Origin of the sequence: Nodularia sp. LEGE 04288, assembly GCF_963896525.1 — a bacterium.
Taxonomy (GTDB): Bacteria; Cyanobacteriota; Cyanobacteriia; order Cyanobacteriales; family Nostocaceae; genus Nodularia.
Genome location: NZ_CAWQOY010000044.1, coordinates 1 through 57,671, shown reverse-complemented (window position 1 = coordinate 57,671; position 57,671 = coordinate 1). Strand labels below are relative to the sequence as shown.

Annotated in this window: 48 protein-coding genes and 1 tRNA gene (1 of these 49 running past the window's edge); 18 read left to right on the top strand and 31 right to left on the bottom strand. The window is 40.8% G+C overall.

Annotated elements, in window-relative coordinates; all coding sequences use genetic code 11:
- Both hypB and AACX33_RS03790 read left to right on the top strand, forming a co-directional pair.
- Positions 1-669 carry the 3' portion of a hydrogenase nickel incorporation protein HypB gene (gene hypB, locus AACX33_RS03795; RefSeq protein ID WP_193999481.1) on the top strand. 183 nt of this gene lie to the left of the window's left edge, so 669 of the gene's 852 nt are visible here — the last part of the coding sequence; its start codon lies beyond the left edge, outside the window; its stop codon occupies positions 667-669.
- 343 nt (positions 670-1,012) lie between these two features.
- Complete coding sequence (locus AACX33_RS03790; protein ID WP_193999479.1) at positions 1,013-1,687, top strand: Coq4 family protein; 675 nt, start codon at positions 1,013-1,015, stop codon at positions 1,685-1,687.
- A gap of 118 nt (positions 1,688-1,805) precedes the next feature.
- Here the strand turns inward: AACX33_RS03790 and AACX33_RS03785 are convergent, their stop codons facing one another.
- From AACX33_RS03785 to AACX33_RS03760, 6 genes are all read right to left on the bottom strand, one after another.
- Positions 1,806-2,177 carry a hypothetical protein gene (locus AACX33_RS03785; protein WP_193999477.1) on the bottom strand — a complete coding sequence of 124 codons (372 nt, stop codon included), beginning with the start codon at positions 2,175-2,177 and terminating at the stop codon, positions 1,806-1,808.
- Positions 2,170-3,174, bottom strand: coding sequence for an LLM class flavin-dependent oxidoreductase (locus AACX33_RS03780; RefSeq protein WP_193999475.1), 1,005 nt, complete (start codon positions 3,172-3,174; stop codon positions 2,170-2,172). Before AACX33_RS03780 ends, AACX33_RS03785 begins: the two co-directional genes overlap by 8 nt.
- Positions 3,171-3,554, bottom strand: coding sequence for a hypothetical protein (locus AACX33_RS03775; RefSeq protein WP_193999473.1), 384 nt, complete (start codon positions 3,552-3,554; stop codon positions 3,171-3,173). The genes AACX33_RS03780 and AACX33_RS03775 overlap by 4 nt, the downstream gene beginning before the upstream one ends.
- A 323-nt stretch (positions 3,555-3,877) precedes the next feature.
- Complete coding sequence (locus AACX33_RS03770) at positions 3,878-4,189, bottom strand: hypothetical protein (protein ID WP_193999471.1); 312 nt, start codon at positions 4,187-4,189, stop codon at positions 3,878-3,880.
- Positions 4,190-4,191: 2 nt separating this feature from the next.
- Positions 4,192-4,458 (bottom strand): hypothetical protein, encoded by a 267-nt coding sequence (locus AACX33_RS03765; protein WP_193999469.1) that lies wholly within the window; start codon positions 4,456-4,458, stop codon positions 4,192-4,194.
- A gap of 41 nt (positions 4,459-4,499) precedes the next feature.
- The gene (locus AACX33_RS03760) at positions 4,500-4,925 is read right to left on the bottom strand and encodes a hypothetical protein (protein WP_193999467.1); all 426 of its coding nucleotides are present in this window, start codon (positions 4,923-4,925) and stop codon (positions 4,500-4,502) included.
- Positions 4,926-5,907: 982 nt separating this feature from the next.
- On the opposite strand from AACX33_RS03760, the gene cysK reads away from it, so the two are divergent.
- Positions 5,908-6,861 carry a cysteine synthase A gene (gene cysK, locus AACX33_RS03755; RefSeq protein WP_193999465.1) on the top strand — a complete coding sequence of 318 codons (954 nt, stop codon included), beginning with the start codon at positions 5,908-5,910 and terminating at the stop codon, positions 6,859-6,861.
- A 93-nt stretch (positions 6,862-6,954) separates the two neighbouring features.
- On the opposite strand, the gene AACX33_RS03750 is transcribed toward cysK, so the two are convergent.
- The 7 genes from AACX33_RS03750 to fdxB all read right to left on the bottom strand — a co-directional run bounded on the left by AACX33_RS03750 (position 6,955) and on the right by fdxB (position 13,531).
- Entirely contained in the window at positions 6,955-7,446 is a 492-nt protein-coding gene (locus AACX33_RS03750; protein WP_193999463.1) for an ArsC/Spx/MgsR family protein, read from the bottom strand.
- A gap of 142 nt (positions 7,447-7,588) precedes the next feature.
- On the bottom strand, positions 7,589-8,200 hold the full coding sequence (locus AACX33_RS03745) for a cupin (RefSeq protein WP_193999572.1): 612 nt from the start codon (positions 8,198-8,200) through the stop codon (positions 7,589-7,591).
- A gap of 196 nt (positions 8,201-8,396) precedes the next feature.
- Entirely contained in the window at positions 8,397-8,882 is a 486-nt protein-coding gene (locus AACX33_RS03740) for a hypothetical protein (protein ID WP_193999461.1), read from the bottom strand.
- Between the two features lie 187 nt (positions 8,883-9,069).
- Positions 9,070-9,657 (bottom strand): cytochrome c oxidase subunit 3, encoded by a 588-nt coding sequence (locus AACX33_RS03735; protein ID WP_193999459.1) that lies wholly within the window; start codon positions 9,655-9,657, stop codon positions 9,070-9,072.
- A gap of 133 nt (positions 9,658-9,790) precedes the next feature.
- A complete protein-coding gene (ctaD, locus tag AACX33_RS03730) occupies positions 9,791-11,458 on the bottom strand; it encodes a cytochrome c oxidase subunit I (RefSeq protein ID WP_193999457.1) in 1,668 nt (555 codons plus the stop codon).
- A gap of 173 nt (positions 11,459-11,631) precedes the next feature.
- Entirely contained in the window at positions 11,632-12,603 is a 972-nt protein-coding gene (locus tag AACX33_RS03725; RefSeq protein ID WP_193999455.1) for a cytochrome c oxidase subunit II, read from the bottom strand.
- A gap of 634 nt (positions 12,604-13,237) precedes the next feature.
- Positions 13,238-13,531 (bottom strand): ferredoxin III, nif-specific, encoded by a 294-nt coding sequence (gene fdxB / locus AACX33_RS03720; RefSeq protein ID WP_193999453.1) that lies wholly within the window; start codon positions 13,529-13,531, stop codon positions 13,238-13,240.
- Positions 13,532-14,639: 1,108 nt separating this feature from the next.
- On the opposite strand from fdxB, the gene AACX33_RS03715 reads away from it, so the two are divergent.
- The gene (locus tag AACX33_RS03715; protein ID WP_193999451.1) at positions 14,640-16,241 is read left to right on the top strand and encodes a helix-turn-helix domain-containing protein; all 1,602 of its coding nucleotides are present in this window, start codon (positions 14,640-14,642) and stop codon (positions 16,239-16,241) included.
- A 33-nt stretch (positions 16,242-16,274) separates the two neighbouring features.
- Here AACX33_RS03715 and AACX33_RS03710 read toward each other — a convergent pair whose 3' ends face one another.
- The 3 genes from AACX33_RS03710 to dnaK form a co-directional block, all read right to left on the bottom strand.
- Positions 16,275-17,234 (bottom strand): hypothetical protein, encoded by a 960-nt coding sequence (locus tag AACX33_RS03710; protein ID WP_193999449.1) that lies wholly within the window; start codon positions 17,232-17,234, stop codon positions 16,275-16,277.
- A 109-nt stretch (positions 17,235-17,343) separates the two neighbouring features.
- The gene (locus AACX33_RS03705; protein WP_193999446.1) at positions 17,344-17,976 is read right to left on the bottom strand and encodes an acetoacetate decarboxylase family protein; all 633 of its coding nucleotides are present in this window, start codon (positions 17,974-17,976) and stop codon (positions 17,344-17,346) included.
- Positions 17,977-18,203: 227 nt separating this feature from the next.
- Positions 18,204-20,105: a molecular chaperone DnaK gene (dnaK, locus tag AACX33_RS03700; protein ID WP_193999444.1), complete on the bottom strand. Its 1,902-nt coding sequence runs from the start codon at positions 20,103-20,105 to the stop codon at positions 18,204-18,206.
- A 542-nt stretch (positions 20,106-20,647) separates the two neighbouring features.
- Here dnaK and AACX33_RS03695 point away from each other — a divergent pair.
- Positions 20,648-21,475, top strand: coding sequence for an Rpn family recombination-promoting nuclease/putative transposase (locus AACX33_RS03695; protein ID WP_193999442.1), 828 nt, complete (start codon positions 20,648-20,650; stop codon positions 21,473-21,475).
- Between the two features lie 58 nt (positions 21,476-21,533).
- Positions 21,534-22,586, top strand: coding sequence for a tRNA dihydrouridine synthase DusB (gene dusB / locus AACX33_RS03690; RefSeq protein ID WP_193999440.1), 1,053 nt, complete (start codon positions 21,534-21,536; stop codon positions 22,584-22,586).
- Positions 22,587-22,720: 134 nt separating this feature from the next.
- Here dusB and AACX33_RS03685 read toward each other — a convergent pair whose 3' ends face one another.
- The 3 genes from AACX33_RS03685 to AACX33_RS03675 all read right to left on the bottom strand — a co-directional run bounded on the left by AACX33_RS03685 (position 22,721) and on the right by AACX33_RS03675 (position 29,388).
- Positions 22,721-25,843 carry a plasmid replication protein, CyRepA1 family gene (locus AACX33_RS03685; RefSeq protein ID WP_193999438.1) on the bottom strand — a complete coding sequence of 1,041 codons (3,123 nt, stop codon included), beginning with the start codon at positions 25,841-25,843 and terminating at the stop codon, positions 22,721-22,723.
- A gap of 323 nt (positions 25,844-26,166) precedes the next feature.
- Positions 26,167-27,687 (bottom strand): thioredoxin-like domain-containing protein, encoded by a 1,521-nt coding sequence (locus AACX33_RS03680; protein ID WP_193999436.1) that lies wholly within the window; start codon positions 27,685-27,687, stop codon positions 26,167-26,169.
- Between the two features lie 153 nt (positions 27,688-27,840).
- The gene (locus tag AACX33_RS03675; protein WP_193999434.1) at positions 27,841-29,388 is read right to left on the bottom strand and encodes a hypothetical protein; all 1,548 of its coding nucleotides are present in this window, start codon (positions 29,386-29,388) and stop codon (positions 27,841-27,843) included.
- A gap of 524 nt (positions 29,389-29,912) precedes the next feature.
- On the opposite strand from AACX33_RS03675, the gene psaA reads away from it, so the two are divergent.
- Positions 29,913-32,171, top strand: a complete 2,259-nt coding sequence (psaA, locus tag AACX33_RS03670; protein ID WP_089092778.1) for a photosystem I core protein PsaA — start codon at positions 29,913-29,915, stop codon at positions 32,169-32,171.
- Between the two features lie 131 nt (positions 32,172-32,302).
- On the top strand, positions 32,303-34,534 hold the full coding sequence (gene psaB, locus AACX33_RS03665; RefSeq protein WP_193999432.1) for a photosystem I core protein PsaB: 2,232 nt from the start codon (positions 32,303-32,305) through the stop codon (positions 34,532-34,534).
- A 255-nt stretch (positions 34,535-34,789) separates the two neighbouring features.
- On the opposite strand, the gene AACX33_RS03660 is transcribed toward psaB, so the two are convergent.
- The 3 genes from AACX33_RS03660 to trpB all read right to left on the bottom strand — a co-directional run bounded on the left by AACX33_RS03660 (position 34,790) and on the right by trpB (position 38,312).
- Positions 34,790-35,548, bottom strand: coding sequence for an RloB family protein (locus AACX33_RS03660; RefSeq protein WP_193999430.1), 759 nt, complete (start codon positions 35,546-35,548; stop codon positions 34,790-34,792).
- Between the two features lie 4 nt (positions 35,549-35,552).
- Entirely contained in the window at positions 35,553-36,833 is a 1,281-nt protein-coding gene (locus tag AACX33_RS03655; protein WP_193999428.1) for an AAA family ATPase, read from the bottom strand.
- A 237-nt stretch (positions 36,834-37,070) separates the two neighbouring features.
- Positions 37,071-38,312, bottom strand: a complete 1,242-nt coding sequence (gene trpB / locus AACX33_RS03650; protein WP_193999426.1) for a tryptophan synthase subunit beta — start codon at positions 38,310-38,312, stop codon at positions 37,071-37,073.
- Between the two features lie 276 nt (positions 38,313-38,588).
- On the opposite strand from trpB, the gene AACX33_RS03645 reads away from it, so the two are divergent.
- From AACX33_RS03645 to AACX33_RS03625, 5 genes are all read left to right on the top strand, one after another.
- Entirely contained in the window at positions 38,589-38,930 is a 342-nt protein-coding gene (locus tag AACX33_RS03645; protein ID WP_193999424.1) for a translation initiation factor, read from the top strand.
- A gap of 179 nt (positions 38,931-39,109) precedes the next feature.
- Positions 39,110-39,268: a YqaE/Pmp3 family membrane protein gene (locus tag AACX33_RS03640; protein ID WP_193999422.1), complete on the top strand. Its 159-nt coding sequence runs from the start codon at positions 39,110-39,112 to the stop codon at positions 39,266-39,268.
- Positions 39,269-39,544: 276 nt separating this feature from the next.
- Entirely contained in the window at positions 39,545-42,163 is a 2,619-nt protein-coding gene (gene clpB / locus AACX33_RS03635; RefSeq protein ID WP_193999420.1) for an ATP-dependent chaperone ClpB, read from the top strand.
- A gap of 327 nt (positions 42,164-42,490) precedes the next feature.
- Positions 42,491-43,675 carry a murein hydrolase activator EnvC family protein gene (locus AACX33_RS03630; RefSeq protein WP_193999418.1) on the top strand — a complete coding sequence of 395 codons (1,185 nt, stop codon included), beginning with the start codon at positions 42,491-42,493 and terminating at the stop codon, positions 43,673-43,675.
- A 26-nt stretch (positions 43,676-43,701) separates the two neighbouring features.
- Positions 43,702-43,774: transfer RNA gene (locus AACX33_RS03625), tRNA-Arg, on the top strand.
- Positions 43,775-43,967: 193 nt separating this feature from the next.
- On the opposite strand, the gene AACX33_RS03620 is transcribed toward AACX33_RS03625, so the two are convergent.
- The 3 genes from AACX33_RS03620 to AACX33_RS03610 form a co-directional block, all read right to left on the bottom strand.
- Positions 43,968-44,570: a type II toxin-antitoxin system PemK/MazF family toxin gene (locus AACX33_RS03620; RefSeq protein ID WP_193999415.1), complete on the bottom strand. Its 603-nt coding sequence runs from the start codon at positions 44,568-44,570 to the stop codon at positions 43,968-43,970.
- A gap of 1 nt (position 44,571) precedes the next feature.
- A complete protein-coding gene (locus tag AACX33_RS03615; protein ID WP_193999413.1) occupies positions 44,572-45,051 on the bottom strand; it encodes a type II toxin-antitoxin system antitoxin SocA domain-containing protein in 480 nt (159 codons plus the stop codon).
- A gap of 496 nt (positions 45,052-45,547) precedes the next feature.
- Positions 45,548-46,906, bottom strand: a complete 1,359-nt coding sequence (locus tag AACX33_RS03610) for a hypothetical protein (RefSeq protein ID WP_193999411.1) — start codon at positions 46,904-46,906, stop codon at positions 45,548-45,550.
- A gap of 402 nt (positions 46,907-47,308) precedes the next feature.
- Here AACX33_RS03610 and AACX33_RS03605 point away from each other — a divergent pair, with 402 nt between their 5' ends.
- Positions 47,309-47,812, top strand: coding sequence for a 2TM domain-containing protein (locus AACX33_RS03605; RefSeq protein ID WP_193999409.1), 504 nt, complete (start codon positions 47,309-47,311; stop codon positions 47,810-47,812).
- A 115-nt stretch (positions 47,813-47,927) separates the two neighbouring features.
- On the opposite strand, the gene AACX33_RS03600 is transcribed toward AACX33_RS03605, so the two are convergent.
- Positions 47,928-48,521: a CHRD domain-containing protein gene (locus AACX33_RS03600; RefSeq protein ID WP_193999570.1), complete on the bottom strand. Its 594-nt coding sequence runs from the start codon at positions 48,519-48,521 to the stop codon at positions 47,928-47,930.
- A gap of 113 nt (positions 48,522-48,634) precedes the next feature.
- On the bottom strand, positions 48,635-49,258 hold the full coding sequence (locus AACX33_RS03595; protein ID WP_193999406.1) for an FMN-dependent NADH-azoreductase: 624 nt from the start codon (positions 49,256-49,258) through the stop codon (positions 48,635-48,637).
- Between the two features lie 148 nt (positions 49,259-49,406).
- Between AACX33_RS03595 and AACX33_RS03590 the strand changes: the two genes are divergently transcribed.
- Entirely contained in the window at positions 49,407-49,745 is a 339-nt protein-coding gene (locus AACX33_RS03590; RefSeq protein ID WP_193999404.1) for a winged helix-turn-helix transcriptional regulator, read from the top strand.
- A 35-nt stretch (positions 49,746-49,780) separates the two neighbouring features.
- Here AACX33_RS03590 and AACX33_RS03585 read toward each other — a convergent pair whose 3' ends face one another.
- The 3 genes from AACX33_RS03585 to AACX33_RS03575 form a co-directional block, all read right to left on the bottom strand.
- Positions 49,781-50,176, bottom strand: a complete 396-nt coding sequence (locus AACX33_RS03585; protein ID WP_193999402.1) for a salt stress protein, Slr1339 family — start codon at positions 50,174-50,176, stop codon at positions 49,781-49,783.
- A gap of 188 nt (positions 50,177-50,364) precedes the next feature.
- A complete protein-coding gene (locus AACX33_RS03580; RefSeq protein WP_193999400.1) occupies positions 50,365-50,970 on the bottom strand; it encodes a vWA domain-containing protein in 606 nt (201 codons plus the stop codon).
- 307 nt (positions 50,971-51,277) lie between these two features.
- The gene (locus AACX33_RS03575; protein WP_193999398.1) at positions 51,278-51,637 is read right to left on the bottom strand and encodes a Rieske (2Fe-2S) protein; all 360 of its coding nucleotides are present in this window, start codon (positions 51,635-51,637) and stop codon (positions 51,278-51,280) included.
- 143 nt (positions 51,638-51,780) lie between these two features.
- Here AACX33_RS03575 and AACX33_RS03570 point away from each other — a divergent pair, with 143 nt between their 5' ends.
- The gene (locus tag AACX33_RS03570; RefSeq protein ID WP_193999395.1) at positions 51,781-52,848 is read left to right on the top strand and encodes a J domain-containing protein; all 1,068 of its coding nucleotides are present in this window, start codon (positions 51,781-51,783) and stop codon (positions 52,846-52,848) included.
- A gap of 228 nt (positions 52,849-53,076) precedes the next feature.
- Positions 53,077-53,970 (top strand): ATP adenylyltransferase family protein, encoded by an 894-nt coding sequence (locus AACX33_RS03565; RefSeq protein WP_322744532.1) that lies wholly within the window; start codon positions 53,077-53,079, stop codon positions 53,968-53,970.
- 156 nt (positions 53,971-54,126) lie between these two features.
- On the opposite strand, the gene AACX33_RS03560 is transcribed toward AACX33_RS03565, so the two are convergent.
- Positions 54,127-55,482 carry a sensor histidine kinase gene (locus tag AACX33_RS03560; RefSeq protein WP_227788852.1) on the bottom strand — a complete coding sequence of 452 codons (1,356 nt, stop codon included), beginning with the start codon at positions 55,480-55,482 and terminating at the stop codon, positions 54,127-54,129.
- 174 nt (positions 55,483-55,656) lie between these two features.
- Here AACX33_RS03560 and AACX33_RS03555 point away from each other — a divergent pair.
- A partial coding sequence (locus AACX33_RS03555) for a VWA domain-containing protein (RefSeq protein ID WP_193999391.1) occupies positions 55,657-57,671 on the top strand: 2,015 nt, incomplete at its 3' end.

Below are 57,671 nucleotides of genomic sequence, written 5' to 3'. Positions count from 1 at the left end.
ACAACAATATCTTTAGAACAGGATATTTTAGCGAAAAATAATCTGATAGCCGCCCAAAATCGGGGATGGTTTAAAGGACGCAATATTTTAGCTTTAAATTTAATGAGTTCTCCTGGTTCGGGTAAAACTACTCTGTTAACTCGGACTATTCATGATTTAAAGCATCAGTTACCGATTAATGTGATTGAAGGCGACCAAGAAACAGCTAATGATGCCCAAAAGATTAGGGAAACGGGCTGTAATGTTGTGCAAATTAATACGGGTACTGGTTGTCATTTAGAAGCTTCTATGATTGATAGGGGTTTACAACAATTGAATCCGCCTCTCAATTCAGTGGTGATGATTGAAAATGTGGGAAATTTGGTTTGTCCGGCTTTGTTTGATTTGGGAGAACAAGCTAAGGTGGTGATTCTCTCGGTGACTGAGGGAGAAGATAAGCCTATCAAGTATCCCCATATGTTTCGTGCTAGTGACATCCTGATTCTGACTAAGATTGATTTACTGCCTTACGTGCAGTTTGATGTGCAGAAATGTATCGATTATGCCCTACAAGTTAATCCCCAAATTCAGATTTTTCAGGTTTCTGCTACTACTAGTGTTGGTTTAGAAAGTTGGTATGCTTGGTTATCTGCAAGAGTGGCGAATTTTTCGATTTCTGTTTCTGTTTAAATTTTTTACCGTAGCTTGATCAATAATATCTGTAATTAAATTAATCCACAAATGAACACAGAGAAGAAAAGATATCTGTGTTTTTTCGTTCGTGTTTTTACTAATTTATGCAGTATCTAATTCACGCGTTAAGTTCATGCTTTAAGTCTTTATATTCTGATTTAACCTTTTAATAAACAACAATTTACGGATTTATGCAATCCCTCTGAAGATCCATGAAAAAATCACCTATTTTTATCAAAAATAAATAGTGCATATTCTTTTTTACTGGTAATGCATAAATTTTAAATAATGCACTTCGGGTTTTAAGTAGCAAAGCTATATTGCAACGCAGAGAATCACTATGGTCAATGTAATTGCTCGTGACACTGACAAAGGACTTTTAACTTACATTATTCAATTCCTAGCATCTAGTACCCTAAAAACTGACGATGGTCGCACTGATGCAGTATTTGACTTTGAAGACGCACTTGATCAAACGGAAATGGCACAGCTAGCCGTTAATGAGTTGAAAAAAAGTCCTGAAGTTAATATCTTATTTAAGGAACGCTGGCTTCCTGCTCCTGTCAATCTCGATGAGTTAATCCAGCTTCCAGAGGGTACTTTGGGTCATGTTTATGCTCATAAAATTAAGTCCCAAAAATTTAATCCCTATTTCTATAAGACGGTTCCTGTAGTTGATGATATCTCTTATCTCAAAATGCTCTGGAGAACTACCCATGATATTTATCATGTGGTTGGTGGATTTGATACTGATGAAATTGGTGAAATTGGACTACAAGCTTTTTTTATCGCTCAAACACCGATTCCTATCAGCGCTATGATTGTAAGTTTTGGTCTGGTGATGATTAGTCTTTATCAACCACATAATTTCAAATATTTAATGTCTGAAATTTCCCGTGGTTATAATCTCGGTTCCCAAACGCCAGGTAAGTTTATTGCTCAAAAATGGGATCAATATTGGGATGTCCAGGTGAGCGATATTCGGGCAAATCTGGGAATGAAGGCTATTTTGTAAAACTGATTCTTAGCAGCTAGGATTTAGCTACAAATGTCCTAGAGTTATGTCTGTTTTAATTCTCTCCCCGAAGGCGGGGAAGAGTAAGATGAGATTAGGCAATTCGAGGAGTTTGCTATTACAGCCAATCTCGATAAGCCGAAATTTCATTGACGCTGATTTCAAATGGCGTGCCTTTACCAAATGGAGGATAAACGCGGATTTTGGCGTTACTGGTAAACCGCTCTAGCCGATTCCCTAACTGGGGAATGTTACTGACTATATGCCAGTAAGATACTATGTCAGGGCAGTCAATAATTAGCATCAGGGTTGTGCTATTCTTGGTGAGATACCACTGACAGTTAGATAAGAGGACTTGCGTAATGCGATCGCAAGCGTGGAAAAAGCATCTGCCAGTAGACCGCTCGAACTCCATATGCAGCATTCCATCCTGTTTCGTTACCTTGGTAGGTGGTAAATCATCAGGAGGAAGCAGGTGTAGTTTAGACATAATTCCGAACCTCTTGGTTGTAGCGCTCTAAACTTTCTAAGTTTTTTTGCAAATCCAAAGAGGAGGGTTTGAGCGCTAATGTACCGAGATTTAACTCGTCTTGAAATGTTTTGATTTTGTCACGACAAGTCCTCACATCACCAATAATCGAATTTTCAATCAAATAGTCTTCATCGAAACAAATATTTGTTCGATCAAATGGTTTCTGATTGGGATTCGCGCTTTTCTGGATGATTTCAGCCGAGTTGGCTTGCATCTTTTGGCTGAATTTGCGAATGAATGGTAAGGCTTCACTCACTGCTTCATCGAATGTTTTACCAACATAAAAAAAGCGCGCCAATACAAATTTTTCGGAACCACTATGATTGCAGGCTCGATATTTAGCCACTGTATTTTTCAATCTCTCTAAGGAAAATGGCGGTCCCCCCATTAAGCCGAAGGAATTTTGAGCGGCAAATTCTATGCCTTGATCATCACCAGTGGCTATGTAAACTGGAATCTGAGACTGTAATGGTTTGGGGGAAATTGTCAGGCGATCGCATTGATAATACTGTCCGTTAAATGACACATCGGTATCATACAGCAGCTTTTGAATTAAGGCGATCGCCTCTAACATCTTGGCGCGAGATTCACCCATTGGTGTGCCAAAATGCTTATTGTGCTGGGGGAAAGGCCCACCCTTAGCCACCCCAAATAACAATCGGCCATTACACAAATTGTCCAGGGTGGCAATATCCTCTGCTACCCGAATGGGATTATGAAATGGCAATAATACCGCCGCCGTCGCTAATTGAATCGTTGAGGTAAGCCCCGCTAGGTGTGCCATTAACAGCAACATCGACGAGCTGAGATTGAATTCATTAAAATGATGTTCACTTACCCAGGCTGACTCAAAACCTAAGCTTTCCGCCTGCTGTACCAGCGCGACTTGTTCAAAGATTGTGCGGCGGCTATTTTGATGATGATTTTCGTAATTGCAAAAAATTCCAGTTTTCATTGTAGGCGATCGCTATTTTCAGTTGTCACCCATTGCAATTCCAACCATAGGCCGGGATTGGTATGCTTGAGCTTCGACATGGGGTCGCGTAGCAATCGCGACCCGTTCATACACACCACTTGAATTAGCCCCATATTATCTGCTAGTTCTCTGAGTACATCTTTTTGAGCTTGCACATAGGGAAGCATTTTTTCCGAGCAGTAAATCCCTATATATTGCAAACGTCTAGCTGGTCGTCCCCAAAAACAGGTGATGACTTTCACATGACACCCGTCTAGTAGTTCCCCAAGTGTTGGGTAATAGTCAGTGACGACTCTTGTGAATTCTTTAGCTAGGATATGTTCAGCAATCATATCAACTAATATTTCTGTAGCGCTCATCACGCTATTTAATATAACATATTTTTGTCAATTAAGCATGACAAATTACACGATTTCTTTCTTTTTTGTGATTAGATATCTCTCAAAAAATGTAGCGCCGTTGCATACAATTAATTTGCAAAAGGTATATTTTCATTATTCAGTCGATGTTTATAAAAAAATAAGGTGTGCTTTAGTTTAGCATCACCTCATCTAGTCATCCTATGGAATTGTGACAAACTTCAGAAATCCGGTGGCTCGGCTCGCTAAAAACTTTTAAATAGCAAACTCAAAATCTTCATTTTTAATGAATGTACATTCTGAATTTTGCATCTTAATGATGATTAACGAGCTTTACGCTCCGCTACTAAAACTTCAGCTAACATTTCTGGAACATCTACAAAATCAGAAAATCCTTCTGAAGCCGGAATCGGTGATAAAAATGTATAGTTGGGGTCACACATTCCCGTATCATAGACTTCAATAAACCAACGATCCGGAAATCCTTCCACACCCAATTCGACAATGTACCAACTCTCGCCAATTAGCCGAGAGCCAAACATGACAAACCACTCTCGATGATCTTCTGAGATATTCCAATCTGCCATGAGGAACTCTAACGCAATTTGTCCAGCGTCGGTTTCAGTCAGCAGCATATTCACTCCTTACTTGCAACTTCAGAATTTGGGACTTCAGGATATAAGCCCAGTTGCTTTGCTAATTCACGAGCGACAAAGAATAAAAACTGAGCGCCTTCTTGATTATCTCCGTGGGCAAAACTAGCTGCTACTTGTAGCATTGTTTCCACAAAAGCAGCATCAATTAATTCTGGTTGAGCTTCTAAAACTTCTGGTTCTTGACCATTGGGACATTTAAGTAACTGGTCAATGAGATCAAAATATTGGATTTGGCGTTCTTCTGTCATGGTAATTTTGTTTGTTTAATGAGTAAAATTTGCAGAGACGATTACTCGATCCTTTGCTGCCAAAGCCTTTCCAACATTTCAACTTGTTGTTTTAAGATAGCAGCACGATAAACAAGATATCTATCATAAATAATAATCCCTAATCCTACAAAAATAGGGGTGATTATGACAAACCATTGTAAGATGCTAGCAAGTCTATATTGCTCGGCAGCAATTAATAATCGGTTCACAAAATTGCGATCAGAGATTTCTTTCTTTGTCTGATATTGAGATAAACTTGTACCTACTGCTGGGGAAAATAAGGCAGAATTATCTGGAGGATTTTTGTTGATTTCACAGGTTAAATTCTGCATCTTAACGAACTCAATATGTCGTCCCCAAACTATGCTAAATACTACTAACCCTGGAGAAAGCACTACTAAGGTAACTAAACAAACTGTGAGAACATTTAGAAGTTTGACTTTCATATTTGCTCTCCTGTGTTAGATAGTATGCATCCAGACAAATTTCTGTTGCTGTTTACCTAACCAGTTTTTGCTTTCCACTTTTCTCACATTTCTGATACTAAAGTTTAACCATTTATCAGCGTGCAGTTTGTTCACTGGCTACTGAAAATCTACCAATTTTTTCACAAAAGCTATAATTGCAACTGAGGACTAATATCTTCCTCACTGAAAAGTTACAACGTTGGGCAACAGAAGAGTTAAGAAGTCCCCCCTAATTCGTTGGGTAAAACCCTAGGAACTTCGGGGGGTAGAGGGGAATCTCTGCGTAAATCCTACATAATTTATAACAGTCATCCCTCTTCAGCCGAGTTTCACCTAGCTGAATTAAGATTATTAAATTTATTAAAGTTGTACTCAAAGCCCATAACTTCTATCTCATAAGACTTAGATAAATTATTTGGGGGATGGGTACGAGTATTTCTCAGGTGAGGTACTAGTCTTTCTGAGGTGGGGTACTAGTCTTTCTGCACTCAAGCTCAAAGCTATATGGGGCGCTTGTAGAAGACAGTTTTTGTTCTGGTTTTTGACGCTGAAAGTTTGTACTCAAGTGAAGAGATTATGTGGTGAGTGTACACTAAATTTGCAGAAAAATCCATTGAGTTTTTACTGTAAATGCAACCTCATATACTAAATATAAATTATCAAAAGTTAAATGAACAACTTTCTGATATCCTGATTGAGTAAACAACAGATAAATAAGTTTCGCCAAGATAAAAACTGTGAAATTAAGCTATTCAAGTTGATTATGGTAACTAAAAAACATTACGGGTCAAGGATAAATGAGAAAATTACATTAAATTGATGCTTCAGCCGATCAATTGTGTACTTGGGGAAGAGTAGAGATTCTACACATTTATTCACACCGAATATATATTAAATACATACACGTTGATTTTCATCGGTAAATAATTTTCCCTAAACTTAAGATCATAGGAGATAATTTATGAGAATTGCTAAAGATATTACAGAACTGATTGGTAGAACTCCTTTAGTTCAACTGAATAAAATTCCTCAAGCTGAGGGAGTGGGAGCCAGGATTGTGGTCAAACTCGAAAGCATGAATCCAGCCGCTTCAGTCAAAGACCGGATTGGCATTAGTATGGTACTGGCGGCAGAAGCAGAGGGTTTAATTGAACCTGGGAAAACCATTTTAGTCGAACCAACTTCCGGAAATACAGGCATTGCTTTAGCGATGGTAGCAGCAGCGCGTGGCTATAGTTTAATTTTGACAATGCCAGAGACAATGAGCCAAGAACGACGCTCTATGCTCAAAGCCTACGGTGCAACTTTAGAATTAACACCAGGCGCTGAAGGAATGCGAGGGGCAATTAATAAAGCTGAAGCAATTGTGGCAAATACTCCCAATGCTTTCATGCTGCAACAGTTTCGCAACCCAGCCAACCCCAAAATTCACAGAGAAACTACCGCCGAAGAAATTTGGGCAGATACCGATGGAGAGGTAGATATCGTAATTGCTGGAGTCGGGACGGGTGGGACAATTACAGGGATTGCAGAAGTCCTAAAACAATATAAACCGAGTGTGCAAGCGATCGCAGTTGAACCCAGCAATAGCCCTATCCTCTCTGGTGGTGCAGCCGGGCCGCACAAAATTCAAGGTATCGGTGCAGGATTCGTCCCCGATGTCCTACGCCTAGAACTAATTGATGAAGTCATCAGAGTTAGTGACGAACAAGCGATCGCATACGGACGACGTTTAGCCAAAGAAGAAGGACTACTATCAGGAATTTCCTCCGGCGCAGCCTTATGTGCAGCAGTTCAAGCCGGTCAACGCCCAGAAAACGCCGGGAAATTAATTGTGATGATTCAACCTTCCTTTGGAGAACGTTACCTCAGCACACCCATGTTTCAAGACCTACCTGTAGACATGAAAAAATAAAACTCTCTAACTCTCCGCGCCTCTGCGCCTCTGCGTGACACTAACTCCTAATTCAGCTGTAGAGACATTCAAAGTCCCTACAGCCTAGATAACTTAATGCTTACAGCCACCTTCATGATGATGATCATGACTATGACCATGACCGTGGGAGCAACCTTGTAAATTCTGGCTCGTAAGACCTTCGCTGACTGCGCGTAAAGACTCATCCACAGGCTTTAAGCCAATCCAAGCATCGATTGCTTCCACATCGAAACCTACCTCACGGCGTAGGCTTTGCCCACCGGAGGTATCGTCTACTTCTAATAAAGGACGGCGAATTAACAAAGGGTCTTCCAGCATTAGTTCTAAAGCTTTTTGAGCATCGATTTTTTCCGGAACCACCTCCCCAGATTTGATCTTGGGAGCAGAACGATTAAACCATTCAACTACGGGGCGATCGCCAAAAAATGACCGCAAGCGCTGAACTGTCCAAGGTTCTTTCAGCAGATTACACACGACAACCTCATGACCAGCAGCGGTGAGCAAAACTTTTTGCTTGATACCACCTTTACAACCTGGCTTTTCATAGAAAATTACTCTAGCCATTGCACTTACTCCCAATTTACTAAGGGATTTTTCAGGAATAAACCAACCACAGAGGCGCAGAGAACACAGAGGAAGAAGGAACAGAGAGGTTTGTTGGATTTTGTTTTATTTGGCTGTCCCTAAATATGATTGATTCCTCTGATCAAAACTTCCTAGCTGTATGGGTAACTGAATCAAACTCAAACCTCTCTTGCGGATCAGTTTCTCCATAAACATTAAAAGTCACAGTTGGTTCCTCACCCACTGCTTCCACACTGTGAATTGCATCGGGAGTCAAGCTGACAATATCTCCGGGAAATAAAGTTATTTCTCCCGTAGGTGCAATTTTTTCGGCAGAATCAGGGCTGTGGATACGTTGCCAAGAAGTGTTTTTTTCTTGACCTTTTAATACAGCGACAACTCCCCACGTCCCATGATTATGAATAGTTGAACGAGTCCCCGGTGCAAATGTGACTGTTTGCACAGTCAAGGGAAAACCCAATTCATCGTACAGGAGTAAAACAGAGTTTCCCGTTTTAGGATCTGGTTCTGAATATTGACTTTGTACCCAGTAGGAATTTACAATCAAGCGCCTCACAAGCATTCGGATTTCTGGCAGACAATTCGATTCGTCTTCTACCCCATTGAGAACATCTTCCACTTCAGTTAAAAACCGATAGAGGCGATAATTCTCCCTCAATAAATCCCATGCTCTCACGGATTTACAAGCCTGATATTCACCATCTCCAGTTACCAGCCAATCCTTACCTTTGATCATCATTAAATCATCAATGGAGAAGACTGGGACAATACCAACATGGGAGGAGTAAAATTACTAGGAATACCAGGGCGCGGAGGTAAAGGATTGATGATAACCACAGGTAGAAGAGGGCTAGAAGTTTCAGTTTCAGATAATGAAATGGGTTGGTAGATGGAAAAACTATTCATGGTTGTCTATTCTTTTTGGTTAACTAATCGTCTTCATCTGGTGGACGTGTCAAAATATCCAGAAGGATTCCGGCTCCAAAATCATTATTTTCGTCAATTTGCTTGACTCGATTACTGATTTTTTTAGCCTGCTCAATTTCCCCTAAATTTGCTAATACCATTCCAGAAGCGGCATAAGCATTCAAGTACAATCTGATTTGGGGTTCCTCTTGCCGTTTAATTAATATAGGCTTGAGTTCTTCCCAATCATCAGGAAAGTTTTCTAGTTCTTTAATTTTATCTAAAACTTTAATTGCAGTTTGTAGCGCTAGGGGATAATTATTCTTATAATAAAAAAATCTATATGCTGATACTAAAATTTCTGTATTATCCCCAGCCTTAGCCAAGGCTTGATGAATATACTTTTCGGACTCCGAAGTATTTTCCCAAGTTTGTGCTGCCAATACTAATAACTTTTTGACATCTTCCGGAACCTGAAACCATGAAAATCGATTTGCATCAAGTTGCATAATCATCTCCTTTGATGGGGAACAGGGAGTAATAATTTACCACTCCCTACTGATACTATTTCTTTGTCAATGTGCGCTGAATTTCCTTCTTCCTTCTTCCTTTGTGTCCTTTGCGTCCTTCGTGGTTCGTTCCTCTTAAATAACAGACAAGATAAAAGCGAAGAACGAATTAACCACAAATAAACTGTTAAAACAGCGTGAGAATGTACACCAAGGTGAATAGCACAATCCAGATAATATCTACGAAGTGCCAATACATTTCTGCCATTTCGATACCAGTATGTTTGGTAGCAGAATAATGACCGGGACGACGCGATCGCCAAACTACACCTAAAATCAATAACAGTCCCACAAATACGTGTAAACCGTGGAACGCCGTCATGATATAAAAGCAGTTGGAGAAAACGTTAGTAGTCAGGCCATAGCCTAGATTCATGTACTCATAAACCTGACCAACCAAGAAAATTGCCCCCATGAGTGCGGTGACAAGATACCAAAACCGCATACCCATGACATTATTCTTTTTAATCGCCACGTCACCTAAGTGAATGACGAAACTACTCGATACCAGAATAACGGTGTTAATCGCAGGCAAAAATAATTCTACTTCTGTTCCTTCTGGAGGCCAAACTTCTGTAATGCCTCTAAAGAACAAATAAGTCGCAAAAAAGCCCCCAAACATCAATGATTCAGAACAGAGAAACGTCAAAAGTCCCCAAATGCGTAAATCTGGATGATGTTCTTCGTGATGTTCAATCGTCGTAGCTACAGTCATATTATTTACCCTCTAAATGTCCAATAAGGGTGAGTTATTGTTTAGAATGATGATTTTCTTGTGGAACAGGCATCTTGCCTGTTTTGGGCGGGCTAGAAGCCCACCCCACAATTTAGTCTGGTCACGCCAATACTTAAGCGCTAATTTCTGCTGTACCAGATGCTTCTGTTTCACTATGACCGTAGTCGTAAGGGCCATGAGTTACAACAGGTAGGACTTCCCAGTTTTCAATTATCGGTGGGGAACTGGTTGTCCACTCTAAGCTCAAAGCTTGCCAAGGATTATCACCCGCCAATTCTCCTTTACGCCAACTTTGAATAATATTGATGGTGAAGGGAATTACTGATATCCCCAAAACAAATGCACCAACGGTACAAAGTAGATTCAGGTCAACAAATTGGGGGTCATACATAGCCACTCTGCGGGGCATTCCTTGCAAACCTAACTTGTGCATGGGTAAGAAAGTCAAGTTAGTACCGATGAAGGTGAGGACAAAGTGAACCCGTCCCCAAGTTTCATTCAGCATCCGTCCGGTCATTTTGGGGAACCAGTGATAAATACCGGCATAGATGCCAAACACAGAACCACCAAAGAGAACGTAGTGGAAATGTCCGACTACATAATAGGTATCGTGGACGTGAATATCAAAGGGAGCAGTTCCCATTGTTACGCCGCTTAAACCACCCATGACAAACATCGACAATAAGCCAATGGCGAATAGCATGGCGCTGGTGAAGCGAATTTTACCACCCCAAAGGGTAGCAACCCAGGCAAAAATCTTTACGCCAGTCGGCACGGCGACGATGAGGGTGGAGATGGTGAAGAACATCCGCATCCAACCGGGTGTTCCACTGGTAAACATATGGTGTACCCAGACGAATAAACCGACGACGCAGATAGCTACACTAGAATAGGCGATCGCTTTATAACCAAAAATCGGTTTACGGGCGTGAACTGGAACTACTTCCGACATAATGCCGAAAATGGGCAGAATCATTAAATATACTGCCGGGTGGGAATAGAACCAGAACAAATGTTGGTAAATAACAACGTTACCGCCAGCATCTGGTTTAAAGAAGGATGTGCCAAAGTTGAGGTCAAATAACAACAGCACCAAACCCGCAGCTAATACAGGTGTAGAAAGCAAGGCGAGGACAGAAGTTGCTAAAATTGCCCAGCAAAACAAGGGTAATTGATCCCATTTCATGCTAGGAACCTTCATCATTAGGATGGTGATGACAAAGTTCACCGAACCCAAAATTGAAGAAGTTCCGACTAAAACGATCGCTAATATCCACAGAGTTTGAGCGTTTGGCGCTGTTACCAAACTCAATGGTGGGTAAGCTGTCCAACCAGATTGGGAACCACCGAAGATAAAACTAGCTAAAACTAGGAATCCGGCGACTGGGTTCAACCAAAAGGCGATCGCATTTAGCTTCGGAAAGGCCATATCCCTAGCACCGAGCATCAAAGGGATGAGATAATTACCAAATCCCCCAATAGCACTGGGGACAATCCACAGGAAGATCATGATCGTCCCGTGGTTAGTCATGAAAGCGTTATACAGATTGGGGTCGAGGAAGTCTGATTCTGGCGTTGCTAATTCCACACGCAAAGCCACCGCCATCAATCCACCAATCAAATAAAACACAAATGCTGTCACCAGGTATTGAATCCCAATCACCTTGTGGTCAACATTAAATGTAAAATAGTCCTGCCATTTCCACGCCTGGGGATGATTTCCCCCAGTCAATTGATTTCCTTCGGGTGGCGTGTTCCCTGGGAATTTTACTTGTGTCATAAGCTATTTTGCGACAATTTATTTTTGTCCTCAGTCAGTCGTCATCACCAATAACCAATAAATAAAAGACTTACGCAAGAACTCTAGTGAAACTCTTCTTTCTTTGTGTCCTTTGTGTCCTTTGCGGTTCGTTTATTCATAATTTTGGGTAAGTCCTGACCAATGAACAACGACTACTTTTGAAGTTGAGCGAGAGTTGCTGCACTCATCCCCAAATCATGAACATGGGGAGCGAGAAATTCTGAAGTTGATAACTCAGCCGGATTAACCGCAACGGCTTGGTTAAGGTCTTGCTTTGCTGCAATCTGGCTCTCTGCTAACCAGCTATCAAACTCTTCTGGTGTGTGGACAATTACTTGCGATCGCATAGAACCGTGATAACCACCGCACAATTCCGCACAAACTACAGGATATGTACCTGGTTTAGTAGCGACAAATCGCAGTTGAGTAGAGATACCGGGAAGCGCGTCTTGTTTCAACCGGAATTGTGGAACCCAAAAGGAGTGAATCACATCAATGGCGGAAAGATTCAACTGCACATCCGCACCAACGGGAACGTGTAACTCGCCAGTGGTAATCCCACTATTGGGATAGTTAAATATCCAGGCGTACTGCATTCCTTGGACATCCACAATCAAGTCAGCTTGTTTACCCTGTGTTTTGGGAGACGCACCAATACCAATATTCGCGGTACTTCCAGATACTGAAGTGTCATTAAGGGTAGCTGCGATCGCAGTTCCACTTGCATGGGAAACATGAGCAGCAGCATGGGGATGACTTCCAGGCTCAAATCCGCCCATTTGGTTGTAAACATCGACGCTGTAGATACCCAAAGCGACTACAATCACTGTGGGGATTGCTGTCCAAAAGATTTCTAAGGGAACGTTACCTTCTACGGGGACACCATCGGTATCATCACCCCGACGGCGACGGTATTGAACCAAAAATACGACAATCGTTCCTTCTACAATCAGAAACAGTGCGATCGCAATGGTAAACATGACATTGAAAAATGCGTCTACCAAAGGCGCTTGTTGAGATGCTTGTTCTGGCAATAGATTGTGATTTTGTCCGAGCCAAATACTAATTGCTGTGACTACAACTCCAGCGACCAGAGTCCATAGTGAAACAGGAACTTTTTGCATATATGCTACCTGCTCTTTAAGCGGTCATGAAAGGTGTGATTTTCTGGGGTAAATGTGGAAGATTGTGATTGAGTATGTATCAAGTATTAGGTGTTAGAAAATAATTTCCCTACTCCCTACTCCCCACTCCCAGTTGATCGCATCCTGCACTTTTGATGTATCACCCTAGCCAAACAAGATAATGCTTTACTTTTTATCTTGTATTTTTATGATTTTCACCATATTCGTGGCTACTGGTTTTTACATTTTCACAGGTCAGCGTTTTTTGTCTTCACTTATTAACTTTCTATCTCACTCTGACAAAATTTGGGGGAATTTTCCAGATGATTTCATATCTTTCCCCCCCAAAACTTAAGAATATATTTAAATTCCTGTAACGCTGCTGCTAATGAAAAAAAATTAGGTACTCCAAGATGACACCACTAGCCTTAATATTGATCAGACTAGTTTAGCCGCAAGTATGAATTTGTTAATAAATAACAACTTAAGATTTACAATTCTGTTTACTGTGAACTCTTTGCTAGTTACAGTAAGTAGCTATAATTCCCCTCTAATTACCTTGCTTTGTGCCTTCATGCTTGATTTTCAGAGTACCCTTTGTCACCAGAAAAACCTGAAGCAAATTCCCAAATCCTTAATTGTCAACTACAGTATGGCTGTAGCAATTCTTGGGACATATCCGTGAACAAGCCTCACAACCAATACAGTTTTCTGGGTGAGCCACAACCATTACTTTGCGCTCAATTTCATCATCTTCCTCATCTTCTACAAATTCTCCCTCTTCGTTGAGAGCTTTTAATGATAATACATTGTGACCACATATTTTAAAGCATCTGCCACAGCCGATACATTTTTCGTAGTCAATTTCCTGGGCAAATTTAGGTGTCCAGGGATTACCTCCAAATGTCAATCCTGTTAGTTGTGCCATGAATAAACGCCTGCCAATTTGTTTGTACTTTAATCATCATCCTAACTCAATATTATTGTCTTGTTTTACTGTTAAACAATTATTTTTTCTCGAATTAAAATTTCATGACTTATGATAAATACTTCTGTGAATTTAGCTAATCTAGCTATTAGATGAAACTTATTATCAATAATTTTCGGAATAAATTCAAGAATAAATTATTTATTTTATATAAATTACATCCTGTTAAATCCCAATAATCCTCTCTGGCTAGCTATTTTATGTTCCAGCAACAATAAATCTGTGTGTGGAAAAATATAAATCAATACCGATTATTTATGTGGCAAATTAAATTATTGATCAAAATAATGAGATTTTTTCTTTCATAGGAATAAGAAATATATCCCTAACAGTATTTTACGATACATTTTATATGTTCATTAATTACATTGGTGAATTTTAGTTTTGTCATTTATAAAATAAAAATACCTGTTTTCGACTTAATTTTAACGCCTTAATTTTGGGAATTTAAAAACCATCTTCTTCCTTTCTTCATACATTCATATAAATGTATAGTTAGTAACAGAAATTTTGACCATAATAAATATTAAAATTATTAATAAAGGAAATGAATTCTCCTAGGCAAATACATCTATGTTCTCCAAAAACACTTTGGGTAATGCTTTAAGGTTAGCAGAAACAGTTTGGAAGCAAATCTTTAAGTAAAGCCTTAAAAAAACTTTCCTAGCTCATTATGAACAAACTCTGCTAATTATTTATGAAATGTATAGTTAATATAGCAATTTCCTCCTCAATGAAGTACAGCAATAATTAATTGACCAGAAATGTAGACAGGTCGTGGCTTGCCGTAGACTACACAGATAAATTCGGACTTCTATAAACTAGAAAATTCTATAACGAAGTAATCTAAAGCTATCATTAAAAGCCGGAAATATCTGGCAATTAGATGTGTAATTAAAATATGGATGTGGGGAATTATTAGAGCAAATAGAGATTATTTTTGCTGAAAAAATAATTTGGTGGCCAGTGATAAATAGCCAAGAAACATCCAGGGGAGACTTAAGCCAAACATCTCAACAATTAGAGTGGGAAGAAGCCCGATATCCGTATGCCTTATACAATTCCTAACAACAATTGCGTTGGATGTGACAACTGCCGCCCCCAATGTCCTACGGGTGCAATCAAAATAGAGAACGATGAATACTGGATCGACCCTGTTCTTTGTAATAACTGTGAAGGCTATTATCCTGAACCGCAATGTGTTATAGTTTGTCCAACTAATTCGCCCATCCCTTGGCAAGCCAAAAAAGGCAGATGCAAAGTTGAGCCGAGAGATGCAGCTAGCCCAGATTTATTTGCCAATGGTCAGAATAATCCCTTTGCTTCAGCGATTGTGATTTGGGAAGCTTGCAACGTCTTGGCACAACGTACATCCCTAAATTGGGAAATCAATCAAGAAGGTTACCTGTCTTATGCCAGAAAAGTTAAACAAGGACGGGGTGCGATCGCCTTTCATCTCCAAGACCCATTTCCAGTCAACGCTCACACCAGCAACAGTATAACTGAATTAGCTGCAATTGCCGCACTTGATATTAGAGCTACTTGCATTCATCTCATGTTTGCTGCCTATGCTACATCCTTAGAGCAACCTTGGGAACAAGAATTTGCCATTGACGAACGCCAAATTGAGAAATATTTAGGCTTAGAAAAGCGCAAGGACTTAAGTAAAAATGCCAAGCTAGCCTTAATGAAAAATATTGTCCAGCAAGCTTGTTCCTTGATGATTTCCATTGATTGGCCTCAGCAAGGTCGTCTGCAAGGATTTTCGGTGACCGGGAGCCGTTTGTGGCACTTAATCAATATTCAGCATCACTTTCAAGAAGATGATTTGGGGTGCAAATATTTAGTCGGATTAACTTTTAAAGTAAAAGCCGGAGTATGGGCGCAGTATTTCTTAAACAAACAAGCGTGTAAAGAGCGAACTGCATTTTATCAATATGGCAGTTTACCCAAAACGCTATTAACAACTGTTATGAGCATTTGGCAGCAGCATGAAGGAGCAGTACGATTGATGCTGTGGTTGCTGTTTAAAACCAAAATGGGTAAAGAACAACGCATTACTATTCCTACATTACTCCGCATTGCTTATGGTGAAGCAAAAGTTACCATTGCCTCTAGACAACGGGAAGAACGTAAGCGTTTACTACGCACTTTTGAAAGTGATTTAGAAATTCTCAATCATCATGGCATTAAACCCATTTTTGATCCAGTAACTTACCCTTTAGAAATTCAACCCTTGTGGGCGAAGTTGATGGGTATTCCCGAAGATCCAGAAGAAGCTTTAGAATTTTGGATTAATGATGGTGGTGGTAACAATCGCCTCACAGATTCAGGCCCCCGTGGTAAGTGGAATCTGCTGATGAATGCGCGAATTTTGTCTTTTGAACTACCGTCAGAATGGGAACAGTGCATTTCGGAATCGCACAAAAAACCACGGCGAACTGTGAAGAGCAGAAGAAAGACCAAAATCAACAGCGATTTACCTGGAGAACAGATTTTAGAGGCGCGAAAAAATTTGCAGCTATCCCAGCGGGAGTTAGCAAAGCTAACAGGTAAAAGCCAAAGCTGGATTCGCGATGTAGAAAATGGTCGGTTGAAAGTTAAAGTAGAAGATCAGGCACTGTTACGGAAAGTGCTAAATATAACTTAATTCGGAAAACTGGCGCTGCGATCGCGATCGTAATTATTTTTTATTTTTACGAGTCATATAGACACCGATGTGAGAAACTCTCAGGTCTTCTTCATCTATATATTGAATACAAGAGTCAATTTTGTCTGGTAACTTTTTATCATTGCATGACCATTCAAACACAAATTTAAAGTCTAACTCTGTGAACTTATAAAATAGCTGTCGCCATTGGCTGCGTCGAATTCGATTTCCCCACCTTGTTTGTAAGGATCTAGGATATTCCTCTTGTGAATAAATTAAAAAATCAAATGGTTTATTGGATAAATCCCTGTGATCAGACAAATGAATGAGATGAAACATAAAACCATCTTCAGACATTCCACTTACAAGACTTTGGAAAAGTGGTACTATATCATCAATTGGTACGTGTTCTAACACCGATTTAGAAAAGATAAAATCTAATTTTTCTTCATTAGGCATTCTTTGACATAAATCGATAGGAGCAATGTATTCAATGCCGAATTCTTGTAATTTTTCGACAGTGAACTTTTTTACTGACAGCAATTTGTTGAGACGATATTGTATGAGTTCACGATCTTCAAATGTAGATAAGCTGTCTATGATACTCCACTCTACCGACCTACACACAGCATTTGAAATATAGTCGCTCTGTAATAAAGGTTCTAAATCCGTGGCATAAATTTTTTTAGCTCCCAGAAGGTAAAAAAGCAATGAGTGAGTCAGTAACCATCCACTGCCAATTTCTAAGCATACTTTATCCCGCAGGACATATTTTTTCCTCCCAGAATGAAGCAAATAAATAGCAAATTCATTCGCACAAATATCAAGTCTTTTGCCTTCAACAGCTAGCTTATTTGCATGAGTTTTGTTATAGAAAACTCGATATATTGGAGATGATTTGATCAGCAATTTTGTATTTTCATTCAGAATGCCAGTCACTAAATTTTTCATTATTTTTGATGGGTTGCTATAGTCGGTTTTGCGTAAAATCACGAAGCTATTTCACTGCGATGCGATCGCACTCTTGAAGCTGTGATTTATACCCCTAATTTTTAGCCCCTAACAAAATCGCACTGCTTTCTCTGCTGCTTTCCCCGATAAATTAAGCTGTCCTCTGTCCTACAACTTTGGGCGCATCCACCCGTAAAGTCATCTGTTCACAACCCACAGTTACCAAAGGCTGAGTTAAACCTAAGCCAGCAAAAGGACTTTCAGCAGCAATTTCTAACTTGGAACCCACCAAACCCAAACGACCCTCAAATTTAAAGTTAAATATGAGCAAATTAGTCCCGATTTTACTGAAACTAGCAGCGCCTAACCGTTGCCGCCATGCTAGATTTTGCTGATCATAGTTGAGAGTACACAGCAGGCTATCGCCTTGACGGACAATAACACCTTTTCCTTTCCAGCTAAAATTAGCTAGTTCCTTGGGTAGTCCCCAAATCTCCCGACCACCAGCGACAGAATCCCCATGATCTACATAAATGTGGGATACCCAAACGCCGATTTTACCTTGATAAATTACCACAGCAGGGGCAAAAATTAACTCACTGTACTCCAGCACCGAACCTGAGCCATATTTGGATAAATACAGACCACCGAAAGTTTTACCAGGCCATACAGAAATAATATTTAACTCTGGCGGAACAAGCGATCGCACTTGGTCAATATTCACCAAATGCAGAGTTTGAATAGCATCACCTTTAAGAATCCAAGGTGCTGAAGGGTAAGACATATCGATTTCCTGAATGGAAAACTTAACTACAGAGATATTGAGGATGGGTTAGTATTTTATTTATTTTCTCCTTGGCGTAAAAACATGATTTGATTAATAATAGCTGGGGTGGCCTAGCCATACTTACTCTTATAGATATAGATCAAAAAATCTAGAGATAGATAAAAAAATCCCACCCAGGCATCAGCTTGGATGGGAAAAATATTAACAGGGGGCAATATTGAAAACTACTTGCTTTCAGTGAAATCAGCGTCAATCACATCATCACCGCTACCAGGAGGAGTAGGGCCACCATCTTGAGGTTCAGCACCAGGAGCCGCATCACCACCTGCTTGCTGATAGATGTTACTACCAACCGCAAACAATGCTTGTTGTAATTCTGGTGTCAGCTTCTTGATTTGCTCGTCGTCTTCTTTGGCAACGGCTTCACGTACATCTTTCACCAAACCTTCCACCTTCGTCTTGTCAGCTTCAGGAACTTTATCACCTAATTCTTGCAGCTGCTTCTCGGCTTGGTACGCCAAAGAATCGGCTTGGTTCTTGCGTTCAATTCTTTCCCGACGTTCTTTATCAGAAGAAGCATTTCGTTCAGCTTCTTGCACCATGCGGTCAACGTCGGATTTATCCAAAGTCGAAGCGCCAGTAATGCTGATGGACTGTTCCTTACCAGTGCCTTTGTCCTTAGCGGTAACATTGAGAATACCGTTGGCATCAATATCAAAGGTAACTTCAATTTGTGGTACACCACGTGGTGCGGGAGGAATACCATCAAGTCTGAAGGTTCCTAAGCTCTTGTTATCATTTGAGAACTCACGCTCACCTTGAAGCACGTGAATTTCCACATTGGTTTGTCCATCCACAGCTGTAGAGAAGACTTCCGATTTCTTTGTGGGGATTGTAGTATTCCGGGGGATAATCTTAGTCATCACACCGCCCAAGGTTTCTACACCCAAAGACAGTGGAGATACATCTAATAGTAAGATGCCTGTGACATCACCCGCTAACACACCTGCTTGAATAGCCGCGCCAACTGCCACAACTTCATCAGGGTTAACGCTTTGGTTGGGGTCTTTACCTAGTACCTGCTTCACCACCTGTTGCACGGCGGGAATCCGGGTAGAACCACCAACTAGTACAACTTCATTAATATCGGCTCTGCTTAATTTAGCATCCCGAATTGCGTTTTCCACAGGAATGCGGCAACGGTCGATTAAGTCCGAGCAGAGTTCTTCAAACTTAGCACGGGTTAAAGTTGTATCCAGGTGCTTGGGTCCATCCTGGGTAGCCGTTATAAATGGCAAGTTGATTTCCGCTTGAGAAACGCTAGAAAGCTCAATTTTAGCTTTTTCTGCCGCTTCAGTCAAACGTTGTAAAGCTTGTTTATCTTGACGCAGGTCAATTCCTTCTGCTTTTCTGAATTGTTCAGCCAAGAAATCAACGATTTTCTTATCGAAGTCGTCACCACCCAGGTGAGTATCACCAGAAGTAGCTAGCACTTCAAATACACCATCACCTACTTCTAGGATGGATACGTCGAAAGTACCACCACCAAGGTCAAATACCAAGATAGTTTCGTTGCTCTTCTTATCAAAACCATAAGCTAGAGAAGCGGCGGTAGGTTCGTTGATAATCCGCAGAACTTCAATGCCTGCTATCTTACCAGCGTCTTTGGTCGCTTGTCGCTGAGAATCATTAAAGTATGCTGGAACAGTGATTACAGCTTGGGTTACAGTTTCACCCAAATATTTGCTGGCATCTTCGACAAGCTTGCGAAGAACTTTTGCAGAAATTTCTTCAGGGGCAAACGGTTTACCAACAATCGGACAATCTAACTTGACATTGCCGTTGCTGCTCAGGACTTTGTAAGAAACTTCCGTAGACTCGTTACCAACTTCGTCGTAGCGTCGTCCCAGAAAGCGTTTAACAGAGTAAAACGTATTTTCAGGGTTCATCACACCCTGGCGTTTAGCGATTTGACCAACTAAGTTATCGCCATTTTTGGCAAATGCCACTACTGATGGTGTAGTCCGAAAACCTTCCGCGTTAGCAATAACAGTGGGTTTACCACCTTCCATAACTGCTACGCAAGAGTTTGTGGTACCTAAGTCAATTCCAACAACTTTTGCCATTTTAAGTATTGGCTCCGTATAACTACAAATGAATGAATGGGAATATAAGGGACTAAATCTTGAACCAATTGGTTTCAAAAGACAGTCAGTTCAGCATTAACAACCTTTAATTCGGCTTTCCTGGGGTTAAAACCTCAAGTTATCCTGATATATATACTGAGAACTTCAGTTATAGCCAGTCCATGAAGGAGGGTTTCCCGAACCTTGGACGGGACGGTTAATTTTAAAGGATGTATTTAGTGGGTTCATTGAGAAATTTACTTTCACTCTGTCTAATGTATGAGAATTAATACTTTCAGCAATTAGGGTGAACCGTAATCTCAAAGTGGTGTTTGCCGTCTTTAGGTGTAATAAACCCTAGATTTACTCAGGATAAATAGTCAAAAAAAGGCTCTATATAGCCAATAACACGGTCAAATCACACTTATCCTCTACAAACTAAATTTAGTTAGTACATAAGTACTACTATGCTGAATGAATAGATAATGCTCACCCATCAGAGGTAAAATCGCAAGAACGCAAATTTCAGTACTACATCAAGAGTGAAAACCGACAGTATTTTTTATCGCCTTTTTCAAGAATTGCCCAGTATTTTTTTTGAATTAATTGGTAATTCACCCCAGCTTGCTGAAACTTACACATTCGCTTCAATAGAAATTAAGCAAACGGCATTTCGTATAGATGGCGTTTTTCTGCCGACACAAGACGAACACAACCCCATCTACTTTGTTGAGGTTCAGTTCCAAAATGACACAGAAATTTATTCGCGCCTATTTTCGGAAATATATTTATATTTGCGGCAAAATCAACCTAAAAACTCATGGCGAGGAGTAGTAATTTATCCCACGCGCAGCCTTGATACTTCAGATATCAATAATTACAGCGAATTTTTCACCAGCCAGCGTGTTACCCGCATTTATCTAGATGAATTAGGGGAAACAGTATCATTGCCGATTGGGATTGCTACTATTAAATTAATAGTTGAGAATAAAAATACAGCAATTATCACTGCTAGGGAATTAATAGACAGAAGCCAGCAAGAGATTAACGCTGAACCAAAACGGCAGCAGTTACTACAATTAATAGAGACAATCTTGGTTTATAAGTTTCCCACAATGAGTCGAAAGGAGATTGAAGAAATGTTTGGGTTGAGCGATTTGAAAAAAACACGAGTTTATCAAGAAGCTAAACAAGAAGGCTTACAAGAAGGCTTGCAAGAAGGCTTACAAGAAGGCTTGCAAGAAGGTAGTTTGAAAGCTAAATTAGCAGCAGTATCTCGATTATTGGCGTTGGGTTTGACAGTTGAGCAAATTGCCCAGGCGTTAGATTTAAATTTAGAACAAGTTAGGCAAGCTGCACAAGGGGATTAAAGGCGCGTAAATAATCCTAAATACCATCAGCATCTTTAATTTTCACAGTTTAAATTCTATGCTTACACTATCTCCTACTTTAAAAGCTAAACTCTCGGAACCCCTGAAAATCGGCTCCTTTGAGGTCAAAAGTCGAGTGCTTCAGTCGCCTTTATCTGGGGTGACAGATATGGTGTTTCGTCGTCTGGTGCGTCGCTATGCGCCAGATTCGATGTTGTATACAGAAATGGTAAATGCTACGGGGTTGCACTATGTGAAAGAGTTACCCAAAATTATGGAGGTAGACCCCAGGGAACGACCAATCAGTATTCAGCTATTTGATTGTCGCCCGGATTTTTTGGCAGAAGCCGCAATTAAGGCTGTTGCCGAGGGTGCTGACACTATTGATATTAATATGGGGTGTCCGGTCAATAAAATTACTAAAAATGGTGGCGGTTCATCTTTATTACGTCAACCAGAAGTTGCTGAAGCGATTGTGCGAGAGGTAGTGAAAGCCGTTAATGTCCCAGTTACGGTAAAAACCCGCATTGGCTGGAATGATCAGGAAATCACGATTCTTGATTTTGCCAAGCGGATGGAAGATGCTGGGGCGCAAATGATTACAGTGCATGGACGCACCCGCGCTCAAGGGTACAATGGTAATGCTCGATGGGAGTGGATTACCCGTGTGAAAGAAATACTTTCTATTCCGGTGATTGGGAATGGGGATATTTTCTCAGTGGAAGCGGCTGTGAGATGTTTGGAAGAAACTGGTGCTGATGGGGTAATGTGTTCTCGTGGGACTTTGGGTTATCCATTTTTGGTGGGAGAAATCGACCATTTCTTGAAAACCGGGGAAATGTTACCGCCACCAAACTCAATTCAGCTTTTGGAATGTGCCAAGGATCATTTACAGGCATTATGGGAATATAAAGGCGATCGCGGTGTCCGTCAAGCCCGTAAGCACATGACTTGGTACGCGAAAGGTTTTGTCGGTGCGGCTGAGTTGCGGGGAAAGCTAAGTTTAATTGAAACAGTGCAGCAAGGTTTAGATTTAATTGACCGGGGAATTGAACAGCTAAATTATAGTTATGAACCAATGGAAGAAGCAACGAATTTTCAAGTTGCTTAATCTAAATCGACCCCCATTTATTAAGCAGAAAGCAGATTCTTGCTCCCTCTCCTTACTTTCGCGTAGCGTCTCCCTCTTCTCCCAAAGGGAGAGGCTAGCGCCAAGGGAGAAGGAGAGGGTTGGGGTGAGGTTCTTTAATTGTTTACCGCGACATATTGATTCTTCCCAGACTCAACCTTTAATTTGGGATAATGATTAGCCGTTTTACGGTCAAAATTATTGATACCAGCCAACATTAATTCATCTCGTTGATGCCAAATTGTAAATATTTTTTCCCTACCATCATAGAATGTCTCTGAATCTATTTGATATGTTTCATCCTCTCGTTTTAATTTCAAACCTAATAAATTTAATAATCGGCTGAGTATTTTTATTGCTGAAATACTTTCTTTTCCTCTGACTAAATCAATACCTAGCACTCTTTTAATATGTTTACTATGTTGAGAAGCAACATCTTTAAGCAAAAGTAAATCAGGATGATGTTCTGTAAATTTCCTTTCTGGTTCTAATAAATGCAGCATTCCCAATGCTCTCATAGCTTCAACCTTGCAGGTATAAGTTTTTAAATCTGGTAGAAAAACTTTTCCATCACCCCACAATAATTGTTGATGCCATTCTTGCTGATCTCTGACATGAAAATACTCGCTTTCATGTGTGAGATAATAGTGAATCAGTAATTGAAAATAGTACCCTTTATCATCCCGCAACTTTAATCCAGGAGTGACTGGAATACCATATCTTTGTCTGAGGGTATATTTATCAATTTGGTGACGTTCTGTTTCTGAAAGAGAATGTTTCTTTAATAGTTGCTCATATTCTACATAATTAATATCTCGCGCTGTGGTTACAGCAGTCGCGGCTGATAATTGATGTTGCTGCTTAATCTCTCTAATTTGGCATTTAATATCTTTAGCTTTTTGACGCTTCTCTGCCCAATCTCTTTGCACTTTCACGATTTCTACAACTAATCTTTTGCGGTTGGCTACATCCTCGGAATCTGTTGCCAAAAATGCTAGGCGTAAATCTCTCACAATATTATTGTGGACAGCATTACTTCGCAACCAAATTTGATGTCCATCTGCTATTAAACCATCTTGCATTGATTGGCGATATAGACGAATCGAAGCATTTACCCTAGCAGATAACTTTGCCCAAGTCCGCAAATGTATTGGGTCATAAACTAACGGCAAATCTACATCTATTTTATGTAACGGACTCAGCAAGGCTAAGTTTTCTTTTTGATTTTCTTGATACCAATCAGATAGTAATCGATAATTTGTACTCCCACTCCCAATTAAGCCTATTCCTCGCTTGGCACACCAAACAATCCGAGGGACATCATCTCGGACTCTGGCTAATGCTTGTCGTGCTTCTGAGTCAGGAATTACTCCTTGAAAAATTCCATAAACTCGGTCGAAGTGTTGGACATCAATACTAATTCCTGTACCAAGGCTAGGAGTAACAAAAACTGTATCATATTCAGGAATTTTTTGATTAATATCTCCAACAAAATCAACGGCTGGATGACCAGGTGTGCTGGTTGTGCGACTACTAATAACCAATGATTTGGGAAATTGCTGCCGTAATTTTTTTAAACGCTCTTTGAGGTAGCCTTCAATTGTTTCGCAACTATAACGCCCAGATCGGCTATCTGTAGTAACGTAACATTTAAGCCCTGCTATTAAATCTAATTCTAGTTTATGAATCAACGGTGTGGGGTTAGGAGAATCATAGAAAGTCACGTTCCAGCCTTTCTGCGGTTTCCATTGATTTAACAGCACCCAAGGCGTTATTTTAATTCCTGATAATCTTTGTAAATATTCTAAAGACACATCTGATAAGTCAGCATCTTGGGCAATTACTAACCCCCCTGTTGTCAAAACTGTGGAAATTAGTTGTTGAAATAATTTGAGAATTTTGACTCGTTTATGTTTACAAGTATTACTGTTGAGTAGATGCCACAAAGATTGTTCAACTTCATCTAGAATTAATATTGCCCCTTGCCAATCTTGGGGGTTGAGTTTCCAAATAGAATCAACACATAAACCGAAAGATTTAGTTTTTTGTAATAGGTCGCTGCTCATAGGTAAAGCTTTATCTGCTAGCATTAAAAGCTCACTATAATTAAATCCCCATTCAATACCAATTTTTTTACACAAAAACCGACCTAATTGAATTCTGTGTGTAATTAATAATATAGGTCGATTGATAGCTTTGGCTTGATTAACAATAGTTTGCAGTGCTGTAGTTTTTCCTGTGCCTTTGGCTGATTTTACTCCCACTAATCCCGCCGTGGGATAAGATACTTCTTCTAAGTAAGGACAGTTGACTGTGAGTGCAGCCGGAATCGTTAACTGAGTATGGGGTTTGCTTTGGGCTAAATAAATCTCTAAATCAGCACTTTGGCGATAAACTTTATCGAAAGCACTTGCGCCTTTAGCAACAATTAACTCATCAACACCTTTTTCTATTCCTGGAAGTTCGATAACTTTGACTGGGCATTTTTTTTCTTGGAATAAACAACCTAGTTGGGAAATGGCGTTATTGATAGCAGCAATTTTTCTCGGTTGAGTTTCAAAGTCAAAGCAAATATAAAAGGGGCGTTTTGTGATTGCGAATGCTGCTAAGTCGGGAATCAGTTGGCGACTTGTGACTTTACCAAATATATCTTTGACAACCCGATAACCACTGGTAATTCCCGGAATGGCGATCGCAGCGTATCCTTGTGTTAATAGTGCTGCTGCTTTTTTGACACCTTCGCAAATAATTACGGGTATATTTTGTTTCATTACCCATTGCCAAAACCCTTCAGCAGCTCCATGAGAATCAACATTGATACTGCTGGGCATGGCTAGATTATACCGTTGAGAGACTTGCTGCCAAATTTTTAGTGTTACCCGCAGACAAAATACTCTTGTGGGTGTGCTGGGTGGATGTTCGTACTTGATGGATTTGCCATTGTGATTAATTCTGGGTTGGTTTGGTTTAAAACAGCCCCATTCCATTGATTGCCAATTATTTAGAGGATCTAGACCAGAACACCACCAACCGCCTGCTGTGACATGATTATAGCGCTGTAACCAAGCATTTTTTACCATACCAGTGTTTGTACGGGGAAGATGCTCAGAAATTAACAGATACTCATAGGCTGATGCGTCTTGGAGAGATTGAAAATTAAGTTTTGCTAGGTGTAAATCAATACTACTACTCTTGACTAATTCCTCAAGGTGTTGGGTGTGTAAATTGTGCAGATACATGGGGCGACCCTTGAACGGAATACGATGGATTTAAAACTTACCATGCATTCGCTGATTTTTTATGGAAGAGATTACGACAGTTCAATGATATTTTTTTTACATCGTACTTGTAAATACATCGGTGATCAATCAAGGACATGATTCTGTGAGAGTACATTGCTGAAGTAATAAGCTTGTATTGTAATATTTGCTGATTATTAGTTTTAATTTTTCAGTAAATTTTCTATTTGATTAAAGTAAGTGTCGTATAAGAAATTTGTATAAATTAATTTTATGATTTTTTCAACTCAGAGGGGCGCGGAGATACGCAGAGGTTTTTGTATTTATCTGTGTTCATCTGGAATACACACATCAGGCGCACACAAACCAGAAAATTCTAAAGTTGTCACTTCAAAGCTATTCAAATCTACCCGACGGATAGCGTGGTTATTCGTATCACTAATATATAGATGGTCACCCATAACACTCAGCCCCGAAGGTTCAAAGAAACGTGTATTCTGACCTTGACCGTTTTGTAAACCCGCAGAACCATCTCCCAAAACTGTTTGACAATTACCTGTACTGGGACTAACTAATTTAATTTTGTGGTTGTAGGTATCTGCTACCCACAGATAATTCTGGGCATATTCAACTCCTAAGCAATGCTGCAACCGGACATTTTCACCTTGTCCATCAACATCACCAAAACCAAATAACTGTCCACTACCACAAATGGTTCTGACTTGCTGCGGTTCTTTCAGTCCCACGCCACGAATTGAACTTACTTCACTATCAGCAATATATAATTCTTGTCCATTGGTAGTGATTCCACTGGGTTGGGCAAAAACTGATTCGGTAATTAAACCGTCTATACAAGCTTCTGCACCAGTACCAGCATAGGTTTTAACGATGCCGCTCTCTAAGTTCATTTGCCAAATTTGATGTGACCCGGCCATTGCAATAAATAGGGTTTGTCCTAATTGCACGAGATCCCAAGGGGAATTTAAAGACGTTTCTAATCCATTACCACCATGAGGACGGATATTGTGGCTTTGTTTACCAGTTCCGGCGATGGTTGTGACTACTTGAAGTTTGAGGTCAACTTGCCGCAGGCTATGATTTTCTGTATCAGCAACGTAGAGAATTTGATTTTCTTGATCAAATGCCATTCCCTGGGGTGCGAAAAACTGCGCTTCGTTAAATGCACCATCGGTTAAGCCAGATTTTCCTGTTCCAATTATGTGTAGAATTTTTCCTTCGTAGTTACTCATCACCAGACGATGATGTCCAGAATCAGCGATGAATAAGCCAGCGGGAGTGGCGAGAACTTTACCAGGAAAAGCCAATGGTGTAGTTAATGGTTGACGCTGTTTTTCTAAAGTTAAGCTGAGTTCCTGGAAATTAATCGTACCTTTTGCTTGGTGTTGACTAATTAACTGCTGAATTAACTTGTCTAAAGTGTCACGCTTGCCTTCACCTGAAAGATCACCAATTACGTAACCTTCTGGATCAATGATCATGAAGGTAGGCCAAGCACGTACAGCATACTCTTCCCACACCCGAAAATCACGGTCAACTAACACTGGATGTTCGATGTCGTAGCGCAGGATGGCTTGGCGAATATTCTCAATTTCTTTTTCGTTGTCAAATTTGGCTGAGTGTACGCCGATGACGGTGAGGCTATCTTGATATTTTTGTTCTAAATATTTCAAATCTGGCAGAATATGCAGACAATTAATACAACAGTATGTCCAAAAGTCCAAAATTACGACTCTACCTTTGAGTTCTTTGAGAGACAAGGGTTTATCAGTGTTGAGCCAAGTGTAATTTTGTGGTAGTTGCGGCGCTCTGACACGGGGAGACATGGAGTATCCTTTGGTATTAGTATGAGGATGTAAATAATAGTACCCAATGAGAGTGCGATGGCGTAACCGCCCGCCGAAGGCGATCGCTTCCCAAAATCCCGCCTGATATTTGGTAGAAAATTTAGAAAGTGCGATCGCGACTCAGCGTTGCTGTTATTCCTCCATACTGGTGACTTTATATTCCCCAGCCTTTTCCTCTGGTTCTGGTATAGGCGTAGTTTCTGGAACTACTGGAGGCACACCAGGTGATGGTTTAACATTTGGGATCTGTCGCCGTTGGAAATATCTTTTTAATCCCAGTTTTTCAGGATCGGGAGCAATTTTTGTAGGTAACGGTGTTGATTCACCTGTTGGCATTACCTCTGGCTGTTGTTCAGATGCAGTTGACTCACTAGATTTTGGTGTTTCTGGTTGAGTTACTTTTTCCAGTTCTTCAACTAGAGGCTTGGGAGTTATCTCAGGTTGTGGTGACTCAATAACCTCTGGTAGTGTCGGGGGTAAACTCGGTGACGGTTCCATTGTCCGGACTGAACGACGTTTGAAAAATCCCTCTGACTTGGGTTTTTCTGGTTCAGCTACTTTTTCTTCCAGTTCTTCAGGTGTAACTTTTAGCTCAGGTGGTTGTGATTCGGTTGGGGGTGTTTCTGGAACTTCCGTTTCCGGAATAATCTGGGGCTGTGGTGACGGTGTTTTTTCAACAGTGGGAGTAGGTATGGGTTCAGTCACTGGTTTCTTAGCAGTGTAATTCGGGTCTACAATGCTACGCGCCTGATCCGCTTTTAATTCTCCTCTGACAATTCTCGACAGTGTGTCTTTACCCTTGGGCTGATAATTAATCAGTCTGGCTGTGGTATTAAACGCATTTTTTACAGGATTTCCCTGATTATCGAGGAATTCTAATTTTACCCAGTTATTCCCAGGTTTGAAGCCCTTGAGGTAAATAGCTTGCCAACGATCCAAAATGAAGCTTTCATTATTAATTGTGCAACGAATGCGCCAATCGCTGATTGTATCGTTGGGGTTGTTCTCAGCGACAAGGCGCAGAGGCGCGTTAGTTAAATAAAAGTCTAGTAGGATTGGTTCTGCCCCATAACTGCCTTTAGGACGACTGTAGGTTAACACTGGCAGAGTCGGATCAGGGTTATTATCCTCAGTTTTTGTGAAAATATGAAATGTTGTCTGGGCGTAAGCACCTTCATTTTTAAAGCTTTCGTGCCAAGGACGAGAAGCAAAGACACGCAGGGTATGTGTACCTGGGGAAACTTCTGGTAAAACTAGAGGCTTGTTTACATCGTAAACAGCTATATAAGGTTGGTTATCCAGGATTACGTGTAGATGCGGGCCTAATTCCAAATCAGGATCTTTAAATATTGGTATATCTTTTACCTGAAAGCTGACTGTAACTGTATTGTCTTGGAGAACTTCATCAGGTTGGGGAGACACGATTGTGACCTGGGGTCGATAATTTTCCAAACTGAGGCGTAGTTCTTGAATTACCTCTGGTGGGGAAACTTCGGAAAATTGCTGAGAAATCTGAGAAATTTTGGGCGGGTTATTTCTCTGAATAGGCACTTCTTGGCTACCCGCTTTTTCACCACAACTGGTTAAACTCAATACCAGCACCAATGTCATCAGCCACTGCAAAATAGTAAATCTCAGAGAAAATATCTGGTTTAACACCCCTGGCTGCCACGATTTCATGCATTTCATCCTAGTGATGGTTGGTCGTCGGTAACTGATTAAGTTATTTTTGCTTAAACTGTCCATCGGACACCATAACCCAAAAGGTGAAATGTTTTCCAAACCGCATAACATTTTATTTTGATTTTCTCAGCTAAGTTTAAAATAATTAATAATTTTTTCCAGTTTTTTATCGTAGCAATTGAAACAGGCACAAAATTTTCAGGAATATATAGCTGTAACACCCGCTACATAAGGTTAAACCATAAGTTATACGAATTGTTATCCTTTGTAAATTAAATGAATAAACCCTTGACTTTTCGCTAAAAAGTTGGGAGATAAAAAGCTTGTAGAGCAATTATTTGGGCTAATTTGAATTATTGTTAAAATGTATTTAACAATGCACCTGTAATGACTCTATAATTCAACAGAAACAAACTTCCACATAGAGTCTTCATCACTGCTCCAGGAATTCTGTAGTTTGCGACTAGGTTTAACTTTGTGGTATTTATGATTCCTCATTCCTTACTAAGAGAGGAGGTCGAATGACGATTAGTCCTCCGGAGCGAGAGGAAAAGAAGGCAAGAGTCATAGTTGATAAAGATCCGGTTCCTACCTCATTTGAAAGATGGGCAAAGCCAGGACACTTCGACAGATCCTTAGCCAAAGGTCCCAAAACCACCACCTGGATTTGGAATCTTCATGCCCTCGCCCATGACTTTGATACACATACAAGCGATTTAGAAGACATTTCTCGTAAAATCTTCGCGGCACACTTCGGACATTTGTCCGTAGTAGCGATTTGGTTGAGCGGGATGTTATTCCACGGCGCTAAATTCTCGAATTACGAAGCTTGGTTAAGCGACCCACTCAATGTGAGTCCCAGCGCTCAAGTAGTTTGGCCCATTGTTGGACAAGACATTTTAAATGGTGATGTCGGCGGTGGATTCCGCGGTATTCAGATCACCTCTGGCTTGTTCCAAGTATGGCGCGGCTGGGGGATCACAAGCTCATTCCAGCTTTATGTCACAGCTATTGGCGGCTTGGTACTAGCAGCATTGTTCTTATTTGCTGGTTGGTTCCATTACCACAAGCGCGCTCCCAAACTGGAATGGTTCCAGAATGTTGAGTCAATGCTGAATCATCACTTGGCAGTATTGCTGGGTTGTGGTTCCTTGGGATGGACTGGACACCTAATCCATGTGTCAGCACCAATCAACAAACTCATGGATGCGGGTGTAGCTGTTAAAGATATACCTTTGCCCCACGAGTTCATTCTGAACAAAGACTTGTTGACAGATTTGTATCCCAGCTTTGCTAGTGGGTTAACACCATTCTTCACCTTGAATTGGGGTCAGTATGCTGACTTCCTTACCTTCAAGGGCGGTTTGAACCCTGTAACAGGCGGCTTGTGGATGACCGATATTGCCCATCACCATTTGGCGATCGCGGTTCTGTTCATCATTGCTGGTCATATGTACCGTACCAACTGGGGTATCGGTCACAGTATTAAAGAAATCCTGGAAAACCATAAAGGTCCCTTCACAGGAGAAGGTCATAAAGGTTTGTATGAAAACCTGACCACATCCTGGCACGCTCAGTTGGCAACTAACCTTGCTTTCTTGGGTTCACTGACCATCATCATTGCTCACCATATGTACGCAATGCCTCCGTATCCTTACTTGGCAACGGATTACGCGACGCAATTGTGTATATTCACACATCATATGTGGATAGGTGGCTTCTTGATTGTTGGTGGTGCGGCTCACGCAGCCATATTTATGGTGCGGGATTACGATCCTGTGGTGAACCAAAACAACGTGCTAGATCGTGTGATTCGTCACCGGGATGCTATCATTTCCCATCTGAATTGGGTGTGTATTTTCTTGGGCTTCCACAGCTTTGGACTGTACATCCACAACGATACAATGCGTGCCTTGGGTCGTCCTCAAGATATGTTCTCTGACTCGGCAATTCAGTTGCAGCCAGTATTTGCTCAGTGGGTGCAAAATCTGCACACTCTAGCACCTGGTGGTACTGCTCCTAATGCCATAGAGCCAGTTAGTTATGCTTTTGGCGGCGGTATTTTGGCTGTCGGCGGCAAAGTGGCAATGATGCCTATTGCTTTGGGTACAGCGGACTTTTTAGTTCACCACATCCACGCCTTCACCATTCACGTCACCGTTCTGATTCTGCTCAAGGGTGTGTTATACGCCCGTAGTTCTCGTCTGATTCCAGACAAGGCAAACTTAGGCTTCCGCTTCCCTTGCGACGGTCCAGGCCGTGGCGGTACTTGCCAAGTATCTGGTTGGGACCACGTGTTCCTCGGATTATTTTGGATGTACAACTCCCTATCGATTGTGATCTTCCACTTCAGTTGGAAAATGCAATCAGATGTCTGGGGAACAGTAGATGCAGCAGGTAATGTGTCTCACATTACTGGTGGTAACTTTGCCCAAAGTGCCATCACCATCAACGGCTGGTTGCGTGACTTCCTGTGGGCGCAAGCTTCACAAGTAATCAACTCCTACGGCAGTGCTTTATCTGCTTATGGTCTACTCTTCTTAGGCGCTCACTTTGTATGGGCATTCAGCTTAATGTTCCTGTTCAGCGGTCGCGGCTACTGGCAAGAACTAATTGAGTCCATTGTTTGGGCGCACAATAAGCTGAAAGTAGCACCAGCAATTCAGCCTCGCGCTCTGAGCATCATTCAGGGACGAGCTGTAGGTGTAGCTCACTACCTCTTAGGAGGAATTGTGACCACCTGGGCATTCTTCCACGCACACATCCTTTCAGTAGGGTAGCAATTCACTTCAGAAGTGCTGAGGGCTGAGTGCTGGGTGCTGAGTGATCAAAGCTCAAAACCTAGGACTCAAAGCTCAGAACTTCAAAAGATGACACCTGATGGCTAAAAGTCAGAGGATTTCTCAAACCTATGGCAACGAAATTTCCAAAATTTAGCCAGGATCTCGCACAGGACCCGACTACCCGTCGGATATGGTATGCGATCGCTACAGGAAACGACTTTGAAAGCCACGATGGCATGACTGAAGAGAATCTTTACCAAAAGATTTTCGCCACTCACTTCGGTCACTTGGCAATCATTTTCCTGTGGGCTTCCAGCCTCCTGTTCCACGTAGCCTGGCAAGGTAACTTTGAACAGTGGATTAAAGATCCCCTTCATGTCCGTCCCATCGCCCATGCGATTTGGGACCCCCACTTTGGTCAACCTGCAATTGAAGCATTTACCCAAGGTGGCGCTAGCAATCCTGTAAACATTGCTTACTCTGGTGTTTACCACTGGTGGTATACCATCGGGATGCGGACGAACAGCGAACTATATACCGGTTCTGTGTTCCTCCTCTTGTTGTCAGCATTATTCTTATTTGCTGGTTGGTTGCACTTACAACCCAAGTTCCGTCCTAGCCTCTCTTGGTTTAAGAGTGCTGAACCCCGCCTGAACCACCACTTGGCTGGTTTGTTTGGTGTCAGTTCTTTGGCTTGGGCTGGTCACTTGATTCACGTTGCTATCCCCGAATCTCGCGGACAGCACGTTGGTTGGGATAACTTCCTCACCACACTGCCCCACCCAGCAGGTTTGACACCGTTCTTCACAGGTAACTGGGGAGTTTACGCTGCTGACCCTGATACTGCTAGCCATGTTTTTAGTACATCTCAAGGTTCAGGTACAGCGATTCTGACTTTCTTGGGTGGTTTCCATCCTCAGACAGAATCCTTGTGGTTGACCGATATGGCTCACCACCATTTGGCGATCGCAGTTATCTTCATTATTGCTGGTCATATGTACCGGACTAACTTCGGAATTGGTCACAGCATCAAAGAAATGCTGAACTCCAAATCCGGTTTAGTACCTGGTAGCAAGAGTGAAGGTCAATTCAACCTGCCTCACCAAGGTCTGTACGACACCATTAACAACTCGCTGCACTTCCAGTTGTCACTAGCTTTAGCGGCACTAGGAACTATCACTTCGTTGGTAGCGCAGCATATGTACGCTCTGCCTCCTTACGCATTCATTGCTAAGGACTACACAACTCAAGCAGCGCTGTACACACACCACCAGTATATTGCTGGCTTCTTGATGGTTGGTGCTTTTGCCCACGCCGCCATCTTCTGGGTACGTGACTACGACCCCGAACAAAACAAAGGCAACGTACTCGACCGGATATTACAGCACAAAGAAGCGATCATCTCTCACCTCAGCTGGGTATCGCTATTCTTGGGCTTCCATACCCTCGGTTTGTATGTACACAACGACGTAGTAGTAGCTTTCGGTACTCCTGAAAAGCAAATCTTGATTGAGCCTGTGTTCGCACAATTCATTCAAGCTGCTCACGGTAAAGTACTTTACGGTTTAGACACATTGCTGTCTAACCCCGACAGCATCGCCTACACAGCGTATCCTAACTACGGCAACGTTTGGTTGGGTGGCTGGTTGGATGCCATCAACTCTGGCACCAACTCCCTATTCTTAACAATTGGCCCTGGCGACTTCTTGGTTCACCACGCATTCGCTTTGGCTATTCACACCACCACCTTGGTACTTGTTAAAGGTGCTTTGGACGCTCGTGGTTCCAAGTTGATGCCCGATAAAAAGGACTTCGGCTATGCGTTCCCTTGCGACGGTCCAGGCCGTGGCGGTACTTGCGACATCTCAGCTTGGGACTCTTTCTACCTAGCGATGTTCTGGATGTTGAACACCATTGGTTGGGTAACCTTCTACTGGCACTGGAAACATCTAGGTATTTGGCAAGGTAACGTTGCTCAGTTTAACGAAAACTCTACATATCTCATGGGCTGGTTCCGTGACTATCTCTGGGCTAACTCGGCTCAGTTGATTAACGGATACAATCCTTACGGCGTGAATAACCTGTCTGTTTGGGCTTGGATGTTCCTATTTGGACACCTTGTTTGGGCAACTGGTTTCATGTTCCTGATTTCTTGGAGAGGTTACTGGCAAGAGTTGATTGAAACCCTTGTTTGGGCGCACGAGCGTACTCCTCTAGCTAACTTGGTTCGCTGGAAAGACAAGCCCGTTGCTTTGTCCATTGTTCAAGCTCGTTTGGTAGGTCTAGCCCACTTCACTGTCGGCTACGTCGTGACCTACGCGGCGTTCTTGATTGCCTCCACTGCTGGTAAGTTCGGTTAATTCCGCTACTAGTTTTGTAGGTTAATAAAAGTCCCCTGCCGTAAGGTGGGGGATTTTTTCATGGGCGTGCATCTTTCTTTGCCCTTCCCACAAAAGTTTAATGTAATTTAAATATCACCGCGTCCAGAACAATTAAGCACAATTAGAGGACTACCATTCATTTGGCAACAAGTCTGTGCTGAGGAAATAAATAATACTAACCATAAATATAAATTCATCATTTTTAAACAAGGTAGCAGCTAATTTAAAAATCTCTTAACTCTCTAGATTCATAGAAAGTTGTGTTAATTTTTCTAGCAACTTGTAAACTCCTGTAGCAATTTTATTTTCTGGATAGTCTGGATCATTGGGGTTACATTCACCAAGTATTTTTGCTCTGGTAATTGCTTCTGGAATATATTGTATTAGTTGTGCATAAGATGGTTGCTTCTTAGTTTGATGAATCCTATTCCATAACTTTTTACAAATTCCTGGTCTTTTTTTAATATATTGATTTTGAATATAATCTTTCAAGCTAGTAACTTCTAAATTTCCTGGAATAGAATCTTGTAAACTTATTTCTAAATCAAAGAAGTGGAGTATTAACCAAATTTCAAAGCAGGGATTACTAATACATAATTTATACAGAGGATTCTCACAACATTTTTGAGCTAAATAAGAAATAGTGAGTTTACGATTATCATGGTCGTCAGTATCTATTATCATCCATAATTCATCAGATTCTTGAAGATCGTAATTTTCCTTTAATTCCTCATAGAATTTAAGTAATGTTTTATATACATATTGAGGATCTGAATTTCCAGCTTCTTCTTCTGTTCTATCTATAAACTCCACATGAATATTACTGAGCCGAAAATCTTCTTCATATTTTATTGTTAAGGCATTAAAATATTGATATTCAGTTTTATCACCTTCCGCAGCTATTATATATAGTTTCCATTTTCTATCTTCACCACATTTACTGGCAATATAACTGGATCTACCTTGATAATCTGTATTCCTTTCTCTTCCCATCTTATTAATCCTGGCTCCATCCCAATGTTTTTAAGTCTTTAATAAAAGGTATTGCTCCAAATCTTCCATTAAGATATCCAGCAGCTAAATCGAGATTGTCAACGTCTGTATTAGCTAAAGAATAAATTACAGATTGTCCATGCTTATCTTTTTCTACAAACCAAACTTCATCTTTTCTAAAGATATCTTTTATATCTAGTAAATAAACTTCATGCGTGGTAGCAATTAATTGACTATTTAAACTTGTATTTTCAGGATTATTCAGAAAATAATCAAAAAGTTTCTTCATCAGTAAAGAATGTAGACTTCTTTCAATTTCATCTATTACATAAACAGCATTTCCCCGTGCTAAATGCATTAACATAGGGAATAAATCGATTAATCTTTGCGTTCCATCTGACTCTTCTGATATTTCAAACTCTACTTCGCTATTTTCTTTATCAAATCTGACTGGTGATAAATTAAGAACTGTCAATTTGTCGGTTTCGTCTTTTGCTTTAGAGATAATACATTGTAATCTAGGTATAAATATTGCATTGTTTTGACCTTCTTCATAAGGAAACCCTTTCTTAATTTCATCTTTAATTTCTGAGGGTATTTCCTTATAGTGATCTAAATCAATTGTTTTAGTAGTAATCTTTTGAATCCCTAAATCTAATGATTCTAAAAAGTTACTCAGAGAATCTTGTACTGTAAAAAAAGGTAGTGTAGGCTTGGAATTAGGAAAAACAATTTTTAAAACATCACTGAACCATTCAAATATAGGTTTTAACTCTTTTATTTTCCGTTCTTGTGAATTAGTCAAAAACAGTAAATTTTCTCTTGTACTCGTCGATTCATAACGAATTCTATTTTTTTCGTCTTCAGAAATATTCAAGAAAAATTCGTGTTTAAAATCATGAAAATTAATATTTTCTCCCATTCTTTCATAAATTGGTATTTCCATATTTACACCAATTTCAAATAACCATTCTTCATGAATTTTGTGTTTATCAACTAAAAAGCCATAAGCATACTGTTTATCATTAGTTCTAAACTCAAACTCAAATCTAGATGGCTTCGTATAACAGGTTTTATCTAGTTTGAAATTAGCAATATTTATATTTGTATTTTTTTTAACACCATCTACAATAAAATCTCTGGCAAATTTCATGGCTTTAATTAAGTTAGATTTGCCAGAAGCATTAGCACCATAAATTATAGATGTTCTTAGTAATTTTATTGACTCCTGAGAATCATCTCTTACTACATGATGACTATGATGGGTATCATCTGAAGCAATCATGTTAAAGTCTATCCTCTGGTTAAAGGATAAGAAGTTTTCTACTGTAAATCTGATTAACATAATTATTGAAGTATCTAATCAATTCCTTCTATAATACTTATAAAAAACTTCTAAAGTTTAAAAAATTTATCAATGTTACTTCTTCCTTCTTATGGATCAGGTATCTTAACTAGCATTGATATTAGGCGGGCAAGATGCCCACCCTACGCTTATGGAGAATGGTGCAAAATATCAGAGTTATTCGTGGATTAAAAACTTGGCTACCGTTTGTACATCCTTATCACCGCGTCCAGAACAGTTGAGTACAATTCGCGGACTACCACTCAGCTGAGGACAGAGGGTTTCTAGATAAGCGATCGCATGAGCAGTTTCCAAAGCAGGTATAATTCCCTCTAGGCGAGATAGTCGCTGGAACGCTTCTAAAGCCTCTGCATCAGTCACACTATAATATTCAGCCCTTCCCATATCTTTCAAATAGCTATGTTCTGGCCCCACCCCAGGATAATCTAAACCTGCACTAATGGAGTGCGCCTCAATTATTTGTCCTTCTTCATCTTGCAACAAATAGCTCATTGCTCCGTGCAATACACCAATCTGTCCTTTTGTCAAGGTAGCAGCGTGTTTTTCTGTATCTACACCTTCGCCGGCTGCTTCCACCCCAATTAACCGGATTGAAGACTCATTGACAAACTCGTGGAATAATCCCATCGCGTTGGAACCACCACCCACACAAGCTATGAGAATATCAGGTAAACCGCCCCATTTTTCCATTGCTTGGGCGCGAGTTTCTACACCAATCACAGCATGAAAATCGCGTACCATCATTGGGTAAGGATGGGGGCCAGCTACTGAACCCAAAATGTAATGCGTTGTTTCCACATTCGTCACCCAATCCCGGATAGCCTCAGAAGTCGCATCCTTGAGGGTTCCGGTTCCCGCTTCTACCGGACGCACTTCCGCCCCCATGAGTCGCATTCTGAAGACATTTAAAGCTTGACGTTCCATGTCGTGAACGCCCATGTAGATCACACATTCCAGCCCAAACCGAGCGCAAACCGTTGCTGTTGCAACTCCATGCTGTCCTGCGCCTGTTTCGGCAATTACTCGTTGCTTACCCATGCGCCGCGCCAACAATACCTGACCCAAGGCATTATTAATTTTGTGCGCGCCTGTGTGATTTAAGTCTTCACGCTTTAAGTAAATTTGCGCTCCTGTACCATCTGGACGGGCATAATGAGCAGTGAGGCGTTCGGCAAAATACAAAGGTGTGGCGCGTCCGACATAATCTCGCAGTAAATCTTGTAATTCTGCTTGAAAACTTGGGTCGTGGCGGTATTGCTGATAAGCTGTTTCTAATTCAGCTAAAGCTGGCATCAGTGTTTCCGGGACGTACTTACCGCCAAAGCGTCCAAAGCGTCCAAGGATGTCGGGAACCTGAGTGTTTGATGGGGAACTGGGAGAGAGGGGTGTAGTAGTCACGGAAAGTTTTTGATGACAGGATAGATGTCATTATTATAAAAGGATGTGAGGAGTGCAAGATCCCGATCATCTTCTTGGCGTTGCTGATTTCAAATATGAATTTATTTCACGCAAAGGCGCAAAGGCGCAAAGGTATAAAGAAAAATAAAGGTAATTGTGGCATTTCATACGCTGATTCATCAAGGCTGTCTCCTTTGTGCGTTCGTGGTGAAACAATCAGTTGTATGAACCACTAAGACACCCAGTACCTGGAATTTTTTCTTAATCAAACGTTTTATGTCTTCTGATAAATCTTCCAACAAACGCTTTGTCTACCGTGAATTTGGTAATGATAAATCTGCGGCTACAGAAAGAGGGGTTCCGGAATTACCTCCGCAGCAACAAAACCTGAAGGTGGAGGCTTCCCGCAAAGGACGCAAGGGTAAAACTGTGACAGTGATTAGCGGTTTTCAAACCAAACCTGAAACTTTGGCTGATTTAGTTAAACAGTTGAAAAGCCAATGCGGTTCCGGTGGAACTGTGAAAGATAACGAAATTGAAATTCAGGGCGAGCATAAACAGAAAATTCTGGATATTTTGACTAAATTAGGTTACAAAGCCAAAATTAGCGGTGGTTGATGGGTGTGGGAACCCACACTTGAAAGGGTTATTAAGTGAAAAAGTTGATGTTATTGTGAAAATTACGAACCGCTAAGACCAAAAAGGTAAAGTTTTCACAAGCAATTTTGGAATCCTGTCTGGTCGTGGTGAAGTAATAAATTAAATGAAGATTTTTGTGAATTTTATAGGAGGTTGAGATGGATTTAGTTCGGATTGTATGTGCTGTTTTACTTCCACCTCTGGGAGTATTTTTACAAGTAGGTTTTGGTATGGATTTTTGGATCAATATCCTGTTGACGTGTTTGGGTTATATCCCCGGAATAATTCACGCCGTGTGGATCATTGCCAAGAAATAATGGTTTGGAGAGGTGGGTTTGAGAGCCTATCTCTCACTACCGCATGAAATATGAAGTAGGTGACAATTTCCGGAAAATCTCTAAATATTGTGACATGGTGGGCAAGGAAAGCTCTGCCCTGACACTCTCCACCAAAACGGGCGATAATACTACTCTCTAAAGACGTGAAGACCGATCCTAGTAGTTGTGTCTGTGTTCCTACAATAACCATATAAAAACAAAACTGGCTCTTGTTCTCTGTGCGCCTCATATTTGGAGTGGTTTATCGAAAAGCCTATGCAACCCACTAATCCTAACCAATTTACCGAAAAAGCCTGGGAAGCGATCGCTCATACCCCAGATATTGCTAAACAATATCAGCAACAGCAAATCGAAAGTGAACACCTGATGAAAGCCCTGCTGGAACAAGAAGGTCTAGCCAGCAGCATTTTAACGAAGGCGGGTGTTGATTTGCAAAAAATCCGCGATCGCACTGAACAATTCTTCCAACGTCAGCCGAAAGTATCTGGTAGCAGCACGTCCGTATTTTTGGGACGGAGTTTAGATACACTATTAGATAGAGCCGATGTCTATCGTCAGGAATTCAAAGACGAATATATCTCAATTGAGCATTTATTGCTGGGTTATGCCAAAGATGACCGCTTTGGTAAAAGTTTATTTCAAGAATTCGGTTTAGACGAAGGCAAGTTAAAGAAAATCATTAAGCAAATTCGTGGGAGTCAAAAAGTGACCGACCAAAATCCAGAAGGCAAATATGAAGCACTGGAAAAATATGGACGTGACCTCACAGAAGCCGCACGTAAAGGTCAACTTGATCCAGTCATTGGGCGGGATGATGAAATTCGCCGCACTGTGCAGATTCTCTCGCGGCGTACCAAGAATAACCCTGTGTTAATTGGTGAACCGGGTGTGGGTAAAACTGCGATCGCGGAAGGTCTAGCCCAACGGATTATTGCTGGTGATGTCCCCCAATCCCTCAAAGACCGCAAGTTGATCTCTTTAGATATGGGGGCTTTAATCGCCGGGGCAAAATTCCGGGGCGAATTTGAAGAACGCCTCAAAGCAGTATTAAAAGAAGTTACGGAATCCGGCGGGAATATAGTTTTATTTATTGATGAAATTCATACTGTGGTCGGCGCGGGTGCGACTCAAGGGGCGATGGATGCCGGTAATTTGTTAAAACCGATGTTAGCGCGGGGTGAATTACGGTGTATTGGAGCGACAACTTTAGATGAGTATCGCAAGTATATCGAAAAAGATGCGGCTCTAGAAAGACGCTTCCAGCAGGTTTATGTAGACCAGCCCAGCGTCACAGATACAATTTCGATTTTACGCGGTTTGAAAGAACGCTATGAAGTCCACCACGGGGTGAGAATTTCTGATAGTGCTTTGGTTGCAGCCGCTACATTATCCAGTCGGTATATTAGCGATCGCTTCCTCCCAGATAAAGCCATTGACTTGGTAGACGAAGCCGCCGCCCGATTGAAAATGGAAATTACCTCTAAACCAGAGGAACTGGACGAAATCGACCGCAAGATTTTGCAGTTGGAAATGGAAAAGCTGTCTTTGCAAAAAGAAACAGATGCAGCTTCGCGAGAACGTTTAGAAAGAATTGAAAAGGAACTGGCGGATCTCAAAGAAGAACAAAGAACTCTCACAGCGCAATGGCAGTCTGAAAAAGATATTATCAACAAAATTCAGTCAATTAAAGAAGAAATTGACCGGGTGAACTTAGAGGTGCAGCAATCAGAAAGAAATTATGACCTGAATCGCGCCGCCGAGTTGAAATATGGCAAGTTAACTAATTTACACCGCCAATTAGAAACCGCAGAAGGTGAATTAGCCAACGTCCAAAGAACCGGCAAATCTCTATTGCGTGAGGAAGTTACAGAAGCTGACATTGCGGAAATTATTTCTAAGTGGACGAGAATCCCCATCAGCAAGTTGGTGGAATCTGAGAAAGAAAAACTGCTGCATTTAGAAGATGAACTGCACAACCGAGTCATTGGACAAGCCGAAGCCGTCACAGCTGTAGCCGATGCAATTCAGCGATCGCGTGCGGGACTGGCTGATCCGAATCGTCCCATTGCTAGCTTTATTTTCCTCGGTCCCACGGGTGTAGGTAAAACCGAACTAGCCAAAGCGTTAGCAGCATATATGTTCGACACCGAAGAATCTTTGGTGCGAATTGATATGTCTGAGTATATGGAAAAACACGCAGTTGCGCGGTTAATCGGTGCGCCTCCAGGATATGTCGGCTACGAAGAAGGTGGGCAATTAACTGAAGCAATTCGTCGTCGTCCTTATGCCGTGATTCTCTTCGACGAAATCGAAAAAGCACACCCTGATGTGTTCAATATCTTACTGCAAATTCTCGATGATGGTCGTGTCACTGATGCCCAAGGTCGGACAGTGGACTTCAAAAATGCAATTATTATCATGACCAGTAACATCGGTTCGCAGTATATTCTCGATGTCGCTGGGGAACCCGCACATTACGACGAAATGCGCCGCCGAGTCATGGAAGCAATGCGAAATAGCTTCCGTCCAGAGTTTCTTAACCGAATTGATGAAATCATCATCTTCCACGGTTTGGATAAAACAGAACTGCGGCAAATTGTCCTGTTACAAGTAGAGAGATTAAGAGGAAGATTGAGCGATCGCAAGATGTCTCTGAGACTTTCAGATTCTGCCCTTGACTTTTTAGCCGAAGTAGGATATGACCCTGTGTATGGAGCGCGTCCACTCAAACGAGCAATTCAGAGAGAGTTAGAAACTCAAATTGCCAAAGGTATCTTGCGCGGTGACTTCAACGACGGCGACACCATTTTTGTTGATGTGCAGAATGAGCGCCTTTCCTTCAGTCGCTTACCTGTGGAGGTCTTTACTACCTGAACTACTAAAGGCTTGTCTCCCTTCCTCCCTTGCTATCCATTACCGGGATCTTTCTGAAAATTTGCGAGAGTTATAGCTCACCAAATCGCAAAGGCTTAAACCTACGTTTTCAATTCTCTACAAAATAAAGGTTTCAAGATGGTTAAGAATTTTGTGGGTAATGGATAGTTGCTAAGGGGAGGGACAGGTTTTTTATCGCCAAACCAGGGTGAGGTTCTTCGCTGAGTGTACACTGCAAGCCAGCGAGGAGGGAAATTTGATCGTGTTAGAATTTGCCAAGTTTGGGGAATAATGCTGTTGATGCCTGCAATTGCCTAAATCAACAGCATGAGATCGCTATTTTTCCCAAACACCCGATTATTTCAGTTATGTCTGGCATTATGCTGTATTGTGTGCATTACCTTTGCATGGCTCCCAGGATCTGCAACTACCGCCACATCAATTGATACTCTTAAACAACAGCAGCAACAAATTAATCAAGAGCGCGAAAAGACAATTCAGCAGCGCGATCGCCTAACTAATTTGCAAGAAGCAGCAGAAAAACGACTGACTGGTTTAAAGCAAAACTTAGAAACTACAAATACTTATATTCAAGATAGTGAGTTACGATTACGGCAGGCTACGGAAAACCTCCAAGAATTAGAAGCAGATTTAGTTGTTACAGAAAGTGATTATGCCAAAAGTCGCACAGCAACGGTGGCTAGGTTGCGATATCTTCAGCGATCGCCTGCTTCGCAAGGATGGGCTGTGTTGCTACAAAGCCAAAATATCAGCGACTTTATCAGCCGTCGTCGTCAACTAAAGTTAGTCTATCAAGCTGACCAAAAGATTTTAGCGAAACTGAACCTCCAAGCAAACCTGATTAATCAGCAAAAAACGGCAGTAGAACAGCAAAAAAACGAAATTGCTTTGATTCGTCAGCAGTTATTGGTACAAAAAACCGATTATCAAATTCAGGCGGAATCCCAATCAGAATTAATTCTCCGTTTAAATGGCGATCGCCTGGCTTTAGAAGCCGCACAAAACCAGCTTGATCGAGATTCTCAAAATTTAGAAGTCTTGATTCAAAACAAAGTGGCAGAAGCTCAAGCCAAAGCCAACAGTCAGAGAAACATTCTGATTCGGGGAACTGGGATATTAGCTTTTCCTAGCAACGCCGGTACTAGCAGCGCCTTTGGTTGGCGGATACATCCGATTTTGGGATATCGTCGCTTTCATTCCGGGTTAGATTTTGCCGCTAGTCATGGTAGTAAAATTAGAGCCGCCGATTCCGGAAACGTGATTTTTGCGGGTTGGTACGGCGGTTATGGCAGAACTGTAATTATCGATCACGGTCAAGATATGGCTACATTGTATGCACACGCCAGCGACTTGTATGTTGGGGAAGGACAATCTGTAGAACGAGGACAAGCGATCGCGGCTGTGGGTTCCACCGGTTTATCTACTGGGCCTCACCTGCATTTTGAAGTGCGTCGCAATGGTACACCCGTTAACCCTGCTGATTATTTCTAAAGTCGTGCTATAATTGGGTAATGTTAGGGCGCGTAGCTCAGTGGATAGAGCAACAGATTCCGGTTCTGTGGGTCGGGGGTTCAAATCCCTCCGCGCTCGTTTTTTATACATTAACTGATTATTTATCACTGTTGACAAATTCATGTCCGAAATATAAATTTTCGGTATTCGGGAAACTAGCGTGTATTTAGACCTGAGAGGGAAGCAACACTTCAACTCTGCTCAATCACCACAAGAATAGAGTAATTAAACAAGTGGTGCGATAAATTTATCAGTGATAAATAGCTATGTATTATGAGCCTAAATTGTTGATTAATTCTTCTATTGCTAAATTTTTTGTATCTTCAGGTAAATAATCAAAGACTTTTTTTAAAAGTTCTGGAGATGCATTTTGCGCGAACCAGTCTTCACTCGGATTGTCTTGAATATTTAAAAAATACTTTAATCGTTCTTCTACTGCTTTTTTATCAGCTTGATCCAATTGTCCAATTCTGTCTAACCAATTGGCTGATGTGTCTTTAAAGCAATTAGCATCAACAGTACAAATTTGATGAACTAAAGCGTAGGATTTTTTATCCAAACTATTTCTACTTGTAGAGTTAATTGGATATGTGGTTGGTAAACCGTTAAATGTTACTTGTGAAGTCAGAGGAATAACAGAAAACGTTGCTATATATCCTGATTCATCTTGAAATTGATCACTTGTCCAGATGATATAAGGATGTTTCCCTCTAAAAACCCTGCTGGAATTAATATTCTCACTGCAAGTTTGACATTCTACTTCACTTGGCTCATCTAAATTATAAATATGGACATGACCCAATTGGCAACGAAGAGACACCCTATAGGGATTTATCAAATATATCCAACCTTGTCGAGGTCTTTGTCCAGCCACTTTACAATCCTAATTCACTGACTAATTTTGCTCTTTCTGCCTGTAAGTTGAGTTTAACTTTTTCTCCTGGCTGATGCATATTTTTGACTTCCAGCATGGGAGCAGTTGTATACACGTAATCCAGTAACTGATTCAGTTTATCTGCGCCAGCCCATTCTCTGCGAATATTATCCAGCACCAACTTAAGACTTATAGGTAGTTGCAAATCATCTACCTGAGCGGCTTCATTCACAGGCCTAATGTATGTTGCATTTTCCTGAGATTCTTGAATAATCTCTTTCCCATTCATTTGATTTAAAGCCGCATCTATACCCTCATTCCAAGGGCCAAACTGATAATAACACCAATCTAGATCAGTTAGTTGGTTTCCCGTCCATTTAACAGAGTAAAGATCAGCTAAATACAGAAACTTAATTAGCTGTGTTTTTGTAATATACCCTTTTGTTGCGTAGACAAAATATTTGATCAGTTTATTCAACATACCTCTTCTCTCTGCTTGTAATACAATAGTCTATGTGAATTAACATATAATTGATAAAAATATTTAGAATCATTGCTATTAAAAAGTTTTGACAGAGTTTATATAGATTTCTATCGCTTAATCATAGTTTTTTTATGCAATTCTTGACAAGTTATTAACTTACTCTCCATGATTGTACAGTATAAACGTACTATTTGAATATGAATGACTCAACATTTACAATTTTTATTATCTTTGGATGCATTTGGATTGCAATGGCTACCGCATCTGTAATTAGTCTCTTAAAAGCAGATGGGCAAAAAATTCGCTTTGGTAAAACGGGACTGATTGTGATTATTCCGATCATAGTCCCAATTATTTTTACCCTGGCGTATGCTGCATTTAGAGGTACATTCTGAATCATTCATCGCCTGAGTTGTACTTCAGATAATTTCGTACATTCGAGAGGTTCAGATCCCCGATTTCTTCAAGAAGTTGGGGATCTTTGGGTTCGTTATCACTTTTTCACGAGAAAATAAGCTGTAGCATACTCAGGTAATTGGCGGATATGCTGCGTAAACTCTTGTCGATTCTTAAAAGTTCCTGCTAAGAAATCAAGTTGATGCAGATTAGGTAAAAAGGCTCCGCCTGTATCCGCCATGACTCCCATTTGCAACTGTTTCCGCCCATTTCTAGTATGTTCAATCACGACTACTCTACCTAATCCAATATTCAGGATATCTCCCGCAAAAGTTACTCCTGGCTTGATGGAAATTTTCGCATCGATATTATGTCCATAGCCTTTGATAGCGTCCACTTGTCTAAAGTACCAGTAACGCTTTTGTGATGTGGGTTTTAATCCCTGCACATAAGAAATACCATTATTTCTATCCACATTGAAAAACCTTTGAGTCCCATCGGTAAAATTAATCAGGATTGTTCCCTGCATTAAAGCTTCTTCTAAACCAGCACGGGTTAAATAAGCCAGGGGTTCGACTCTACCATGTTCTTTACCACCAGGCTCATAAATACCTGATAAAACATCCTGTTTGGTATATCTCGTGTAAAATTTATCAGTAATATTGTCTTCTTTTAAACTGTAAATTGGTACATTGTAAGTAGAAGTTTTGGTGCGAGAACCTGTATGCTCAAATACTGCATATTTTGTAATTCGCACTTGATTCTGCTTTTGGTTCTGAGGATTATGGGCAGACCATTTAATTACTCGAAAATTGGTGTTAATAAATTCAGGATTTTCTAATCGGGTGGTGCGATTGTTAGCAATATCCTCACTTAATACAGTAATCATGAAATCTAAAGTTTTGATAATATCTTCTACAGTTACTCCTTGTGTACCCAGTAGCCCTTTACGAAAAATGTTTGGGTCTTCGGAAGCGTGGTCTTGAAAATATTTTCTTGTATTAACAAGAACGCTAAATAAATCTTTCTGATTAAAATTAATATTAGACGTTGGTAGTTTTCCCGGACTTAAAACCTGACTACCTTCAATGCTAAATTTATATTTTTGCCACTCATCGATGACTGGATAAGTTACAGGTATTGATGCTATATCTTGCTCAGATGTAAAGGTGTTTTCTGGACTGATAGTTTGAGGAGATATCTGGGGAAGAATAACAGGATTCTGAACAATTGTGCCTAGTCTATGAATAGGTTGAATTGCAGCAGGTGAAATCTGTGATTTAGTTAAAAAATAATTTTGGGACTGAGTAACTAATAAAGGCTTTTCAGCTTGATGTTCGGGAATTTGTTGTTGATTTATTGACTGCGGATATAAACGAATACTAGCTGCACTCACCAGCAATAAAGTAGCAAAACCTAATGTAAAGCGGAGTTTTTGGGTTGATAAGATATGCATAAGCTGAAAAACCAAGTTCTGATAATAAATAATAATGGCAATTTCTCGATTTGAAACTATATCGACTTGACAATGCGCTCACCGTGTAGACAATTGGGGCATCATATCTCGTTTATTTATCAGAGACAACCCGGTTTAGCAGTTTCCGATTATACATAACCAGCCTAGCTAAACATAAAATCTCAAAAAATGTCACATATACAATCTGAGAAATTTTGTGGGGTGGGCATATCGCCGAAAAATTCATCCCGCGCTGGACTTCTTTTCAGACTAGGGGCTTCTTTTTGTTTCCGCTAAATTTGCTAATGTAAGGATAGTACAAACAAATTCCGAGAAATGTAGCTGCGTAAAAGCTACCTGGTTGCCAACTGTTAGTAAAGGTCACAATAAGAGATAATAATTATGACGGCATTTGAACCTCAGAGCCTTCGTTCTTATAGCCAAGATGATGTGCAGCGAATTCTCCAATTAGCGATCGCTCGTCAAGCTGATAACCAAGATAAAGAATTTTCTTATGAGCAACTGGTGGAAATTGCTACAGAGTTAGATATATCACCAGATTGTCTGAATTTAGCAGAAATCGATTGGCGATCGCAACATAGCGAAATCCAACAAAGGCAAGCGTTTAGTTCCTACCGTATAGGAAGATTTAAGAAACGTGTTGGTAATTATGCAATTATTAACAGTTTTGTGATGCTGCTGGATTTAGTCGGTGGTGGCGGTCTTACTTGGTCATTGTATTTTTTAGTATTTTGTGGATTGACATTAGGGCTAGATGTTTGGAATACCTTTCAAACTAAAGGTGAAGAGTACGAAATGGCTTTTCAAAAATGGTATCGCAAACATCAAATCAAACAAACCATTAATACAGTTGTGAGCAAATGGTTTAAGGCATTGCAAATTTAGTGAGTTGAGAGCGAAGTTTTGGCAGCACAATCATTCTATTTATTCATAAAAGCCCCTAGAAAATATCTAGAGGCAGTATCTATTATGAACTTACTTTTACGCTAATTTTGAGAACTTAGCCGATTAATTGATGCTTATTTTTCTGATTTTTCAATTGCCAACCTGCACCCAAAGCACCAAAAGCCAATAAGCCTAAAATTGATGTCGGTTCAGGAACAGACACGGGCGCAGCTAGAATTTGTCCACGAATTTCACCGCTAGGGAAAGTATCTGTGTGGATATTGAAGTAGGCGTTACCGTTCAATAATTCTTGAGCTAATACATCTGTCAAAGGTGCGCTAGCATCATCAAACCGCCAATCTCCGATAATTGTCCCAGAACTGCTACCTGCAATGGGAGCAATGTTGGCATTATCAAGATCGTGAACAACACCTCCGTTTTGACCGGTTGGGGCGTTATGGATGTGTGCATATGGTGCAGCTATGACACCCTGTAAATCCGAGTAACTGACTTCATATTCAAAAACCCAACTACCAGGGTCACCAGTGAGTGTACCTGTTGCTGTGCCTAAACCAGTTGTACTAACTGGGGAGGGAACCTGTTGATTACCATTTAGGGTACTGGTGAAAGAAAAAACTGCCGCATTAGCTGCTAGGGGTGTTAGTGCGATCGCCGTGCCGAGAAAAGTACCAGTGAACAAAAGTTTCATAAATTACTTAAACTAATTTACACGATCACACAATTCATACTGGGTGATGAGAGTAATTGTACTGTATGTCACAGGTATATGCGAATTCGCACTTAAAGCCAAATATTAGTTATTTACCAACTATTTACGGCTTGAGCGATCGCATCCTTAGCTGCGGCTATAGAATTTTGACGAGCTTCATCACCCAAATTCAGACTATCAGCATGGATAAAAGTCACATCTGTGAGTCCCATAAAACCCAAAATGGTGCGAAGATAGGGGACTTGGTGATCATAAGCTTCGTAGGGCGTTCCTGCCGGAAAAGTACCACCACGAGAAGTAATTATTAGTACCTTCTTGCTGCTATCTACTAAACCTTGGTAACCATTCTCAGTAACGGCAAAAGTCTTACCAGCCCTGACAATTTGGTCAATATAAGCTTTGAAAGTAGAAGGTATACTCAAGTTATACATTGGCACACCAAAAACATAGCGGTCAGCTGCGAGGAACTCATCAACTAGACTGTCAGACAGCTTAATTGCTTCATTCAATTCAGGCGTGCGTGCATCAGGTGGTGTAAAAGCAGCAGCAATCCATGATTCATCTACATGGGGAACAGGACTGCGACCTAAATCCCGATAAGTAACTGTCACCCCCAAATGAGTCTCTTTCCAAGAAGTGATCAACTCATAGGATAGCGCCCGCGAAATAGAACGTTCACCACGGGGACTAGCATCAATGTGAAGGATATTTGCCATAGAAAAACTTGCCCACAGAAACTATGCTAATGGGTACAAAACAGCTTCAAGGTGAATGTGTAAAAAACTTACTGAATAGACTTTAAATCAATTATAGTTAATATGAAAAGTAGGCACTAAAAAGTACGGTACTTACTAAAAAGTAACTATGAAAGCTGAAGCAAAAACAGATAGTCGGCTCACTTGCGAAGTTGAAACCACATTAAAGGTAATTGGCGGACGCTGGAAAGTTTTGATTATTAGAGAATTAATCTCAGAGGTCAAACGCTTTGGGGAATTGCAACGAAGTTTACCGGGAATTACCCAAAAAATGCTGACTCAGCAACTCAGAGAAATGGAAGAAGATGGAATTATACATCGAAAAGTGTATGCACAAATCCCCCCAAAGGTAGAATACTCATTGACAAGTTTGGGAGAAAGTCTCATACCAATTCTTTATGCAATGCATAAATGGGCGGTGGAAAACTTGTCGCCAACCAACGATTAGCACAACAGTCCAGTTAACTAAACTTAATTTTGAGTTTATCCGTTGCTTTGTAAATATTCAATCGCCGCCTCTAATTTTGAGGGGTAACTTTCAGCAAACTGTTCAAACCAAAAGCCTTCTTGAGAAAACGGATCTAATGTTTTCAACCATGCTTCAGCTTCTAGTTTCAAAGCTGCTAGTTTTTGGGCTTTGACTTGGGCTTGTCGAATTTTTTCTTGTTCTAGTGCTTGCTGTTTTTGTAACTCCTCAGCTTCATCTTGTGCTGCAAAATCAGCCCTAACTTCTGCCAAAAGGCTATCAACTAAAGATAACGATTTTGGTAGTTGTGGGGGAGATGATTTGGCTGGATTATTCTGTGGCTGTGATGCTGCGGGTTTGGCTTGATCATATTCAGCTTTGAGTTGATCTAGCAGCTTATCAAGAGAATCCATTCTTTTCAGCTAGTAAGTCACGGCGTAAATAGAGTACCCAATTAAAACTTTAAAAAGCCTATTATATAGCGTTTCCTAGTCGGACATATCCAGAATTATCTGTGTACATCTGTGGTCAATTAATTCTTTCTGCGTACCTAAAAATATGGAAATCGCTATATAAGCCTTTTGACTTTCGCCTAGCGGTGCTAGTCCATAATGGCATTTAGTAGCACTTCCGATAGACTTAAATCTTCCATATCATCCATTGTAATTGTGTCGCAGATATCGAATTTAGCTCCAGCGCCTTGAAGATCATCATCTAAGACTTTCAGAAAGCGGGTAGCTTGTGCATCTGTACCAACTTGAATGAAGGAAATACCTAGTTCTTCGTTGTTATCCATCAGGCGAGAAGCTTCAATAATTACCTTCATTACCGCTTTGCGATCATCCGGTTCCCCATCAGTAATTACTAAGATAATTTCACCATTGGGCTTAGTTTGACCCGCATTCTTGCGTTGAAAGTAATCATCAGTGGCGTGTTTCAACACACCTGCTAAATCTGTAGAACCAGAGGGGTCATTTTCTTGAAAGATTTGTGTTACCTTAGCGGCTGTGACATTATCATAGCGTTTGAATCTACCGGAAAATAAATATACAGTGATGCCATCTGGATCAAATTGCTCGCACTTACTCGCTAAGGCTAAGGTAGATTCTTGTGCTGATACCCATCTAGTTCTACCACCTTTTTGATCTGGGGTAGCCATGCTACCGCTTTTGTCGATAATGAGTGTATAGTCTCTATTTTCGAGCATGATTTAAATTTACCCTGATAACTTCACATTTTAACTATAGCAATCCGATTTTATCCTTGAATTTACTTGCTTGGTGAGGGAAGAGGGAACTTTGAACAGGAAATCAGGGATAGATGTGTACGGAATATCGCTGTCCTTGAGGGTTTCCGTCCGGCGAGTTTCTGAGCAATTTTCGGGTTATTGTGCAAAAAAGTGGGACTAAGGAGTGAGAAATATTAGCGCCAGCGAGCGCCTCTGGCGGGGCTTTGCCCATCGTACTCAATTTGAGTTAGGCTAGCAGATGCGATCGCTGGCAATGGTGAGGCTACTATTCCTCTTGTAGATCAATCCAAATACTACCTTCTTCCACACGCACAGGGAACACTGGTAGAGCTTTCTCCTGTGAAATCTTTGACAGAACTTTACCTACAACAGGTGGCCAAGGACACCAACTTTGTACTTCTCCAGTCCGTAGGTCAAAAGCACTCCGATGTATAGGACAAACAATTGCTCCGCCTTCTGTAATTTTCCCATTTTTCATGGGCATTTTTAAATGAGGGCAGGTATTATCTACAGCATAAAGCTGACTGTCGTGGTTCACCAGCAGAATTTTCCGGTTGCCAACTTTTACCACTTGTCTCCCGTCTGCTGCAAGTGCATCGGCTGCAAGAACTTTAGTCCAGCTCATTAGGTTCTCCTCTGTTCATGATCTGCTTTCAGTTTCCCGCAATTGTGACCAATGCGATCGCCTGGATTAACTGAATGAATAAACTTAATCTTTTGGCGGTAGGATCTGTATAAGATGTCAACTTATGCAGACTGGCCTGTTTTATGCCGAGAAAATCAACATCTTCATCCCAGTCCCCAACCACAACCTCACTGGCGCTTTCATCTATCCATATCCGGCTAGAAACCTTAGATAAAGAACACCAGTGGCTGTTGAAGCAAATTAAGAGAAAACGGACTGAACTCAAAAATTTTGTCGAACAGATGCGTTCCTTAGCCGCAGATATATTTAATCGCTGTAATCCTAAGTTTCAAAAACTGGTAGATATCGACAGAGAAATTCATACTCTGTTTGATGAAATCTTGACTTTGAGAAAATTGGGTAAGCAGAGCCGAAAAGATATTGAAGCGATTTACTATCAACTCCAAATAGCGAGAGTTATCAGTCCCAACCCCAAAAATCATCCAGAAGATGAAGACACAGAATTAGACGAACTATTTGAAACCAATGAGCAAGATGATCATGTTTCAGGTACACATACCGAAGAAAATCATCAATATCAAGAAGCGTCACCGGATATAGATTTTTCCTCTGGAAACAAATCTGATGCTGCTAGAAAAATTCGACAGACATTTTTAAGTTTAGCCGAAATATTTCACCCAGACAAGGTAAAAGATGGCGAAACTCAAATGCGTCATACCGAAATCATGAAGGAAATTAATAAAGCTTACCAAGAAGGTGACTTAGCTCGACTTTTAGAAATTGAACAGCAACATCAAGTAGGCAAATCCATTGATAGTAATAGTGAAGACGATTTAACTCGTCAGTGCGCTAGGATCGAACAGCAAAATGAAATTCTCACAAATCAATATGAGAAATTAAAACAGGAACTTCGTTTAGTTAAAAATACCCCAGAAGGCGCGATAGTTTCTGATTGTCGAAAAGCCTCGAAAGAAGGAATAGATCCTATTGGCAGCATGGCGGAACAAGTAGAAGCTGAAATTAAAACCATCGCCGCTATCCGCGATTTTGTCAGAGACTTCCGCGAACAGAAAATCACTATTAAAGAATTTGTCTGCGGTCCGGTAAATCTGCGCCAGATGAACCAAGATGCGGTGGATGATATGTTTGAACAAATGTTTGTGGAATTGGGTGAAGTTATGTTTTTCTAAAATCCCCACTAAATTGGTTTTGAACCATAGCATAATATGTCTTGTAAAAAACCTCTAGATTTTCCTCGTCTACTGAGGTACAAAATCATTTGTGTTTATCTGTGGTTAATTGATTCTATGTATACGCCACAGCAGCTATCGGCATACTTCACGAATGTGGAAATTGCCATATATAAATAATTGGCCTCAGCACTGATACAATACTTCACCATGCCCCAAGAAAAAGAAATAGCACAGGGAAAAATATTCCTGAAACCTGGCACTTTATGGAAAACTATTAAAGAGCAGACTGAAAAAGCTTTGGAATGTGGAGCGCTGCTGTCAATACCGACAGATTTTGAATTTGTCGAGCAGAATGGCATCAAATTTTTAGTCAGAATTTTATCCAATCTTACCCGCAAAGACACAGCCAAGCAGCAGCAAAATCAAAAAACTAATCCCTTTCTACCCTATGAAAAAGATTTATTCGTAGCGGATATTTCGCCGACTCATGTTTGTCTATTGAACAAATTCAACGTTGTTGACTATCACCTGCTGATTATTACCCGCGCCTTTGAAGAACAGGAAAAATTACTCACTCTGTCAGATTTTGCTGCTATGTGGGCGTGTCTGGCTGAGTTTGAGGGTTTGGCGTTCTACAACGGTGGTAAAATTGCTGGAGCCAGTCAGCCACATAAACATCTGCAAATCGTCCCCTTACCATTAACACCGTCAGGGCTGCAAATACCGATGGAACCGCTACTGAAATCAGCACAATTTGCAGATTCCGTGACAACTATACCGGGATTGCCTTTTGTCCATGCTTTAGCGAAATTAGACCCAAATTGGAGTAATTCCCCGTTAACAGCCGCAGCAGCCACACTGGAGCTATATCAGAGCTTATTGAGTGCTGTGGGTTTAGAAGCAGATGAGGACAATAGACAATCTGGGGCTTACAATCTTTTAGCTACACGAGAATGGATGTTGATTGTACCGCGATCGCACGAGGATTTTGATTCTATATCTGTGAACTCCTTGGGATTTGCGGGGGCGTTGCTGGTGCGAAACGAACAACAAATGCAGATAATTAAAGAACAAAAGCCAATGACTATTTTGCAGAATGTGGCTTTACGAGTGGTATAGAACCTCACCCTCAGCCCCTCCAGTGCAAGCGAGGAGGGGAACTGGATTTCTGGTTAAATTCTATTTATGCATCTTTATATTAAATTGGTATAAGGAGGTTACAATGTTCCACCGGATATTTAATTTTGGACAGTAGGCATTGCCCTAATTGCTATTTTATACTTGTTTAATCGGAAGTCTAATATCGATTTTGGTTTCCTGGTTGGCAATGGAAGTACATTTGATAGAACCTCCATGTTGCTCAACGATAATTTGATGGCTAATAGATAAACCTAAACCAGTTCCTTGACCAGCAGGCTTAGTAGTAAAAAAAGGTTTAAAAATAGATTGGCAAATCTCTTCACTCATACCACAACCATTATCAGTGATGGAGATCATGATTTGATTGTCCTGAGAATTAAATGTACGAATCCAAATAGTTGGTGTTTCATCTGTAGTTTGACTAAGAATAGTTGCTTTTTTAAGCAATGCATCAATGGCATTATTAATTATATTTAAAAATACTTGATTTAAGCAGCGAGGATTACAATAAAGCTGAAGAATTTCCCCGTATTCTTTAATAACTAAAATAAGTTTGCTATTACTACAAGAACAGTTAAGCCGATGCTGCAAAATAACCAGTGTACTATCAATACCCTGGTGTATGTCAGCTTTTTTATAGTCAGCTTCATTCAAACGTGAGAAATTTGAGAGCAATTGTACAATTTCCCCAATACGAACTGTGCCAACTTTTATCGAATTTAGCAGCTTTGGCAAGTCGCTCTTGATAAAGTTGAGGTCGCTGTTAGCAAGAGCTTGGACAATTTTGATATCTGGATTTTGATATACAGAAGCATAAATTCCTAGAATGTTTAGTAAGTCATGGGTGTACTCATAAAGATGTTCTAAATTACCATGAATAAAAGTCACTGGATTATTAATTTCGTGGGCAATACCAGCAACCATTGTTCCCAACGCTAACATAGTTTCACGTTGAATTAATTGCATTTGAGTTTGCTGAGTTTCTTGTAATTGAAATAAAGCTGACTCTGCTTTTTCTTTAGCTTTGCGGTATTTTTTCTGTACTAGAAACAGTCGTTGCAGTGTGTGGTAGTAGATAGTAACGCTAAAAAAGACGAATAATGCTCCAAAAAAGAAAACCATGCCAGTGAGCAATGGTATCCATTCAATCAGCTTCGCAATTATTAAATAGATGCATAACGAATAACCGCCCAGAAAAAAAATCATGAGGAAAAACATGATTTGCCAACTCAGTCTTTCTGGTTCTGTCTTGAAGAATTGGAGAATTTTTTGAGTCCTGAGAATGGATAGTCCCAATATCCAAGCCCCAAGAGTAATCAGGATGATAATCAAAGACATAACAATTGAAGAACTTAACATGGGATTGCGCCGAAATAGACGTAAAAAACTGCAAGATGGTTTGTAAATTCCTAATATATTTACGCCCAGTAGACAGTTATATACGCAATCGTTGTTAGCATTAATTAATGCGGCTTCAACAGCGTTAACCACTTAGGGGTAAAAGTCGCGAAGACAATATTGGCAAGTGAGTTTGTAGTTGAAGCGTTGTATCCGCTACAGTTACCAAAACTGTAACAGTAATTAAATATCAAGCTAATCAGGACTATTCTGGGTAAGTGCAACAGGGCAAACATCACCAAATAATTTGAGTGTGAGGATTTAACAATGTCTTACCCGATTCCGTCCAAAATGTGGCAGCGAGTTAGTATTTTAGCACTATTTTTCTTAGTACCAACAGTAGGAATTGCAGTTTTACATCAGTCTGGGACAATTGCCATTCCCGCTAATCAAGGTAGTCCAGCCAACTCGATTCTACCCAATAATCCGGACTACCAAGCACTCCAGGCATTAGTCAAAAATTATAGTTGTGTCGTCACCGTCCAAAACTTTGGCACTTCTCCTGTAACCCGGATAGAGTTTGCTACAGTCTTGAATAATTGTTTAGAAGCAACTAACTCGACAACAGTTCCCGAAACAGACCTAAAAACCCTGCAACGCTTACAGAGCGAATTTGCACCAGAGTTAGCAACCCTAAATAATTCGCTCAATGAATTAGAAGCTCGTAGTAACATCAGTCCTACTCAAACTCCCAGAGAACGTAATCAAGCTCAGTCTACCCGCAAGACTTCAGCCCCTAGTATGCCGTCTGCATATGTCCAAGATCAAGCCGTTAGCCGTCCGAGTAGCCCTAAACTCGAAGTTGGTAGCAGTATGGAGCGAATGGTCGCCCCTGAATCCCCAACAGGTGGTACATTTAACACTGAGAACTATAACCGGATTTCAGATAATCCTTTTCATCGCGTCAGTAATGACCCTCTTTCCACCTTTTCTATAGATGTAGATACAGCATCCTACAGTAATATGCGCCGGTTTATTACTCAAGGGCAATTGCCACCCAAAGATGCTGTGCGGATAGAGGAATTGATTAACTATTTTACTTATAATTATCCTCAACCAAGAGGCGATCGCCCTTTTTCTGTCACCACTGAAGTTACTGCTGCTCCCTGGAATCCTCAACACAAGCTGGTACAGGTAGGTTTGCAAGGTAAACGGTTACAGAATGAAACCTTACCACCCAGTAATTTAGTATTTCTGATTGATGTTTCTGGTTCTATGAATGAACCCAACAAATTACCCTTGGTAAAACAATCTCTGAAATTGCTAGTGAATGAACTGCGTCCTCAAGACCGAGTAAGTTTGGTAGTTTATTCAGGAAATGCTGGATTAGTATTACCTGCTACCTCTGGTAGTGAGAAAGCAGAAATTCTGGCGGCCATTGACCGCTTAGAAGCGGGAGGTTCTACGGCTGGTGGTCAGGGGATTGAATTAGCTTACAATATAGCCAAACAAAGCTTTCTCAAGTCTGGGAATAATAGAGTAATTTTAGCTAGCGATGGAGATTTTAACGTCGGCATTTCTAGTGATGGTGAATTGACGAGATTAATTGAACAAAAGCGAGATCAGGGAATTTTCCTCACAGTTCTGGGATTTGGGACTGGTAACTATAAAGACTCAAAAATGGAGCAACTAGCTAATAAGGGTAACGGCAATTACGCCTACATTGATACCTTATTGGAAGCTAAAAAAGTCCTAGTTAATGACATTCGGGGAACTCTGTTTACCATTGCCAAGGATGTGAAAATTCAGGTAGAGTTTAATCCCGCTAAAGTCCAAGCATACCGCTTGATTGGCTACGAAAACCGCCTGCTGCAAAACCAAGATTTCAATGATGATCAAAAAGATGCAGGGGAAATTGGGGCTGGTCATTCGGTCACAGCACTGTATGAGGTGATTCCCACTGGTGTACAGAGTGATGTGAAGCTATCGGATGTAGACCCATTGAGGTATCAGCGTTCTGGTGTAACTACCCCAGCCGAGAATGAGATGATGTTGGTCAAACTCCGCTATAAATCACCCCAGGACAGCACGAGTCAACTGATTACCCAAACTATCCGAGATAGTGACTCTAAATCTGACCAAATACCTTCCACTAATCTGAGATTTGCGGCTGCGGTGGCGACTTTTGGAATGGTGCTGCGGGACTCTGAATATAAGGGGAATGCAGATTTGGATTTGGTGATGAATTTGGCAACTCAAGCTAGGGGAGAAGACGAAGAGGGCTATCGGAGTGAGTTTATTCGCTTGGTTGAGCAATCTAGGGGGTTGATGACTAGGAATTG

What these genes read in the sequence shown, in the direction of transcription:
- psaB (WP_193999432.1), top strand. Translation starts at nt 32,303, where the DNA reads ATGGCAACGAAATTTCCAAAATTTAGCCAGGATCTCGCACAGGACCCG.
- cysK (WP_193999465.1), top strand. Translation starts at nt 5,908, where the DNA reads ATGAGAATTGCTAAAGATATTACAGAACTGATTGGTAGAACTCCTTTA.
- AACX33_RS03780 (WP_193999475.1), bottom strand. Translation starts at nt 3,174, where the DNA reads ATGAAAACTGGAATTTTTTGCAATTACGAAAATCATCATCAAAATAGC.
- AACX33_RS03640 (WP_193999422.1), top strand. Translation starts at nt 39,110, where the DNA reads ATGGATTTAGTTCGGATTGTATGTGCTGTTTTACTTCCACCTCTGGGA.
- AACX33_RS03615 (WP_193999413.1), bottom strand. Translation starts at nt 45,051, where the DNA reads ATGTTGAATAAACTGATCAAATATTTTGTCTACGCAACAAAAGGGTAT.
- AACX33_RS03675 (WP_193999434.1), bottom strand. Translation starts at nt 29,388, where the DNA reads ATGAAATCGTGGCAGCCAGGGGTGTTAAACCAGATATTTTCTCTGAGA.
- AACX33_RS03765 (WP_193999469.1), bottom strand. Translation starts at nt 4,458, where the DNA reads ATGACAGAAGAACGCCAAATCCAATATTTTGATCTCATTGACCAGTTA.
- AACX33_RS03785 (WP_193999477.1), bottom strand. Translation starts at nt 2,177, where the DNA reads ATGTCTAAACTACACCTGCTTCCTCCTGATGATTTACCACCTACCAAG.
- AACX33_RS03715 (WP_193999451.1), top strand. Translation starts at nt 14,640, where the DNA reads ATGCCTTATACAATTCCTAACAACAATTGCGTTGGATGTGACAACTGC.
- dnaK (WP_193999444.1), bottom strand. Translation starts at nt 20,105, where the DNA reads ATGGCAAAAGTTGTTGGAATTGACTTAGGTACCACAAACTCTTGCGTA.
- AACX33_RS03630 (WP_193999418.1), top strand. Translation starts at nt 42,491, where the DNA reads ATGAGATCGCTATTTTTCCCAAACACCCGATTATTTCAGTTATGTCTG.
- clpB (WP_193999420.1), top strand. Translation starts at nt 39,545, where the DNA reads ATGCAACCCACTAATCCTAACCAATTTACCGAAAAAGCCTGGGAAGCG.
- AACX33_RS03600 (WP_193999570.1), bottom strand. Translation starts at nt 48,521, where the DNA reads ATGAAACTTTTGTTCACTGGTACTTTTCTCGGCACGGCGATCGCACTA.
- AACX33_RS03735 (WP_193999459.1), bottom strand. Translation starts at nt 9,657, where the DNA reads ATGACTGTAGCTACGACGATTGAACATCACGAAGAACATCATCCAGAT.
- dusB (WP_193999440.1), top strand. Translation starts at nt 21,534, where the DNA reads ATGCTTACACTATCTCCTACTTTAAAAGCTAAACTCTCGGAACCCCTG.
- ctaD (WP_193999457.1), bottom strand. Translation starts at nt 11,458, where the DNA reads ATGACACAAGTAAAATTCCCAGGGAACACGCCACCCGAAGGAAATCAA.
- AACX33_RS03725 (WP_193999455.1), bottom strand. Translation starts at nt 12,603, where the DNA reads ATGCAAAAAGTTCCTGTTTCACTATGGACTCTGGTCGCTGGAGTTGTA.
- AACX33_RS03580 (WP_193999400.1), bottom strand. Translation starts at nt 50,970, where the DNA reads ATGCTCGAAAATAGAGACTATACACTCATTATCGACAAAAGCGGTAGC.
- AACX33_RS03655 (WP_193999428.1), bottom strand. Translation starts at nt 36,833, where the DNA reads ATGATTGCTTCAGATGATACCCATCATAGTCATCATGTAGTAAGAGAT.
- AACX33_RS03740 (WP_193999461.1), bottom strand. Translation starts at nt 8,882, where the DNA reads ATGCAACTTGATGCAAATCGATTTTCATGGTTTCAGGTTCCGGAAGAT.
- AACX33_RS03760 (WP_193999467.1), bottom strand. Translation starts at nt 4,925, where the DNA reads ATGAAAGTCAAACTTCTAAATGTTCTCACAGTTTGTTTAGTTACCTTA.
- psaA (WP_089092778.1), top strand. Translation starts at nt 29,913, where the DNA reads ATGACGATTAGTCCTCCGGAGCGAGAGGAAAAGAAGGCAAGAGTCATA.
- AACX33_RS03790 (WP_193999479.1), top strand. Translation starts at nt 1,013, where the DNA reads ATGGTCAATGTAATTGCTCGTGACACTGACAAAGGACTTTTAACTTAC.
- AACX33_RS03770 (WP_193999471.1), bottom strand. Translation starts at nt 4,189, where the DNA reads ATGCTGCTGACTGAAACCGACGCTGGACAAATTGCGTTAGAGTTCCTC.
- AACX33_RS03645 (WP_193999424.1), top strand. Translation starts at nt 38,589, where the DNA reads ATGTCTTCTGATAAATCTTCCAACAAACGCTTTGTCTACCGTGAATTT.
- AACX33_RS03685 (WP_193999438.1), bottom strand. Translation starts at nt 25,843, where the DNA reads ATGTATCTGCACAATTTACACACCCAACACCTTGAGGAATTAGTCAAG.
- AACX33_RS03585 (WP_193999402.1), bottom strand. Translation starts at nt 50,176, where the DNA reads ATGGATTCTCTTGATAAGCTGCTAGATCAACTCAAAGCTGAATATGAT.
- AACX33_RS03570 (WP_193999395.1), top strand. Translation starts at nt 51,781, where the DNA reads ATGCCGAGAAAATCAACATCTTCATCCCAGTCCCCAACCACAACCTCA.
- AACX33_RS03590 (WP_193999404.1), top strand. Translation starts at nt 49,407, where the DNA reads ATGAAAGCTGAAGCAAAAACAGATAGTCGGCTCACTTGCGAAGTTGAA.
- AACX33_RS03610 (WP_193999411.1), bottom strand. Translation starts at nt 46,906, where the DNA reads ATGCATATCTTATCAACCCAAAAACTCCGCTTTACATTAGGTTTTGCT.
- AACX33_RS03595 (WP_193999406.1), bottom strand. Translation starts at nt 49,258, where the DNA reads ATGGCAAATATCCTTCACATTGATGCTAGTCCCCGTGGTGAACGTTCT.
- AACX33_RS03775 (WP_193999473.1), bottom strand. Translation starts at nt 3,554, where the DNA reads ATGAGCGCTACAGAAATATTAGTTGATATGATTGCTGAACATATCCTA.
- fdxB (WP_193999453.1), bottom strand. Translation starts at nt 13,531, where the DNA reads ATGGCACAACTAACAGGATTGACATTTGGAGGTAATCCCTGGACACCT.
- AACX33_RS03575 (WP_193999398.1), bottom strand. Translation starts at nt 51,637, where the DNA reads ATGAGCTGGACTAAAGTTCTTGCAGCCGATGCACTTGCAGCAGACGGG.
- AACX33_RS03680 (WP_193999436.1), bottom strand. Translation starts at nt 27,687, where the DNA reads ATGTCTCCCCGTGTCAGAGCGCCGCAACTACCACAAAATTACACTTGG.
- AACX33_RS03705 (WP_193999446.1), bottom strand. Translation starts at nt 17,976, where the DNA reads ATGTCTTACCCTTCAGCACCTTGGATTCTTAAAGGTGATGCTATTCAA.
- AACX33_RS03605 (WP_193999409.1), top strand. Translation starts at nt 47,309, where the DNA reads ATGACGGCATTTGAACCTCAGAGCCTTCGTTCTTATAGCCAAGATGAT.
- AACX33_RS03750 (WP_193999463.1), bottom strand. Translation starts at nt 7,446, where the DNA reads ATGGCTAGAGTAATTTTCTATGAAAAGCCAGGTTGTAAAGGTGGTATC.
- AACX33_RS03660 (WP_193999430.1), bottom strand. Translation starts at nt 35,548, where the DNA reads ATGGGAAGAGAAAGGAATACAGATTATCAAGGTAGATCCAGTTATATT.